Origin of the sequence: Arsenophonus nasoniae, assembly GCF_004768525.1 — a bacterium.
Classification (GTDB): domain Bacteria; phylum Pseudomonadota; class Gammaproteobacteria; order Enterobacterales; family Enterobacteriaceae; genus Arsenophonus; species Arsenophonus nasoniae.
This window is the reverse complement of record NZ_CP038613.1, coordinates 1038086-1094551: the sequence shown is the minus strand read 5'-3', so window position 1 is coordinate 1094551 and position 56466 is coordinate 1038086. Positions and strand designations below refer to the sequence as shown.

Sequence of the window (56466 nt, the reverse complement as noted above, 5' to 3'; positions counted from 1 at the left end):
GCAATGGTACTATTAGCCCCCCAACCGTTAGGATCAATCCAATAACCAATCCCCATTAAAATCGCAGCGGCAGGTAACACAGCAACAGGTACCATAAGAGCACGACCTATTCGCTGCAAATAACTTAACACATTCACTCTGTTTTCCCCTTGAATAACCTCATTGCTGAGATCTTATGAATAAATATTATAAATATTCAATTTTTTGCATATATTATCATTAAGTCACTGAGACTCACAAATTAAATCAGCTAAAGTTGTGATAAAAGTCTAAATGTCACTCTGTTATTTGATTAAAATAGTGGCTAAACAAAAAATCTTTTTTTTTTATTAAAAATATCTTATTTTTACTAGATTTCAGACCTTAACAAATAGACAATCTTTGCGTTATAAAAACTGAATTAATAGCAAAGAATAATATAAAATCATTAAAATATAGCTGATATGCAGCAAAATTAAGTGAGGTAAAAAAATAATGAGGCTTATTCCTCTAACAACGGCAAAAGATGTTGGTCTTTTCCGCTAATTACATTGCAAATAAAATTAATCAATTCAATCCAACGGCTGCACATCCATTTGTATTAGGACTACCTACAGGCGGAACACCTCTCGCTACTTACCATGAGCTGATTAATATTTTTAAGGCGGGTAAAGTTAGTTTTAAAAATGTGGTTACATTTAATATGGATGAATATGTCGGGATCCCGAAAGATCATCCCCAAAGCTATCATACTTTTATGTATGAAAATTTCTTTAACCATATCGATATCACGAAGAATAATATTAATTTACTTGATGGTAATGCAAAAGATATCGATGCTGAATGTAAACAGTACGAAGATAAAATCAAGTCGTATGGTAAAATACATCTATTTATGGGGGGTGTTGGTAGTGATGGCCATATTGCCTTCAATGAACCCGCTTCATCGCTATCTTCTCGAACCAGGATCAAAACGCTGACACCAGAGACCCGACAGGCAAATTCACGTTTTTTTGCCAACAATATTGATCTAGTACCTAAATATGCTGTCACGGTTGGTGTAGGGACCCTCCTTGATGCGGAAGAAATTCTAGTTCTGGCCACCGGTGCCAATAAGGCATTAGCCGTTGAAGCAGCGGTAGAAGGCTCGATTAACCATATGTGGACGATTAGTTGCCTACAAATGCATGCAAAATCAGCACTGGTTTGTGATGAACCAGCAACCCTTGAGTTAAAAGTAAAAACTTTGAAATATTTCCGTCAATTAGAATCTGACATCATTAATCAATATGCTAGTTAAATTAAGATAGTAAAATTTAATACTATCGACTAGCCAGAAATAGGCTAATAATTTGATAGATTATCCTATTTTTTGTCCATAACAGAAGAGTAAAATATCATGTATGCATTAACCAACTGCATTATTTATACCGGTTATGAAAAACTGGACAATCATGCAGTTATTATTGAAAAAGAACAAATAAAACAGGTTTGTCCAATTGCAGAATTACCTCAGGATATTGAAATTCGTGATCTACAAAATGCTATTCTAGCGCCAGGATTTATTGATCTACAAGTTAATGGCTGCGGTGGTGTACAGTTCAATGATAATCCAGCAGATATCTCAATTAAAACGCTGGAAATTATGCAAAAAACAAATGAACGAAATGGCTGTACCAGTTTCCTACCTACATTGATCACCAGCCCTGATCCGTTGATTAAAACAGCCATAGAAACGATGCGTGACTATCTGGCCAAATATAAAAACCAGGCATTAGGGCTACATATTGAAGGGCCTTACATTAACCCAGTGAAAAAAGGTACGCATAATACCGAATATATTCGTAAGCCTTCTGCCGAAATGATCAACTATTTATGTCAAAATGCTGATGTGATCACTAAAATTACTTTAGCACCAGAAATTGTTGCCGAGAAATATATTTACCAATTAGTTGCAGCCGGTATTGTTGTTTCAGCTGGTCATTCCAATGCAACTTATGAAGAGGCACAGAATGGTTTCAAAGCAGGTATTCAATTCTCAACCCATCTTTTCAATGCTATGCCTGCTATTTCAGGTCGAGCGCCTGGATTAGTTGGTGCTATTTACAATACACCTAATGTATATGCTGGAATTATTGCCGATGGATTACACGTTCACTGGGCTAATATTCGTGATAGTAAACAATTGAAAGATGATAAATTAATTCTAGTAACAGATGCTACCGCACCTGCTGGACTTGATCCTAATGGCAATGAAATGGATTATTTTACCTTTGCAGGTAAAAGCATATATTATCGTGATGGATTATGTGTTGATAAAAATGGTACATTAAGCGGTTCATCCTTAACGATGATAGATGCTGTGAAAAATAGTGTTGAACATGTAGGTATTGCATTAGATGAAGCGCTACGAATGGCTACACTTTATCCCGCTCGTGCTATTGGTGTCGACAAAAAACTTGGGAGCATAGAAAAAGATAAAGTTGCCAATCTTATCGTATTTAATCGCGACTTCATTATCCGTAAAACCATTGTTAATGGCCGTGAAATCGAACTGTAACGAGCATATATACTTATGAGTCACAATTACATTTTGAAGCAAATTGGTAATATTGATTTAGTTAAACAATTAAATAGTGCAGTAGTATATCGAATTATTGATCAAAAAGGCCCTATTTCTCGAATTCAGATCTCAGAACAAAGCCAATTGGCGCCTGCCAGTGTAACCAAAATAACGCGCCAATTACTTGAGCGCGGTTTAATTAAAGAAGTCGCCCAACAAGCCTCCACCGGTGGTCGCCGCCCCATCTCAATTATTTCTGAACATCACCTTTTTCATAGCATTGGCGTGAGATTAGGTCGTCGTGATTGTACATTAGCACTTTACGCCTTAAACGGCAAAATGCTCGCTGAAACGCATTCACCATTACCCGAAACCGGCCAGCAAGAAATAGAAAATCATTTAATTGCAGCTATTGAAAATTTCATTCAACAACATCAACGCCCTAATCGCGAGTTGATTGCCATTTCAGTTATTTTACCTGGTTTAGTCAATCCACAAGCAGGAATTGTCCATTATATGCCCCATATAAAAGTACATAACTGGCAGTTACTGCGTAATCTGAAAGAGCATTTCAAAATGACCTGTTTTATCGGTCACGACATTCGTAGTTTTGCACTGGCAGAACATTATTTCGGTGCGACGCAAAATTGCGCCGATTCAATTTTTGTACGCATCCATCATGGCTCTGGGGCTGGTGTGATTATGGGAGGTGAAATTTTATTAAACAACCGTTACAACCTGGGTGAAGTCGGCCATATACAAATAGATCCATTAGGAGAACGGTGTCATTGCGGTAACTTTGGTTGTCTGGAAACAATTGCAGCTAATAGCGCTATTGAAAATAGAATTAGGCAACAACTTGAACAAAATTATCCAAGCCAATTAAAACCAAATAATTGTTCTATTAAAGCAATTTGCCAGGCAGCAAATAAAAACGATCCGTTAGCAATTGAAGTAATTAAACACGTAGGTCATCATCTTGGTAAAGCAATTGCCATTATTATTAACCTATTTAATCCACAAAAAGTCGTCATTGCAGGAGAAATAACAGCAGCCGAAAAAGTTCTCCTACCCGCCATGCAAAACTGTATCAAAACCCAAGCACTAAAAGATTTTCGTAATGATCTACCGATTGTGACTTCACAACTGGTACATAATTCAGCTATTGGCGCTTTCGCCTTAACTAAACGTGCTATGTTAAATGGCGAACTTTTGCAACATTTGCTTGAATAGTAATAACGTTGTAATACATCGTTCGATGCTTTTTATTAGCGGGAATATAAAAAATTTATGTTGCAAACAACATTTTTCTTTTAATTAAAAAAATTTTTAATACACAACAGCAATTATTAATCGCTGCAAAAGTAGCAGCATAGATATACAATATTATGCGTTAATTTGTTCATTTTCGCTTGCGAATAAATTACTCAATAACCATCCCATTTTATCTCAATAAATTAATAAATGCGTTTGGTTGTTAATGAAAATTATCACCATCGTTGAAGTAAAAAGCATCGCTTATTTCATTAGCAAAAATAGCTAACTTAATTAGTTTTTATATTTGACATATCAAGCTATTATTATTTGGCGATAACGCCGTTTTTTTGTCGATTTTATCGACAAAGTGATTACAAGCCAAACAAACAGATATTTTTCTGAGGAAATCGTAAAAAAATCAGTTGACGACTCGGGGCGATATACGCATAATGCGCCCCGCAACACCGATAAAGGTTGTGCAAAAAGATGGCTACGTAGCTCAGCTGGTTAGAGCACAGCACTCATAATGCTGGGGTCACAGGTTCGATTCCCGTCGTAGCCACCATAATTTGCGGGAGTGGCGAAATTGGTAGACGCACCAGATTTAGGTTCTGGCGCCGCAAGGTGTGCGAGTTCAAGTCTCGCCTCCCGCACCATTCTTTATAAAAATTGTTTATAATCTTGTTGGGGTATCGCCAAGCGGTAAGGCACCAGGTTTTGATCCTGGCACTCCCTGGTTCGAATCCAGGTACCCCATCCAATTTATAGATATTGGTTAGTTTATCGTTTATTCAGTTGGGGTATCGCCAAGCGGTAAGGCACCAGGTTTTGATCCTGGCATTCCCAGGTTCGAATCCTGGTACCCCAGCCATATTATAAATTTCAACTATTATCTCAATTATCCCCGATTGGGGTATCGCCAAGCGGTAAGGCACCGGATTCTGATTCCGGCATTCCCAGGTTCGAATCCTGGTACCCCAGCCATATAAATCAATGAGTTACAAAGCTCATCATTTACAAAAAGAATATAAAAAGAATATCCAGTAAGAATATTTTTACTCACAATGATTAAAAAATAACCCACAAAATACCCATTGACGAAAGAAGAAATCATGCGCTATAGTTTACTTGCATCTGCAAAATCAGATGTCGGGATTCGAAACCCCGCTGTGATTATCGCGACATGTACACGCCGCGAGCGTGTTTTTTAATGTCGTAATCTAGCTACATTTCAATGGTGGGCTGGATGGGGCAGCTGAAAAGCTGGCCGTCTGATAATCGCGGTAGTTTCGAACCCTGTTCAGTTCACCACCCAACGAGATTCGAAACCTCTAGGTGGTGGTAAATTCAGATTATCAATGGAGGTCTTATGACACTTCAATTATCCACTATCACCCCTAAAGTTACTATTCATAATGGTAAAGCGATCACTACAACTGACGATGTAGCTCATTACTTTGGCAAACAACATCATCATGTTGTACAAAAAGTAGAATCGCTTGAATGCTCAGAAGAATTTATCACTCGCAACTTTTCGCGAATGATAAAAAACGTACAACTTGCTAAGGGTGCAACTCGTGAAGTCGTTTACTACGAAATGACCAAAGACGGCTTCGTATTCTTGGTGATGGGATTTACAGGCAAAAAAGCGGCTGCCTTTAAAGAAGCCTACATTGCTGAATTTAATCGCATGGAAGCAAAGCTACATTCTGTACCAAAATACCAACCCCAAACAGAAGCCCACGAAAAGTTCAGCAGCAAAGATACCCAAAATCTCGCCCGTATCATTGCGCTTATGACACAAAACTTTCGTTTCAGAGACGCATGGAATAATGCTATCTGGTATGCATTGAGAGAAGTCACCGGCATTCCCTCACCTTACCCAATGGAAGTCAGACTAGTCCCTTCTATCGCTTCTGAATGTGAGCGTATCTGGCATGTAACGGAAGCGCTTCAAGATGTAATAGCCGATGCTGAAAAAACAGCGATTAAGCGCATTATTCGCAAACGTGAGAATGCAGATAGAGTTATCGCTGAGATTGAAACTTTGTTATCTCAGACTACACAGGATAACCAGCTAATGCTAAATGGTGCACTATCAAACTGGCATAAAGCTGAACTCACCTATTTCCTCCAACGCTGCTAATAGGATGCCCCATGGATGGGGCTATATATCATATGTGAGAATGTAGACTTGTAAAAATAAAATGGAAGATATAATGTATTTTATTAATACATCATCGAGATTTTCAATAATCAGAAAATTTCATAATATTAGTAAGGTTATTAAATGTATAAGATTATATGTCTGCTATTGTCTTTAACACTTACTGGTTGTGCAACCTATAAAAAAACATATGCGCCTGATGGTAGAGAAGCATTCAGTATAGACTGCTCAGGTTTAGCCTCAAACTGGGGTGCCTGTCTAAGTAAAGCTGGAGAATTATGTAGCACAAAAGGTTACGATATGTTAACTAACGTAAGTGATGCTGGACATTCATCAACGTTAATGGCAAATAGTAACGCAGATGCTAATGCAATAAGAGCTTCTAGTCAGTCAAATGTTATGGCGATGTCTGGTTCAGTTATAAATCGAAATTTATTGATTACTTGCAAATAACAAAACTCATTCAGGTTTCTTAGGCCAATCAATATCGGGCGCGTTCGAAGTATCAGTACGATAGACATTTAATCGATAAAGTTTCCAATTCCTGAGCTGTGTTATTTCGTCCTCTGTTGCCATCTCCAAATCAACCGCATCTTGCAAGGGGATAATCACGTCAGTTGCCCCCTGCATTAGCACTCTTTTTTCATTCTCAGCATCCGCGATTAATTCTTTCTTTGGTCTAGGAGGGATATCTATCCAAGTGGGATAGCCATCATCAGTACTACCTAGCATTTTACCAAGTGGGGCCTCCGAAAGCGCAAATTCACGATAAACGCTATAGGGGACTGCTTTGGCTTTATCATCCCAGCTACCCGCTTCGATATAATCCTTTTTCATTGAAGCGGCGAACCAGGCTAATTCTCTCTGGCCAAAATAATAAGTTTCTTCGTTTACTAAATTCATAATTACCATCCTATTGCTATCCATCTCATATCAGTGAATGGAGAAGCATTAGATCCCTCAGTGACTTTACTCTGACGCATGTTAAATCCAACTCTATCCGCACTCATTATATTAGGTGCATACATTTGAGATAGATTAGAATTTGAATTGAAATTAGCTAATCCCATTCCGGCTAAGGTATTTGGGAAAGCCATCGGAAATAACTTTCTTGAACTATCATTTCTAGGCACGCTACCCCATTGAATAACCATGCCCGTATTCGGATCTTTCAGCCAACCATTTGCCGATTTATTCGCTATCCATTTTACTGAACTTATTTTTGCATCGACTTCTGTTTTAGTATAGTTATCTTCCTGTATTGCCAGCGCGCCATTTTTATTTGATGGAATGGTGACGACGGCTTTATTTTTATTTTTAGCATCTCTATACACGAAATAGGCATCGCCAGGGGCAGTTTCGAGCAACAGTTTATTCCCATCACCTTTGATACGGGTCAAGCTGGTATAATTACCGTTACTCATTATATTTATCTGCCCAGCAGTGAATTTTTCCCAGGAATCTTTCTTGGCATAATTGTCGTCACAGGCTTTTTGGCTTATCACATCGGTTGTTGAGTCACCTGTCGTTTGTTTAATCGTTCCCTTTAATTTTTCAATATACTGAATATACTTTTCCGCCTGTTCTTTAAATCTATCAGGGTTATACTTTAATATATTTGGAAAATAGAACTGTTGTGCCCCATAAGCATCATAGAGAGCCATTGAGTGGCCTTCTACTGTGACGAATTTGGATATCTGACCGTTATAAACCGGAAAACCAGCCTGATTAATAATAATAGGTTGCGCAACAGGTACATGTGAACCATCTTCATTTTCAATATAAACCTGAATCTGGTTATCGGGTATGGTTGGATCCATATCGATTTTACCGATATAAACCTTACCATTACTGACTGCGGCAAATTTTCTTCTCAATGTGAATAATTGACTTGGCATACTCACAACGACATTAGGTATAATATCTGACATTTTTTCTCCAGATGGGAATTAGGTGTTTATTTATTAAATGATGGAATTTAGATAGGTTTATTCGTGGTTGTTACTTTTTGTCATGCCGCTTATCGTTGCAACAAATCCAAGTCTTGCCATTTGCTGAAACTCTTCACTACTCAACGTGTCACGTAGTACTTTCATCACGGATTTATTTTTAAGAAAACGGTTTTCTGCTGCTTTTATTGCTGCATTGCTTGCCCCAGCATTAACGGCTTTTGTTGCCTCTTGAATTGCTTTTTCAATTGCGTATCTACCACTACGTTTGCTGGCTAAATTTGCAAGTCCAGAATACAGAACTGAACTAGCTAATGATCCTAATACCGAGCCTGCCAATCCTCCACCTGCATAACCCGCAATTGCACCAACGGCTTTATTTTTAAGTGGATCAGAAACAATCTGTAATATTTTAGGTAATTCTCCGTTTAAGGTTTTTAATGCCGGAACAGATCTACCCGTATGTTCAATGCTTTTTAAAGGTTTTGAAGCAGCTTTTGCTAATATTCCATAAGATTCTGCTAGTTTTCCAAGTTCGGGTGAATATTGTCTAATCACGTTAATATTCTGTGGTGTAAGTATGCTTGCTATATGAGAAATCCCTGCCCCTTCTGATTTTCCACCTCTAACACCCTGTGATGCTGCATCCTGCAAGATCGACGCGATCGTTGGTTCATATTCATCCTTTGGAACAGATTTCATTATTTTGTGAAAATCTTTTAAACCTTTTTTTGATGAACTTTGTAACGCAGAAACACCTTTTGTGATTAGAACATCATTTGATAAGTCTCGTCCAAAAATAGCTTCAGCATCTTTTTGTGCAGTTATTCTTGCTTTAGATAACTCATTAGCTTTCGTCCAGTCTTCAAGAAAACCACCCTGTTGTGCCATTTTCTGCATATCTTGCGTTATGGCTTGCCTAACTTCTCCAGCACGTCTAGCCGCATTTGCTTCACCTCTACGGCTATATTTTTCTGCCGCATCAGCAAATTTAGCTCTCCAGGCTTTCATTCCATCAAATGTAATACCCCCTTTTTTATAAGCAGAAACAAATTGCTTCATTTCAGGAGATAAAGGAACGCCGGCAGAATTTTCTGCTTGAATAACCGCATTAGCATTAGCCATTTTCATCTTCTGATTTGGCATCGTAGATCTAACATCATTCCATGCTTTCCACTCTGCATCTCTCATCTCATCCAGATTTGATATAACTCTTCCTTTAATCGTTGCACTTTTTTCTGATGCAGTTCCAGCTTCAGCGCCTAATTCTTCTAAGTTTTTATTCAACTTACTTTTTATTTCATCAAATGCTTTCATCTGGGCGTCTTGTGCAATACCAGGTGTGGAAGATAGAACACCTTCAGTTTGTGCAATACCTGTACTACCTGAACGCATACCTGGTGTTAAAGCGTTAATATCAACACCTGCAACATCAGCTGCTTTAGCAATATCCGGATCTATTTTTGCAGCCTGAGTTGCAATTGATTGGCGACCAGCTTTAGATCTTGCTAGCTGTACAATATCATTTGCCGTGTTAATGTCATTTGATGCCGGAGATACTGTACGTTGCACAAGTGTATTATAAGCCTTCCCTAATATAGGCGTAATAGCTCTGGCTAATCCACTTCCCGCTAGACCCACACCAAAATCAGTCGCTAAACTTTGGGCGTTATCGCGCTGACTATTCTGTGCTAATGCTCCTACTGTATTCTCAGCCACCATATCCGCTAATTTAGTTGCACCACGCTCTAGTCTTCCTGCGTTAGCAACAGAACCTAATGCTGCTGCTGTTCTTTCTGCTCCAACACCAGGAATAAGATAAGGGGCAATTTCAGCACCCAATTTTGCATACGTATCTTGTGGCTTTAAATTATCTGGTAATGCTAATCGCTGTGTAGGTGTATAAGTACCATCACCAATACCTAACTGATTACCTGCCCATGAAGCACCTGACATGAAAGCATCCGCAATTTCAGGGATGATATTGGCTACATTGACACCTGTTTGCAGAAGTCCTTTTCCAGCCTCAGTAATTGGATTAAGCTCTTGATTTTGAGTAGATCGCCTTTGTTGAATTAATCCAGCAATTCGTTGAGCACCATTTGTGTCACCCGCTGAATCAGCATTTCTTAAAGCAGTAAAAAGCTGTTCTTCTGAATAATCATTGATGGCCATGATTACCTCGGTAAATATTTATTTAACAACTCATCATCTGATATATTTGAACTATCAACATTATTAATTTCAGTTGTTTCTACTGGTTTAAAATCAGGATAATTTCTTTTAAATGCATCGCTAACTCTTTTCTTAACACCTTCAGCATAATTTATTATTTTATTAAGATTTTTACGCATTGCCTCAGTTGATTGCTTTCCTGAAATGTTACCTAGATTAGCCTGTAATTGTTGTACTTCAAAATTACTTACATTACCTAAAGCTCCTCCTGTTTTTGAAGCATCTCGCATTGCCTGCAAAACAGCAAAACCCGTTTGTGATCTTAGTGATTCAAGTTGTGCATCAATATCATCAGCTGCGCTGCCAGGAAAATTATAAAATCTACATGGAACTCCTGTCGTTCTCCATAAGCTCGGATTATCTCTTATGGCTTTAGCTTCTTGAGCTAATCTATCTAGTTGTTGAACGCCATTATCTAAAGCTAATTTAGCCTGTGTTTGTGTTTGATTTTTTTTCTCTTTTGCTTCATTTAGTTTTTGTTTATTCGCTTCTATTTTCTGCTCTAATTCCTGTCTTCTAAGATCATCCGTTTCTTTTTGTGCCTGTCTGTCTAAAGATTTACTGGCTAGCTCCGCTCTTTTTATTTCTCTATCTAAAGCAGCATTTTGTGCAGAAATGTTCTGTCCTCGCTGAGTTAAACTTTCACTTGCACGATTACTCCGTTCTGTTTCTGCAAGCTTATTTCTATCAATATCACGGCCTTCTATTTTATCTTGAATATCAAAATATTTTTCTGGCCCCAATGCATGCATACCAATTAAATCAGTAATCTGATCAAATTGTTTTGGATCTTGTTTGAAGGATAAAAACGCTTCTTCAGGCGATAATCCCATTTGATTTAATATTGGCGCATTTTTTTGTAATGATGACATTAACGATTGATCACCGCTTTTCGCAGCAAGACGTAAATCCATTGCTGCCTGACCAATCATCTGATTTCTATCCTGATCAATAAAACCCATCCCTTTTTGAAGGCGCTCGATTTGTTCAGGATGCGCCGCTGCCAATTGTTTCATTGCATCACGATCATTAACCGCATAAGCCTGACCAAATGATTTCATAAAATCCGCTTCTGACTGCTTTTTTTCTCTTGCTTGCAAATTGTCGTAAATTGACCCTATACCTTGTGCCAACATAACACCCGTATTAGGGCTTTCCGCATATTGAGGTGCTACTGGCAAGCCTAATCCACCCGCAGTTTGATTAGATACTTGCATACTAGGTAAACCAGCAAGTTGAAACGTTGCCATAGAAACTCCAATTAAAATAAACTACCCAATGCACCTAAACCACCCCCAATTACGGCGCCCCATGGGCCACCAATACTTGCCCCTGTTGCAGCTCCTGCCATGCCACCTCCTAATGCTTTCTGCCATCCAGAAGGACTGCTTGCCGAAGCTGCATTTGCTGCACCGATATTCTGTAATAATTGACCCACATTGTTCGCATAATTTTGACCAGCAGAAGTCTGGCCTGTTGCTGCATTCATCCCAATGCCAACCAGATTACCGTAATTTTGTAATTGATTAGATAAAAAATTCTGACCTAATGCTGGAGCAATTGTTGCTAATTGATTTCCTACTGCTGTTGAACCTAAACCACCGGTTGCCTCTGCGGCATTCAAACTCTGATATCTTGCTTGACTGGCTAAATCATTAAATTGTTGAGAGTTGTAAAAATTATTTAATGCTTGTGTTTGACCTTCTGGTGAGATTAAATTTTGCAATTGACTTAAAGCTGGTGCTCCAACCCCCATATACGGTGCCAAATTTTGCATTACACGATTCCATTGCTCTCTTTGAAGGTCAATTGCTTCACGTGATGCTCTGGCCTGTTCTTTAGCGCCATTATCTCCACCGCCTCCACCCATTTTCTAATTCCTCTTTTGTTACCTGATACATTGTCATATCTATTTGTTGATTACCTGCGGTTAATGCATTGTCAATCACACCCACTCTTCGCATGTTCATTAACTTGCAAATTACTTTTCCCCAAGGCGTTTTTTCAGGAACATAAGTAATAACGGTTGAAAAATTGAGATTATCCATCAACCATTTTGAAAAAAATCGGGTTGCTTTCAAAGCATATTTGCCACGGAAACCCGGATCAAACACAGGATGAATTTCAATTAACTTGTTGCGAATAAATTCAATTGAAAAAAAACCAACAAGTAGCAAACCTTCATAAACACCGACATAAAGTTGATTATTTTTTAACTGATAATCACCGTTATTTTCCATGGCATAACCGATCTTAGATTTATCAGAAAAAAATCGATAAAACTGGTCAATATTTTCGATAATTTTTATTTCCATTAGTCAATTAATCCATGTGAACGTAAAGCATCTTCTAATGCTTTAATTCGTTGACGTGATGCTATTAATGCATTAGCTAAAGTTTGAATTTCAGATTGATTATATGTAGCACCGATGGAAAATGATTGATCAGCATTGAAATCGGCTTTTAATGCTGTACCCGTAGCTGAAGTAAATCCTATAACACGTTGTCCAATAACTTTCGTACCGTTAATAGAATAAGAGTTTTTGACGTTAATGGGTGATGATAAGTTTTGTTGACTGACTCGACTCAACGAGACGTAATCAACGATAATTTCAGATACTTTGCCATCCAAGTCTTGTATCTTTATTTTAAGTCCGTTAACGTCGTTCTCAATATTAAGCACCCGAACCTCAAGACTTGCCAAACCCTCCTCAGTTTTTGTTATTCTTTCCTCGTGATTCCCAAGGATAATATCTTGCTCTTCATTTTTAAGTTGCGCAGCATAAGCCTCATATCCTGAGTCGTTGGCTCTGTTAACGACTTTGCCTATATCCTCAGCACCACTTAACACTATCCTGCGGTAAGTCTCACTGAAATTTTTAGGTAAGATATCTGGAGTGACAGATGAAATTTGAACACTAATGGGATTTTCTAAACCAGAGTTAGCATAAGATTTATTAGCCATTATTCAATCCTTAGCGATAGATCGGATAAGGTCACCGGTGATTTGGTAATAATGCGGATTTTAAAGCCAATATTTTTTCTCACTCGCCCAATACGTCGCCAGATAATTCTTTTGTCATACTGAAAAGGGGAGTCTTGCTCTATTAGTTGTTCTCTACCGTAATTAATCCCATCTGTTGTTGCAGAGAGAAATAACTTGTCAGCAATCTGAGCAACACCCGTTAAGGCTTCCAATTCAAAATCAAATAATCTTGCATTATCAGCTTTTATCATTGGTGTATAAAGAATATGTTCAGCGTGTTGTTCATATTGATTTGATGCATTGAAAACTAAATGACCAATAACGCCTTCTTTCTTATCACCCACTGTGATTTGATTCCCATAGAACATAAAATCAATAGCACGATAGGGGTCATCATAAAATCCTGATTTAAGTATTGACCATTGATTATTTGCAGCAACATCAAAGCAAAGCGTATGTTTTGGAAGGTGAATAATTAATAACTCATGGTTATCAAATTTAATGGACTCCATGACTGATGTAGATAATTCATCAGCAGAATAATGGCTCATTATTTTATCAATGGTGGCGGTGGATATTTTGTTTTTCTCACCTGACCCTATGATATAAACTGATGGCTGACCAATAGAATGATGACTGATAATGGCATAATTATCCTGATATCGGCATTGGCAATCACGACCCGCAATACCTATCTGGATCATATAAGCTGGTTGAGCAATATAAATAGGCTGTGAAGTATCAGAAGAACCGGTTAATGAAAAGTATTCTATCGTAGAAGAACCAAAACAAATAAGCATATCTCGCCATGATGCCACTGAAACTATCCCATCTGGCTGAGATTCGGCACGATAGAAGGGGCGATATCTATCCGGTTTAGATTCATCTTCCAGATCAGTCACCCCAAATCGTTCACCGCCTTTTTGTAGCCAGATGTAACGCCCCCGATTTCGACAAACATCAATCACTTCGCCTAAATCATATTGCGGGTATTTATCCTTTGGCCAGTTTGATAATGCTTTCTCTGTACCGTCATATCGATAGAACTTTAGTTTACCGTCAAAACAAACCGCCTGACTATTACTAGAATGTGACATGGAAACTCTGTCATTACCTAAAATGTCAGCAATTTCTTTCCCATTAAGATAAAGCTTATTACCACAGACTCGATAGACAGTGTTATTTTTTGTATTGAATTGAACGCCACGTGATATACCATTAACTCCCTGTTTTTTTTCAATGCCAGGGAATGATCTTAAGTAACCAGCAGCATTTAGAATCTCTTTAGGTGTAGCCAGTATATTTACAGGCAACGCATCAATATAATCTGCTGTCTTAAAATCTTTACCGAGACCTTTAGCAATTGGGATCTGTATCTTTGGCATTTTTATTTATCCGATGAAAATATCGATATCCGTTAGCGGTAGCAAACCTATTCCCTGATCCGACAGGGAAACCATTTGGATAATGTGATCTTGCTTTTCTAGCGCGTTTAATTGAGCAATGACGCATTAATAATTCTTTACCATATCTGGCAGTATTAATTATCTTTTCCAAAGGCTGTATTTGATAATCGGGCGCAATACGAGTAGCCAAGTTATAAATTACCGCATTGATGGCATTTTTATTAATGCCGTGCTCTTCGCCTTGATCTATAGGTATATCATCTGGTGAAAATTTATATCCTATGTGAATTCCCTGTCCATCTTCATACCACTCAACTATCATTGTTTCTAAATCAACAACGCCATCTTCAAGTGATTGTGGCTCGATGTCTGTTAAAGTTGCATCTGAAACAACCCCAATTTTTCTTAATGCAGCAATGACAAGATCACCCTTCGTTGTTGTCTGCATTTTTTACCCTTCTATTATATTTTTTTTGTTTCTTTTCTGGATCTGGCAATATTTTTGTATCATTAGGATTTAAATGCCATCCATCAAAGAGATATTTTTCAACTTCATCAGCATTGACAATTATTGTTTGCAACATCATCCCCCAAACATTAACCTCACCATTTGACTTATAAAGCATTTTTTTCATTATTTAACTCCAAAAGAAAAGAGAGCCTAAGCTCCCTATTTCCTTATCAATCATTTATGCTTTTTGACCTGCTAAACCAATACCAATGGCTTCAGGACGTATAGCACAAGGTTCATACCATAAAGCAATACGGCATTTACCCGCCAAGTTATTAATGTTTCCACTAAAAGCAATGACCCCATTAATACCCACATTATCAATACTAAACGATCTCGCTTTTAATCCTGCAAATATTTCGTGATTTAACGGAATGGGTTGTGATACAAGACGAATAGAATCATCAGCCCAAAATACATTTGCGGTTGCATCTTTAATATTTAAAATATTAATTGCGGTGCCATCTGCTAATGAAATATTGACATTAGCATAGGCTTTTTCTTCGGGTTTTAAACTATCATCATCTAAAGCGATAGGCTTAGGAGCAATCGCAATTTTATTTTTATCCGTAGAAACAACTGTGAAAGTGGCCTCTTTTGTTAAAATATTTTTTGCCATTTGTGCCAAAAACTTAACATCAGCAAAAGAAATCTTATCGCCACGTTTAAATTTAGTCGCATCACTGACGGTTACCCAGGCAATGCGATTATCTACATTCTCTTTACCGCCATCAATCGATCGTTTCCAGGCTTCAGGTTTAAATTTTTGAGCACCAGAAACGGTAACGCCTGTAGCCGTTGAAGCTTTGACTGTTGGAAGTTTAGGCGAGCGCAAAACATCATTAAAACCCGCAACTTGACGCTGAATGGATCCTGATTTATAGGCATCTTCGGGTATTCTTCCGTAAAAGTCCTTACTCGTTAAATCATGCCCTGCCCGTTTATAATCCAATGGATTAAAGAAATAGGATAAACCTGCATTTCTATTTAACTCACGAGAAAAAATAGTTTCTTCCGCATCGGCTATCATATCCCAACCAGTGAAGTCTTTACTACCAATCTGCTCTTTACTTGTTATTACAAGTGAAGCCATATCTGTAGCGACTCGAGCAATACTGACTTCAACATTATTTGCTAATTTTTTTGCGGATGCATTTATTCTGCGGCGATAGGAACGCTCATCACGTAAATCGTCTGCCCGTAATTCAAAGAAATCATTGTCAGGTTCACTTAACGAACACTTAACAGATAGCTCTAAAATTCCTGTTTGCTTGTCTGTTAAGTCCCAACCTTTTTGTGTCGGTGCTTCTTGTTCTAATGGTAACCAGACTTCATTACTTGAACGCTGCAATGAGGCTGCATCGGGCTGCCATTTTGTTACCTTCTGAGCCATTGGTGTCATGTTTTCAATTGTTTGAATGACTTCATCAATAGCATAAGTTATTAGTTGACCTTCATTTAAAGCCATTATCTTATTCCTTGCAATTTAGCCTTAATTTTTCGATAAGTATCCACATCACCTTGACTTGATGCTTCATCCATCTGTTTTTGCAGACTAGATATATTAGCTGCCGTGACATCACCACTTAGGGGTTCGTCCGTCATAGGTGCATTTGATATTTGCTTACCGCGTGGCTTGAGAGTTAAACGATCAGCTAGTCGAGTTAATTCGATAGTGACCTGTACTGGATTTTTGCTAAATATTTCACGGGCTTTATCTGGATTAGATCCGAGGTAATAAATGATGGCAGCTGATTTTTCAGGAAAGTTTTGTGCAATAGCAGCATCAACACCTTGTGGTAATATCTGCAATGCTGCATCTTCTTTTTCCTGAAAATCGGCTAAATTAAGCTTATCAGCCGCATCATAGTGAGCACGCATAGCTTTAGCAATTTCTTGACTTTGCTGGGTGTATTCCTGTGTTCTTCTTCCTTGATCTGCTACTGCCTTACTTCTGGCATCTAATGATTTCATTTGCCAATCTTGCAGTGCCGCTTGATACGCAGCCTGTGCTTTATAAGTATCATAATCATACTTTTCTAAAGCATTATCAGATAAATAATCATCAATTTTAGGCTGATCGGGGAAGTTCAGGATTAACACGTAATTGCTCAGGAAGTTCACCGTTTTCTATTGCTTTCATTTGTTGTTCTATTTCGTATTGCCTTTTTCTTGCAACACGACGAGCAGCATACTTTGCATTTTCATTTGGCTTACTTTCCGGTTTTTTTTCTCATCGTTATTCAGTACAATATCGAAACCATCATGTTGTTCATGATTGTCACTTGTTTTATCAATGACTGTCTCGTCTGTTAATGATGTTGTCTGATTATCAGACAGGGAAGTATCTTCAACTTGTTGCTGAATTTCGGTGGTATCACTCATGGTTTAACTCTCTTACATGGTTTGAGGAAGCTCGGCTGATTTGCCGGTAGGAATATTACTTTGTTGCTGTTGCGCAACCTTACTCAACAGCTCTATTGCTTCCATCACTGCTTTTTCATCGATATTTTTTGCTTGTGCAAGTTTATAAACGACATTAGCTTGTGATTCAGCTGCTTGCTGTTCAGCAGTAAATGCTTTTATTTGTGTTTCAGCCATTCTATTTTGAGCATTAGCTATCTCTGCTTGAGCTTTCATTTGTTCAGCAATGGCTGCTTCCATTAACGGATCTTGCTGATTTTGTGATGCTTGTTGTGCTTCTGCTAACCATTGCATTTCTTCATCAGTTTCAGGCTTCTTCAATCCACTAGTGATCAGTTCTTTGTTAGCATAATCACGAATATATTCAACACCCTTACCCTCCATCATATTTGCGTAAGTAAGCATCATGACGTTCCAGATTGGATGCTCAGGAGGAACTTTAGTTATTAGCTCACCAATTTCTGCTCTTGCAGCATCTTTTTGCGATTGGAATGATGGGCCAACATCAGTGTAAGTTTCGTATCTTCCACGGATATCGTTTAAAGTAACCACTTTACCTTGATTAAAATCAACAGATTGTGTCATTAAATCAATGCTATTTTCATTTCCGTCTTCGGATGTTGTGATCACTTTTCGTTGTGTATCATAAATTTCATTAGCTATTGACGCATATATTTCACCATCTCTACGCATCGCGATAGCCAAATTATCTTGAAATACATAGGTCTCTAAATCAATTCTGCTGTTGAGTTGATTAACAGTGTCAAATGCCACTTGACCATTGGCTGCTTCAACATCAACACCTACTCTTGCAGTTTCTTTTGCTGCTGTTGTTGCTGCTTCTAACATTCCAGCATCAGCTTGTGATATCTCGGCATTTTCCATATATGAAACAGGGCCAGGAGGAAGATCTCCCTTGTTTTCATCAGTTCTATTAAGTAAGTAATACGGATAATCATCATCTCCGCTATACATTCTTTCATAACCTGCAATTTGCTCAGCATAAAAGAAGGGCTTTTTCTTCGGTGATTTGGCAACCGTATCGGCACCTTTGGATAGTATAAAGTTACGTAAACGTTGAGCGTCTTTTGATAAACGCACAACACCTTCATATAACTCAGTGTCATCAAAAAATGACCATTCACCGAAAACAGGCACAATCGGAATATGTTCACCCGCAATTTTAATTCTATCTTTCAATATTGCTGTATTTGTTATAATTGACTTGTATACTCTACAACGTTTTACTGTTCGCTCACCTACTTTGTTAGCGCCTTCTTGCGCTAAGCGATCCATGTTTTCTTTTACTTCACTTGCATAGTAACTTTGTAAATCACCGGCCATCGGATTGTAATAAACAAAAACCTTCTCTTTTTTTTCTTCTACTTCATAGTACTCTGCAACGTAAACTGTTTTTCCGTTTGACCAGCTAAATAAAAAATCATTGTTTGGTGATTGAAAGGAAGGAGTAATATCTTTATCAATACCATATTTTTCAGCGAAATCTTCCCATCCATCCGTGTTTAAAGCATGGATAATCGTGCAGTTTTTGGCATCAGACTTATCTATTTCTTTTGAATTACAATCCCATATAACATGCGTGCATGATTCGTGAAGTGGAACTCTGCGAATAACCTGATTATTGCTTGTTGGATTTTCGTCTTCATAGTCAGTAACAATACGCCAAGCTCCATAACCGCACTCTATTTGTTCTCTCACTGCTACGTTAACAGCTATTTTTGAGCAGTTATTTCGCATATCTGTACGATACATACCCATTAAAATATCTGCTGCATCTGCTGGAGCAGTATCTTTTGGCCGATATTTTACTTCGATTGGATTCTTTCGCATCTCAGCAACAAGTTTTCGCACCATGGGGCGTACAACATCGAATTGACCTCGATATTCTAAAGTGACATAGCTTTCTAACCAGTCATCCCATTGACTAACACGACTAAAAAACAGATCGTTTCTTGCCTCTCTTCTTGCTTTTTCAGATGCACTATAATCAAGGTCGAATTTTCGCAGTATTTTTTCTAGCCGCTCATTTTTATCGACCATTATTTCTCCTTACCGGCCGGATAGGCGCAGGTATTTTTATCTGTTTTGGTTTTTTTATTTCACGTAACATCTTCGCAAAACGTCGCATCATGTATGCATAGCGGACTGCATCTAGAATATCGTCATTTGTTTTAACTATTTTCCCGTTTTCATCTCGATGATAAAGACGAAACTCTTCAAAAAATGGTTCACATGTATTGAATACCTTAAATCGTCCCTCAAGCATTAAGTCACGAAGTTCACTGATTCCTGACTCGACAGAATTTCCACCTTCAGCGAATGTCGCATGATCTTTTAGCATCAAAAAACCAGCATCAACATACTGCAATTTTAATTGCTCACCGCCGCCTTTCTCATGCTGATGACCATCATGTGGCCAAGCTACTGGAATTTTATTAGCCCAAGATTTGACAGCTCCCCAAGCTTGAACAGCTGTGTTTTCTGATTTTTTCCACACTCTTGCCAGATAAAAAACGTCTTCGTCTTTATCCCACCACAATTGAATATGAGCTTGAGGGTGATTCCAACCAAAATCTTGACCATCGATAATGTAGAAGTGCTCTGGACACTCAAATGGCTGACATTTAATTAATTCTTCTGGTATTTGAAATATTCTGCCACTTCCCATCGTTGGGATGCCTTTTGCACGAGCATCACGCTCATGCTCAGGATAAGAAGCGATAATCTTTTCTTTTTCTTCTTCGGTGTAGTGATCAGCATCGTGAATAGTCATGTTGACTACTTTTTGATGTTTTGATGGGTTCTTGAGAAACTTAGTGACCACATCAGACATCCCCATCAATGGAGTAAAGGTAAGAATAGAAAATTGTCCATACTTATTGGTACGAGTAAGACCTTCAGAATAAATTGCATAAGGTGGTTCTTCATCAAACCAAACGCCATGTACCGTATCCCCTTGCCATCTTGCGCGTCCCTGTGAGTATGGCTTGAAATAGCAAATTGACATGCCATCCTCAACACCCTCTTTATTTCTATGTCTAATTAGTAGATGATCTACCAGATTTGGATAAAAAGGTGATTTTTTCCAGCTAATGATATCTTCTTTGGGGATGAGACCATAACCAGGCTCGTTATTTTCTTCTATACGACCGCACAGGATACGCTGAGTTGTTTTTGTAACCGTTTCGTTTGTTTCTCCGCCAATCCAAAAAACAACCGGTTCACTGAATATTTTACCTTTCCACTTACCTTTCCACGCCCCGTCTTCAGGATAGCTTTTTGTACCAGGGTAACGACCAGTGAAATGAAATGACACCTCAGCGCCACCGGTTAATGACTTACCTAACTGATTTCCAGCAATAAAGCATCTTTCGGTGAATTTATCACCTGCTTCGATGAATTCTCGTTGCTTATCATATGGATTGTATTCAAATAATCGATGTGTTTTTTTGTATTCTTCTTCTTCTTCAAGTAAATCAAGTAATTCTATTTGTTCTTCATCACTTAATTTATCAAGTATCAGATCAAGATTTTCCACGATTAAATAGCTCTTTTATTCTAGAACGACGTTTATCTCTATCACCTTTATATTTAGTGACATCTTCTACTTGCGATTGTTCTTTCAAGCCAAGGTCACGGGCGATGATATTTGCATTCAGTAGGTCAGCTGCTGCGCCAGAAAACTTTTGGTCGTAAATGATTTTTTCTGCTTGTGTCGTGATTGCCGAAAAACCATCTTTAACTCTATAAGCTTGCCAAGTGCTATCAGCTACATCTAAAAACAAACAAAGTCCTGAAATTGTCATTGCTCGCATTTTTGATATGTTTGTGTGTGTTATCTCTCCCTGATAAGAAAATACTTTTTCTTCTTTTAGCGGGTTATTTTCTATCCATTCGAAATATTCACAACAGGCTTGCCATAGCTGCTCTGGATTTTCAAAAACGGGTTTTCTTCCGTGGCTACTTCTTGCTTCCCAAAAGCGATTTCCCTTTGGCGCTGCCATATTTACTCCTTAAATTACTTCGCAGTTCAAATAATGACATTTGAGTTGACCTACCTTCATTGTGATAATTACCAATCATCTACTCGCTAGATTTACGGGAAAAGAAGTAAAGCCTCTTTCCCTTTTTGAATTGACTTTTGCGCACGGGCAACAGGCGTACTTTCTGCGCCGGACTCGTGCCATAAATCCTTAAATATCTCAAATTTCAGCTTCTCGTCTTTCACAAAATCGATGGTGATTTGTGCTGCTGCCGTATCGAGTAATACCAACCTTAAAATATCAAGGCGCATTTGTTGTTCTTCGGTTATTTCTTTCATCATTTCACCTGTTTCAAATTAATGTTTAATTTTAGCCGCACTCTTCGCCCATCGTTTAGCCTGATTGAGACAATCTTCTAGCATCTTGCCTCGTTTACTCGCTGGCTGTTTGCGGTAATAGCGGATAGCTTCACTTGTGGCTAAGCTGGCGACAGAGTTAGAAAAACCGAGCTTCATTAACTCGGCCTTGACATTGGTTTCGATAAATTGTTCAGGGGTCATGCTTGACTTTCTCCATTTGGAGTATCATCAAATCCTGGTAGTCTTAATTGAGAAAGTGCCATAATTGTTTTTTCTGCTTTACGTATCTTATTTAGATGACGCTTACGTAAGTTCATTAAGTCGCTTCCTTTTCTACCAAAATTGTCAAACGACCATTTATTCGCCGCAACCAATCTATTTTGCATTTCGCCAATCGTTAATGATTTCAATCCTTCCATATCTAACAGAGCAAGATTGGCTGGTTGGCTTTCTTTTTCCGCTAAATCCAGTAACCACTTACGGAGTGCTTTAGCGATTTTTGTATCTGCCAACATCCCAAGTAGATGAGCGCCTCTAAGTGAAAAAAGTCTTACTCTATTGTACTGTATGTCATTGTTTTTATTACAAGAGGTCAAATTGACCACCTGGGTCATTTCAGGACTAAACTCATTTTTATTTCTGTTGTATAGCCTATTGACTGACTTAACATCTGCATATTCAAGTAGCTCTGCCATATGATGACCGGTGAACCATATTTTTCCGTCTCCATTATTAAAGGGAACGATATTGTGGGTCTTAAATGTTAATACATGATTCATGATGTCTTCCTTACTTAGGTAATGAACCTTTGCCACATAGGAAATCAGCCCATCGAAGTGACATCAGCAAAACTGATTACCTCAAAAGCTCATTCCTAAATAACGGGTTCGATGTTTGGATTAGTTGCGCATGTGGTACGCTGGAGTTGTAAGTTTTGAAAAATGTTAATTAATAGAAGTTAACATTGCTCATAGTTGTTACTGCTTTCATCGTACTTTTCCTTATAGAAAATCGAACCTGCTCACACAGAAAAGCCGCCCACAGAAAAAGTACCATTTTAAACGGCGATTCTCAGGCTCGATTTTCTGTAAGGTTCTGTGATTAAAAATATTTGATAAGTACGAAGGATGTTTATTTAAATATTACATTTGAACGTAGGTAACCACTAATATTTAACTCTTGTTCGATTTTTTGTTGGTTAGAAATATTTGCTTCTTTCATAACCTCTTCTATATCATAACCAGAATAAAAATTTTGGCCATCTTTATAGGAAATGGCATATATTAGACCAGACAAACGAATAGAATAAACAATTCTAGCATTTACTTCATATTCATCATTTTTCAATGCAACAATAGCTTTTTCATTTGGTTTAAGGGTAAAAACTGCAGCAGAATTATGAACTGTCGAGTCAGCGGTTATGTTATCTTCCATCTTTGATTCGGATTTAGCTAAACCTGTGTTAAAACTTGGACTAAACTTAAACCCAGATATTTCTAGACCTAATCCAATCTCAAAACCCGAATTATTTGTATCAGTAGTAGTCAATGATGTTCTAATTGAAACAGTATTATTTCCACTTACAGAGGCTGTAAATTTAACATCCTTATTCCCATTTTCATTAAGAAACTCTTGTATATTTACTAAATTCGTTATCGGTTTACTAAATATTTCCTGTACCACTTTATCTATTGATATTCTTCTTACTACAGGTTTAGTATGATTTTTGATAAATAAATTATTTTTATCATCTTTTAGACTAGAGAAAATTAAACCCTTAAGAGTTCCATAATTTCTAATATCTAAGTTTTTTTGAATAACTGCTCGAATATTTTGTTTTTGTGACTCTGATATCCAATCTTTAAATATTTCACTCTCTGTTATTTTAGAGTCATATTCTCCTCCTTTAGAAAGAATTACTACATTTCCTGACTGATTTTCCATAATTGAACATTTCATTTTATTCACCTCTTGCACTATGATTATTAAAATTCGTAAGTATCAATTCCCGATTCATTTACACTGTGTTTTGATATAACTCTGTAAGTATTCCGTCTGCTTTTCGTTCTCAGCTATCATCTCTCTGAGATGGAAATAATCCTGTCTAGCTGCCTCACCAAGTTGTGGGCTGGCTTCATCATATCGGCTCTTGGCGGTAGCGGTTTTGGATGCACGACACACGGCGTTGACACGCAACCGCTTAGTGCCAGCGCGCACAGCATCATGCAGCTTAGCAATTTCCTTTTTGGCATTATTTAATTTCTCAGTCTGTTGAATATCGAGCTGCTGTAAAGCATCAATTTTTTGCTGTTGAAATTTTACCGTTTCAATTTGCGCTTGATATTGCTGTTTTAGCGTCTGATAGTTTTGCTTGACGTTTTGATAACGGGCGTTGATGAAAACGAGTGACAAAACCAATGCAGCAATAATCGCTACGACAAATGCGTAAGGTCGCCATAACATATTACACTCTCTATTTCTCGACGGGTCATTAGTCCTTTCCAGACTTCGCCTTTCACATAAACCCATCGCTTCATCTCATCACAAGCGCCCTTTCGGTCATCGGCGTTGAGCTTTTTGAGTAGTGTGGATTTCCCAAAATTCCCCCCACCCACGTTGTAGGCAAATGAGTAAAGAGCTGCCTGTGTTAGTGTATTGATATTGACCTTGACCAGCGGGTCAACGTAACGTTTTACCGCTTTTAAATCGTCATCAAGCCATTTATCGCAGTCTTTTTGCGTGTACGTCCGGTTACGCTCAATATCATTGCCTGTGTGACCGTAGCAAACCGAAAGAATACCGCCACCGTCAAAATAGGGATTAAGTCTTAATCCTTCGAAATGGGTTATCATACTTGAGGCTAAAAACACCGCACTACCACCGGTCGCCATCACTATTTTTTTCGGTATCTTCATACTGACGCTCTTTGAGTTTGTACTCCCTTCGGCGGTAGTACACGTTGATAAAAAATGTCCCTATCGTGCAGCCAATACCCATCACCGCTACCCACTGGTCAAGGGTTAAAAAATCAAAAATCGTTGTTGTAACACCACCGATGGTCGTCATGATGCCCCACAGATAGGCAGCCGGTGTTGAGTATTTTTCAGACATACGCATATACCCTCCCACTGAGGGTTCCATTGCTTTAAATTAAAAAAGGGAGACAGCTGCTTTACTTGTTTATGTTGCTGCCTTTTTGAGTATTGCAGTAGCTTATTTTTAACGTTTATTCAAGCTTTTTGGACGGGTAACATAGCCCAAATAGCGTAATGCCCCTCACCGTGCAGCCTGATATGATTAATGGGATAAATTCAGGTTAATTACTTATTTTTTGACACAAATAGATTCAGCACCGTAACGATAGTATCGCCTGTAATATTTTTTAATCAATTAAATAGTTCTGGATCTCATTTTCATCGAAAATCGTTCGGCGACTAAGAGGATTCAATTCCGCCCAAGCTTTGTATTTATTTCGAGAAATTATCCCTCTTGAACTCTCAAACCAAAGAAATCTATCATTCTGATCAAAAATAGCTCTAGCCAACTCATAATATCCGGATGTCAATATTAATATATATTGTTGCTCAATGTTTTTCTTTTTTGGAGGAATCTCCGGTGAATTAAAAGAATTATGTATACTAAATGACATAGTAATTACCTCATTTTACAGTTTGAGTCAGAACCAAAACGAAAAAACCCCGCAAAAAGCGAGGTTCTGATAATATGTTTAAGCGCTAACTCAATAGCTTTGCGCTACTATAGCATATAATACTGTACGGATGTACGGACAGTCAAGTATTTTACTGATGATTTGATCAGTATTTAACGACGCTGTAAAAATTGCTGTATCTCTGCTTGTTGCCAGCGTGCTAATGTATCGGTCAAAACAAAGGTATGCTCCTGATTACTCTCTTCAAGTAGTTGTGTCATCTCAGCTAACACCTTGTCTGCGTCCTCACGTTTGCGGAGTACTCGCCTTACGGCCTGTTTCTCCGCTTCATAGATCGCTTCTTTAACGCCATTGGTGAAGTTATAAATCTTTTCGCATTCTTTTGCGATTATCGGTATCTGATTAACTTCAAAATTTTGAGGTGACTCTACCCCTGTTGCATGACGTAAAGCATACCAGATGCCTTGTGTCCATGAACGCTCAAATCGGAAGCCGTTAGCCATCGTCCAAATTAAACGAGAAAGATGTGAGGTATCATCAGCAGTTAATAGTTCTCTCGCTTCTGGATGGTGTTTAGGTGTATTAAATGTTCTTTCTGCATGAAAATAGTAATCTTCTAATTGCTCGAAGACTTCCCATGCTTGATCGGTTTCAAGCATTTTAGCGTGTCTTGCTGCGCCGCGTTCTGTCCAGAGCATGAGGCTACGAACATTAGGTGCAATTTTCACAGAGTTACTTTGAGTAACCTTGTGCTTAAATTCTCGTAATTCTGAGCCTTCCAATTTGAAATAATGTTTTCCTTCAACAAATCTATCTGAATTACGCGAATGATTAACTTTGATATTGTTTGTTTCTGTACCATAGAGCCAAGCCAAAAGTTCAGTTGTCATAACTGGAATCTCATTATGAGTCATGGCGGGGATAGTTTCTACGGTGATTTGAGTAGCCATATTCGGCCTCCACATTAGTTTAGTCAAAATACGCCAGTTAGTAGTGGCGATCGGGTGTTAACTGAGCCTAATGTGAAGCTCTGGGCATATTCCCCTTTTGGGTTTTGTATTACGCCTCTCCACCCGATCATTATCTGAATGCAATTACGCCGTATAACAGGCATAAAAAAGCCGCATGGCTATCGGGTGCGGTTTGCCGCACATTAGTTCAGTACGGTCAGCATACGATAGTCTATACGGTGTTGTCAATTTGTTGCTTTAAGGAGTGTGTGAACAGTGCCAGCGATGTAGGATTCAGCCCTACCCATGTAAGCCGTGATATAATCGGGTCTTTTCTTCCAGTTTTTAGCTATCATTCGGCATGAAATATGATGCTGATAATGTAAGCAAATAATGTTATATCCATCGATGTCGTATTTTTTTAATCCTGCTACGGCCTTATCAACTATTTCGCCTTCCTCATCGCTTAACCAAGGTCTATCATCATCGAATTTAACAGGAGCAATGGAAGACATACCTTTGTACTCGGTTCCAATCCGGCTCATGCTCCAGTTTCCCCATGCTTCTAACAAATCTTTTACGTGCCTGCTCATCTCCCCTCCGGCAAAAATAGGAATAGGGGCATGCTTTCAATGCCCTGCGTTGAATAGTTATGGTGGTTTAAAATGTGTGGGCTTTTTCTTCGCCCATTCGAAAGGTGATACCTGCCTGATACCAATCCGGTAAGAAAAACTCAATTCGCCCTAAAAAACCTTGAAGTCGCATCATTTTCATTCTTTTTAGCTCACTTTTCATTTGACGGTAGATTTCATCCATTTCACCCACCTTGAGCCTTACAGGGGTATTTGCTAGCATCGCTATTTTGGCAATGGTCATCTCACCGTAGGTAATTTCTGCATGCGCGGTAAACTCGTAAGGGTCTTCGCCTAACTTACGATGACAGCCTTGACAGTGCGAAAAACTATTTAAGGGGTGATAACGGGTGGCTTTGTGTCGCCTTGATTTGAAGTGTGAGCAGTGCAGCTTAGCGCGTTCATGCTGAAAATGTCGTCCGCAATAATCACATATCCAGTTTGTTCTTTCGCGAACTAATTCAGAGAACACAGCATCGTATTTATCCCTTTTCAGTGCCATTTAATTTTCTTGTTCCTGTTTTAATTTCATATACTCCGAACTCTCCGGTATCGTCACGAAACAACATATGCCAATCGCCCAGCATTCCACTTTTTGCATAAAAACATGCATCTCACCCGTATCAAGTTTTGATGTCCTCCTGAGCGTTCTGACGCGCTCTGGCTGCTGTGTGGTCACATCGATACGCTCTACAACTTCATAACCTAAGAATGTATGTTTCAACATTTCCTTCACCTGCTCAGCGGTATAATTAGCGTTGTTAGCACACAGATATTTGCTTATCTCAGATGTCCACAAATGAAAAAGTGAATTTTGCGATAGGCTTCGAGTCTGCTTGAAGGGCTTGATGATGAGGTGATGCGGTTGGTTTGTTGCGAGAACAGCTTTTAAGGTTTGCCAGACGGATTGTTTCGTTGATTCGTGGAAGAGTAATTTGTCTTCCAAATGCGCCTCCTGCCTATTATTTTATTTTTATACAACTGAAATTCTTTATTAACACTTTTGGCAATTTGTCACATTTTCCAGCCTTGCCACTGCCAACAGTCCAGTAGTAATCCAGCTCTCTAAATTGCATTTTGAACATGGACGGCTGGGATAACATTTTCAGGCAATCTTTTTCTGATAGTGCTTTGTCGCTAAAGCGCTGCCAATGCACAGGTTCGCCGCCATCCTTAACAAGGGTTGCTTCAATTTGGTATTTCATTGGAGGGTGTCCTGATTAGAATTTCTTATCTGAATAACGCTTAGGTTCTTTTTGTGGTTGGCTTTTTGCTGCGGCTACATGCTGGTCAATAGGGAAAATACTTAGTCCTTTCTGGTCAACGTAAACCGTGCCTGTTTTACCATGTCGATTTAACCGTAGTATGAGTTCTGTTAGCGTTTTATCTGCTTCCGTGTCATAAACCGATTCTCGATGAATCCCTAACCAATAATCGCAATCCTGCTCAATTTGCCCCGTATCGCGGCTGTCACTGGGCATGGGTCTTTTGTTGGTGCGCTGTTCTAAACTTCGGTTTAATTGTGTTAATAACACGACAACAGTATTAAGTTCTTTTGCTAAAACTTTTAACCCTTTAGTGATATTTCCGTAGGCTAAATCGTTTCTGTCAGCTTTTTCAGTCTGCATCAGTGTTAAATAATCAACGCCAATAAACCCAATATCGCCTATTTTACGTTTTATTTTACGACATTCTGATTGTATGTGATGCAAAGTCATAGCTGGCGTATCATCAATCCAGATATTTGGGCACTGTTTGAGTCTACCCATTGCATTACTCAGCTCATCCCATTCGTGCTCTGCCAGTTTCTCATAAAACCGATTTGAATTAAGATTGGATTGTTGACTTAACATGCGCTCGGCTAATTGGCTATCCGTCATTTCCATGCTAAACAACAGCACCACTTTCCCTTGATTTGACACATTTCTCGCCATTTCAGTAAGTACAGTCGTTTTACCCACCTTGGGGCGTGCCCCAATAACAAACAGCGAACCATTAACGATTTGTTTGGGTTTAAGCAAGTCGTCAAAGTCCCTAAATCCTGTTTTGAGTCCACAATGCTTTTCAGGATTATCCTGACGGTTACAAATCTCTGTAAACGTATTGTCCAATACATCATCAATCCGGCTAAGCCCTGTTTTGTAACCCACTTTGCCAAACTTTGCTGCTTCATCAATCAGACGTTGCGCCATATCAATTTTATCACTAAATTCTAGCGTATTAGGCTGAATAAACAGTTGTTGAATCTCAATGGTTTTTTCAACCGTATAGCGTTCTACTGCACACTCTTTGATACTTTTTGCGTAACTGACGATATTTGCGGCACTCGGGATATTTTTGGCTATCTCAGCAAGATAGGCAAATCCACCGGCCTTTTTAGCCATCCCTGATTTAGACAACGCTTCATCCACCGTGATGATATCGATTGCCTGACGTCTCCGGCTCATCGCGCGCATTTCTGCATAAATCAATCGGTGGTGCGTGGCATAAAAATCATCAGGGCTTAGCAGTGAAAACACCTTTGAAGCATTATCGCTCATTGGGTCTATCAACAAACCACCAATAACACTTTGCTCAGCAGCGATGTTATTAGGTACTTGATTAATACTATATCTCATCGGGTCATTCCTTAAATCTAAAACGCGCTGTATCGCATTCTGAGCAGCGATAAAATTTTAGTGGTGAGAATAATACGTTTTTATCGAGAAAACGGTTTAGAATGAAAAGGGGTGTATTTTAAACGGGTATCTGAATAGCAAATTGAGATTGAATTTTAAACCTGAGGTAAAAATGCTAACTTTTAACTTCGGTCATTCGCTCTGTCCTCCTTGACTGAATGACCACTTGATAACTCATAACGCCCCTTCCCTAGTTTTTGTTACCGTGTCAGGCCTTAGCAGATAATCAAAACTTGCTCGCCAGCCTCGGTCATTTTCTCCGAAATACCACGGGTTTGCTGTTTCAACAAATACTTCAAAATAGTTTCTGGCAGCATCAACCGAAGGGTTTTTGAGTTCTTTCCAGAATTTACCAATAGCCCGTTTTCGTTTGTCGTTCAGTGATTCAGCATTGGGTAATCTGTCACCTACCGTCTCGTTGTAAACTTGTAGGATTTCCTGATAGGGGATTTTGGTTTTTCGATTGTTAGAAATTAATTTCTCATCATTCCCCTCGTGAGGGGTTAGGGGAGTATTTTCTTTTTTCTTTAAAATATTTCTTTTGTGTTTAGCTGGCGCAGCTAACCTAAGATTAGCTAACTTGGCTAAACTTTTATTAGCTGACTTAGCTAATTTATTATCATTAGCTGAATTGGCTAATGTTTTGCTATTTTGGCTAATATTAAAATTCCACTCAAATATTTTTTTGTTAATTCCTATTCTTCCCTTTTCCAAGATTAAGATATTCATTGAAATCATTTCATTCTTTGCTTTACAAACATGGGTATGATGTATACCTGTTATTTCTGCAATTTGTGTATTCGTAATTCGATCAAGCTTTTTGCCGAAGCCATAAGTTTTTCTGACTATAGTGAGTAAGATTTTTATCTGTCTGACAGTTAAATCAGCACCGGCTATCGCTTCAAGTAGCTCATTCGCTACTCTGGTATACCCATTTTCAATCTCAGCCACGGTATTCTCCCTGACTTCGTTTTTAACTCTGTAATCATCAAGACTGGTGACTGTTGCAGCCATTTTTAACTCCTTGTAACTTTCTGAATTCTGATACAAATCGATGTGCGAAACGCTTATTTTTTGATGCAGCAACCAATAGCCCATCAGGACTATCTGGATGAGCTTTTTCTTCATGGTTTTTATTGATAAATCGGCGATTTTTTGGCATAATGACCTCGCTGAAATTGAAAGAAAAAAGGGAAATTCGGCGTTTCCCTTCTCCTTGAAATCGTAGTTAAATACATATTTCCATCTGACATTTAGAGGCTTCATCGTTTTTTAACTTTGAAGCTTCTTTTTTTGGCAGTCTTAAATGCTCCAGCATATCAATCAGCTTTCGTATTTCCTCACCTGAAATATTTGTAATGACAACCTCCTGTGTCGATGAATCAGGTATACTCACCACATGCCTCGGCAAGCCGTATTCTGAGACGACCTGACAGGCTAATTTAAATATTCTGGTTTTATCCCGACTCGCTGTTGATGGGTGGATCCCTAGTGATTTAGCAAACCCGTTATTACCGCCTTCGGATGCCATCTTCTGGTAGAAGTAAGATTCTAAATGCTCAGGTTTGCAGGTGATTTTGATAGTATTTGAATATTCCATGGTTATAATCCTTAAGTAATAAAATTCCCTACCTCGATATTCCTATGAGGTTGTGGTGGCTCTAACGCTTATTCAGAGCGAGTCAAAATGTTAAAGAACGGTGTTACTCAGAGAGTATTTTGCTTATTAGCAGGGATACCATCTGTTGGGTTTGGGTAAATATCAGGGCGTAGCTCGTGGGGAGTGATCTGCCACTCTAAAACTTTAGCCATTGAAAAAACGCATTCAGCAGGAACACGATTTCTAAACCAAACACTAATTGTCTGAGGACGTTTACCCAATTTACGACCTAACTCAGACTGAGTCGTGATAGCAAATATTTTATTTTTTAGATCTATATCCATACGAACTCCTCCAATTAGGTTTAATGATATTACAGATTTAATTTTAAATTTCAAATTATATTTGCAATGTTAATAACAAAAAAATTTTGTATGCTTTAATAGTGATAATTATTCAATGGGTAAAAGTATGAGTTTTCCTAAAAGACTTCAGCAGGTGTTAGATGAGCTAGGCTGGAATCAATCAGAACTGGCTCGCAGAATGGGAGTTAAGCCCCAGTCTGTTCAAGGCTGGTTGAAAAATGTAATACCTAGAATGGATAAGCTTAAGAAATTATCTGAAGTAACAGGAAAAACTGTAGATTGGTTCTTCTCCGATAAGTTAACAAATCAAGAAAATAAAAGTCATGAAATTTTTTCTATGAAAAAAAACACGCTTACGGAAAAACAAAAGTTGATATTACAATTATTTGAATCCCTTCCTGAAAGTGATGTTGATTTGATTCTAAAAGAACTAGAAATCAAAAAAAATTTTTATGAGAAGAAAATAGCAGAACTTTTAAAACAAAAAAGAATATAGTCTAAACTCTTTAAAACCCTCTTTTTTAAATTTTATTTATAAACAATTCAAATTTACACGCCTATAATTACAAATTAAATTATAAAATACATTGACAATTTAAATTTTAATTTGTAGATTATATTCCATCAACTCACTGCAACAGGCAAACGCCAAGACAAGACTCCGAGTTATCTGAAACCTTGCCAGACGTTGCTAAGTAGCCAGCCTGAGGCATATGAACATGAAGGCAAGTGTAGTCATCAGTACCTAAGTCATCTCGCTCTTTAACATATTGGGATCACCGCTCTGAATAAGCTTTAGAGCACCACCAAGTGAGTTTTGGGGTGTGTGAATATAACAAAACAGTTGAACTTCATTTTTACACCAGGGAATAAACAGACTGTGAGTACAAACCGGAAGTATCCGGCACACACCACTAAAACTTATTTAGGAGGAACAAAATGGCAACCATTATCTTTAAACCTAAAAAAGACAATGCTAAATCTCGTCGCCTGGCAAAGCAAATGGCATTCTGGGATAGGAAACGCGCTGAATACGAAGCGAAACCTAAGCCACGTTCTACAGAGCAAATCCTTGATTCCATATTCAACAAGCAAGATGATACCGTTAATACCCTTGCATCACTCACTCTCAATCTAAAAGACAAAAAGCCTCAGCCTTCATTTGATAACTGTTGCTTACCGAATACTTATCTCTATTCTGCAAGAAAATACTCAAAAACCCGCAAATCAAATAGCATACAGACAAAATGATTTGATAGTCTTTGCAGCAATCTTATCCTACACTTAATCCATAAGTTTCAGATAATAGTTATCCCTCCCGATGGGTTGGGAATTTAAAATCTCCCAATTTCAGGGAGGCCAGGTTGTTAAAGAGCGGTTTTTAAACTAAAAATTATATTTTGGTAAGATCATTATTTTTCTTTGCATAAAATGATGGATCAAACTTTAGTGCACCATTAGTTCTATATTCGGCTTCCAAAGCTCTAGATTTGGGTATTATTTGACCACTTCGCTTACGCCACATATATATAGCCTCTAAAGTGATGCCATAAAAATCGGCTATCTGTCTATTTTTACCAAAATATGACTTCAACTGATTAACTGTCATGTCCCCTCCATTTATATAATTTTATTTAGATTCTATAAAATAACTTTTATTAGGTCAATAAAAACTAAAATAAATTAGATTACAAATTTATGGAGTCTATTGTGAAAACATTAGGTCAACGCCTCAAATATTTAAGAAAACTAAAAAAATACACCCAAGTTACACTTGGAAAAGCTATAGGCGTTACAGGAGTTACAGTAGGATATTGGGAAAAAGACCTAAATGAACCTGGAGGTAAAGCTCTTAGCAAACTAGCAAGAGCACTTAATACAACAGAAAATTACTTATTATACGGAAAAAATCCAGGATCAGTGATTCCTATAAATAATAGTAATATTAGATTTATCCCTCTATTGACTTGGGAAGAAGCAATTTCTTTCACCAAAAATGGAGGGTATGAAATGCCTAACCAAGAAAAAGTAATCCCTGATTTTGTTAGTGCCTCACCAAAGGCTTTTTGTGTAAGAATAGATGACGATACAATGGTTAACCCTTATGGAGAGCCAAGCATTCCTAAAGGGGCAATAATCACTATAGATCCTTTAGATGAACCAACGAATGGAAAAATAGTTGCTGCTATCATATCTGATAATTTAAGTAATCCCCCACGAAGTATAATGATGGTAAAAAAATTAGTTATCGATGGACTTAATAGTTATTTAATGCCATTAAATCCCCGATACGACAAAATACTCATAACCGATTCTTGCGAAATTATTGGCACCGTTCGTGGGGTCCACTTCGAATTATAACCCTCTTGCTTTCATTCTGGCGGTCTCAGATCGCCATAAAACAAAATATATTTAGTTTTTAGTTGCAATATAAACTAAGTTATTTTATATTGATATCCATCAACTCACTGCAACAGGCAAACGCCAAGACAAGACTCCGAGTTATCTGAAACCTTGCCAGACGTTGCTAAGTAGCCAGCCTGAGGCGTATGAACATGAAGGCAAGTGACGACAGTTAAGCAGTACCGCTCTTTAACACTCTTTCGCTGAAAAAGCGTAACCACAAAACACCCAAACAGTCGGTTTTGGGGTGTGTGAAATAACAAAAATACAGTCATTAAGTCAAAAACCAACACCAGGGTACTACCAATATGACTGTAAATATAATCCGGATACCTCCGGCACACACCACCAAAACCCATTGTCAGGAGGTAATATGTGTAACTTTCATGGTTATGATAATGCTCGTAGTCGTAGACATGAGCGTAGAAGAGCCAAGCAAGCAGCTTATGAATATAACAAAGCACTTAATATGGCACTGAAAGCAGCCTTAAATCGAAGCAAACCCTCTCAGCAACAAACACCAACAAACACTAAACGCCCTATCCTTTCACTAAAAAGAAAAGTGATTAATCGTGTAGAAAAGGCAATTTCAATTCGTCCTACTAAAGTTTATGATTCTTTTGATAATTGTTGTCTGCCAAAAGTAGCTTTGTATTCAGTCAAACCAAAACTACGCCGCCCTTTTCTGATGTCTAGGGAAGCTACAGCAAAATTTTGAAGCAATTAATTAATAGGTTACTCATTAATTTAATAGTAAATTATGTCCATACTTAAAAAAGGCTAAAAGTATGGAAAGAAAAGGGAACTATTTAATAGAACCAGTTGAAGAAATTGGGAATGGTACTTTTGGGAAAGTTGAATTAATAAAATTATTTAATTTGAATGGAAAATTAGCTGGGCAATATGCTAGAAAAACGTTATCCGTTCAAAAAGAATATGTTGGCTCAATATTTACTCATGATGAATTGAGAAGAAGATTTAAACGAGAAGTTTTTTATCAAGCTAATTGTAAACATTCTAATGTTGTCTATATATGCATGCATCACATGGAAATCAAAAATCCTTGGTTTATCATGGAACTTTCGCAAACAGACCTCAGAAAAGAACTCTCTGAAAATATATTAGATATAAATAAAAAAATGGAAATAACAAAAATGATCTTAAAGGGAGTCAATTATGTTCATCAGAAAGGTTATCTTCACAGAGATCTAAAACCCGCTAATATTCTAAAATTTAACAATGATGTTTATAAAGTATCAGATTTCGGCCTAATAAAAAACTCAAATAACGAATCTGAATCAGAGATATTAACAAAGATTCAGATTGCGTTAGGAACTGTAGAGTATATGTCACCTGAAGCGAAGAAGGGAGAATATAGTATACAGTCAGATATCTACGCACTTGGCGTTATAATGGAAGAAATGGATATTTTAGCGATTGACGGTGTTGATGACATTATACGTAAGAGTACTAATCTAAGATGTAAAGATAGGTACCAATCTGTTTCAGAAATGTTAGCTGCTTTAAACAACGTAATTGAAAGGAGGAATCAATGATCGAGCTGTTAAATTGTGGTCTCTTTTCTTATGGTAAAGACGATTTCAAGGAAAATCAGGATTCTATTTTACCTCCTTTAAAAATAGGGAATGGTTATATCTTTGCGATAGCTGATGGTGTCGGTTCATATAAAGGTGCTAAATTAGCTTCTCAAATAGCTATTAATAACCTATCAAAAATGGTTTTAGATCATGATATAGATATAGATTCTATATTCAGCACTATCAAAGATGAGATATTAAAAATATCAGATGAAAATCCTGATTTATATCATTCTGCAACAACCCTAACTTTTTGTTATGTTAACAACGATAATGTCCATATAGGTCATATTGGTGATACAAGAATTTATGTAAAAAATAAAAATAAACTAATCCAATTATCTAAAGACCATACCGTACATCAAAGTCTATTAGATGAAAAAATATATACAAAAAAAGAGTTAAAAAATATTAAAGGAAAAAATAAACTCACAACGGCTATATCAAGAATTGTTGAGCTTCAATACCAGAAGCTATGCTATCCAGTTTCTGAACTTATTGAAAATAATGGGCTTTTGAATTTGTACATCATGTCAGATGGTGCCCATCATTTTTGGGAAAAGCGCCCCAGATTCTCTATCGAAACACTAAAAAACCCTATACGCTTTGCTTCCAGCTTACAAAGAAGAATAAATAAAAATACTAGTATTGATGATTATTCTCTAATTGCAGTAACTTTCCTGCCCAAATCACAGCTCGCTTAATCACTTATCGTATATTACACAAAATAACCTCCCTATTTATAGTAAGGTTAAAATTAAATCAGGGTAATTAATAAACTTGCATTATTTTTAACCCATAATCAATTTAAGGATGTGTGAATGCGGCTCTGCGCTCGTGGGACAGTCAACACACTATAAATTATCTATTTATATAGCTAAATATAGTTTGATTGCGTTTACCCGTCCGTGATGACTGTAAGCGGACACCAAGAGGCACTTGGCATGCATCCTTAAACTTATTAATATTTAGGAGGAAGTATGAAATTTGAAGAATTAAGTGCGAAATCACAAGACAAAGCACGTGAAGTTTTAGCTAATCTGTTAGAAATTAATTACAAACGCGATTTATCATTAAACGAAGTTGATATTAATACTCTAAGCCACAAGATTAGAGACGCATTTGTAGCCTTAGAAAATAATAAGTTAATTCTTGGTCAATGTGCAAATATGAGTATTCGTGAAAAACAAAATCGCGATTTAACCAGTAACCCACCAGATTGTAGGGGTGCCATTGGAATTGGGTACTAACACAGCAATAAATAATTAGAATAAACAAAGGAGTACAAATGATGAGACTGGACAATCCACGCATTTTAACAGCAAAACACCCTAATATGGGTAATCTGGTTGGCGTAACTAATGGCAGTCGTGATTTGAGCGATTCAATATACTTAAGCAGTATTGATATTCGTGATGATGATGACAGAGAAATACGCACTTTCAAAGAAATTATCAGGTGCTTAACAAATGAAAATGATCGTCTTGAGAAAGAGAATCGTAGGCTGATGAAGATATATCGTGAAATTGGCGGGCTGTGCAGGATTTGAACCTGCAATCGAAGAATTAGAAGAATTTGAGTATTGCCGTTGCAGCACTAATAGTCACAACGATTACACCACCAAGTTTTAAAAGTAGTCCAGTAGCAATAGTTTCAACGTCTTTACGAATCAACGCTATCTGACCATCAGTTTTCTCGAAACGCACCGCCATATCTTTACGAACATCAGATATTTGAGCGTCTACTCTTTCGAAACGTAAATTCATCTCAGCAGATAAGTCTTTACGAACATCAGCAATATTGCGATTTACTTCAGCAATATCAGCTTTAGTCGCTACATCAACTGCTTCATGTGATTCACGTACAGCTAAAGAAATCGCTTTAGCCTGATTTTTTGGTAAACCAGCACTTTCAAGCGTTTCAACAAATTTTAATGTATCAAATGCAACCTGACCCATAGGAAATCCTCCTTTTTGGTAAGTATAACGGGTTTAGGGGTCAATCTGCAAAATCTTTCACGTTAACACCTTAATTCGTTTAATTACGGAGAAATATTTTTATGTCTAAATTACATCAACTGATTGCAATAGAAACTAAAAACATTAACGGCGAATTAATCCAAACAGTCAATGCTCGTGACTTACATCAATTTCTAGAAGTTGGCAAGGATTTTTCAAATTGGATTAAAGACCGTATTAAGCAGTACGGATTTGTAGAAAATATCGACTATATAGTTTTCGCCAATTCTGGCGAAAACCCCTTCGGAGGTCGTCCAGCGAAGGAATACCACATTTCCTTCGATATGGCGAAAGAGTTATCAATGGTTGAGCGTAATGAAAAAGGAAAACAGGCCAGACAGTATTTCATTGAATGCGAAAGACAGGCAAAAACGGCTACACATGTTATTCCACAAACACTTCCTGATGCACTACGGCTTGCTGCTGAAATGGCAGAGAAAGTTCAACACTTATCGTTAGTTAACAAGGAACAAAAAACCGAAATTGATTGTTTAAAAAACCTGTTTCAGGCTGGGATGACACCCGTTCAATTCTGCAAACAACTTAATGGCGTAAACATTAACCAGGTTAATTTATTTCTCGAATCGCGTCATTTTCTCTACGATGCAGAAAAGGATATCAGCAAGGCTCATGTCTGGCGTGTTCATTCCTATGCGAGAGACACGTATCTAACCGAATCCCCCTTCATCATGACAAACGATTACGGGCAACGTCAGTGTTACAAAATCGTTCTGCTAAAAAAGGGGGCTACATGGCTATATAACCAATACTTTAAAGGTAAGCTACCGATGAAGAAAGACTGGAATGGTGAATTCACCCACGACAAATATAGTCAGGTGGCCTAAGATGACGATGAATCAGGACGTTATTATTGCTCATATCATTGCGGCATCCAAAGATATTTTTGCTTGCGAAAAAGCCATCGTGACGCTGAAAGATATTTATCATTCTGCCATACGCCAATATTTACTCAAAAATGGTGACCCTAGAGCGCATTGTGGTTCACTTAGCCCAGAAAAACCAGAATACGAAGGCGTCATCGAGCATACAAAGCCCCACTATAGGGCGTTAATGAAGAAAAAGCGTGAACTCTATAACGCACATCGTCGACACCGCAGAGCAACACAGGCACTACTTAAATATCAATCAAAGAAATCGGACGAATAAAGACCGTATTCTACAAATTAATCACATCTGAATATCAATTAAGAGCCAAAAACATGAACCAGCTTAAGCAGCAGGAGCTTCGCTACGTCTTAAATAGTGACAGCTTCGCCAGAAAAGACACCATAAAAATTATCCCCACCGTGCTAATCATCGCGTTGGCAAGCCTCGTTTTACTGTTAGCAAGATAGGAATAACTCATGACTTTATTTGAATTAACTCAGTTGCTCAAGGTGCAAAGAAAAAGCAATGAGCTTAAGGAGCATAACAAATATGAACATCAACGTGAAGTGCTTGGACACCGAAACGTCCCTATCAGCTGGCAGGATTTTCGAGGAGATTTCACATGAAATTGCCGAGGCTGACCGATGAAAGAAGATGTCAATCAAAAGAAGACGCTATTGCCTATGCAATACAACAGATGGACGCAATCAGGCAAGGAAAAGAACCTTTATCGCCATCGATGAAAGAAAAACGTCAAGCAATGGAAATGTACGATAAAGAAGCAAAAGAGCTAGAAAAATTAATAAGTCAGTCATCGATAAATACTTACCAACCGATAGATACTAAAAATAAAGAATACAATCCTTTTATTGGTCAGGAACTAAGAGATGGACCATTAGGCGGAAAAATAAGGGGTGATTAACAATGAGTCAAGTTTATAAAGCCATTAGCGAGGTCGCTAAACATTTGTCTGAAATAGGAATAAAAAAGACAGGACAAAACACAACCCAGAATTTTCAATTTAGAAGTATTGATGCTGTTTATAACGCATTATCTCCGGCACTTGTTAAGCACGGATTGCTTATTTTACCCCGCATTATTGAACGCAATGTGACTGAGAGACAAACAAGAAATGGAGGAAGCTTATTTTATGTCACCGTTAAAGCCGAGTTTGATTTTATTGCCACTGAAGATGGCAGCAAGCATACCGTAACTACATTTGGAGAGGCAATGGATGCTGGAGACAAAGCGACCAACAAAGCCATGTCTATTGCTTATAAATATGCAGCATTTCAGGCGTTTTGTATTCCAACAGAAGAAACGGCTATTGACCCTGACGCTGAAACCCATCAGGTGGTTTATAAACAGGAAACATCGGCTGACGTCCTCACTGAATTTACAGGGAAAGCAACTTCATCAAAAACAGTTACTGAACTAAAAAAACACTTCAGTTTGGCATGGAAAACATTAGAGGGAACGATTGAACAGACTAAAGCTAAAGAAGTTTATGACATGCGTAAATCAGAATTGGAGGAATTAAATGGCAAACCAGAACCAGTGTAACTTTACCGGACGCATCGGCAAATTAGACATCCGCTATATTCCCAGTAACGATATTTTTATTCCATTTACCACATTTTCTCTAGCTATTAGTAAATCAAGGAAAGATAGTAACGGTCAATGGATTGATGACACAACATGGATAAATTGCAAGGCATTTAAGCAAATAGCCGAATATATTGAGAAGCATGCACAAAAAGGCACTTTTGTTCGTGTTACCACTGCCTATCAGGAAAATAAATGGACAGACAAGTCCGGTCAGCAAAGGATATCCCCCGAATTTCTGGTCAATGACGTTGAAATATTGGGCAACCGGAAGGAAAGAAAACCGCAGGAAAGTCAAGGTAGACCGAATCTATCAACCGCTAACCAGCCAAACAGTAACGCTATTCATCAAGCTGATTTTGAAGATGAAGATATCCCCTTTTAGACGCAGGAGAACTCACCATGTGGATTTTAATTTTAGCCATGTACGCCAGCCCTTATGCCTCGAGTAACTTTGCAAGTGTTCATACTCAGGAATTTGACACTGAGAACATGTGCCAATTCGCCGCTAAAGCATTCAAGAAGGAATTTGAAACTTTCAAAGATATAGATGCCAAAGCGATTTGCGTTAAGAAGTAATTACCCCACCTTACCTATTCCACTGAGTCAACATCTATATTCATTCATCAATTTTAACTATTGAGGAATTGCTATATGCAAAATTTAATTACTATCGATTCAAATCAATTACCCGTTATTGAGTGGCAAAATGTTCGAGTGGTAACTACTGAAACCCTTGCTAAGGGGTATGCTATATCAGAAGCAGGAATTAGAAAAAATCTGTCACGTAATCGAAATAGGTTTATAGAAGGAGTTCATGTATTTAAGCTGGAAGGTAAGGAATTACATGAATTTAGAAACCGCGTGACTATTAACGACTCGGTTAATAAACATACAACATCGTTGACATTATGGACAGAGAAAGGCGCAGCTCGTATGTCAAAAATTGTTGATACTGACGAAGCGTGGGCTTTCTTTGAAAAAATGGAAAACGCCTATTTCCGTCCTATCCAATACCAAAAAACATTACCTGGAAATTATATTCAAGCATTGGAAGCGCTAGTTGAGTCAGAAAAAGAAAAACTGGTTATTTCAGATGAACGTGATAAAGCAATTAGGACAAAATCACAAATCAGCCGCACTCGTGAAGCTTCTGCAATGGGTAAACTCAGCGTTGCTACCCGTAAAAATCGGGAACTGACAGAACGATTGGGAGAAAGTGTTAAACATGCCACCATCACAGCTGTAAAGAATGCCACAGGGAAAGAATACAAATTTGCCCCACTTCGCAGATGGTGCCGTGAGAACCAGATGGAAGCAACCGAAGTGCCTGATATTCGTTATGGTCAGGTTAAGTCATGGCCTGCTGAATCATGGCTACAGGTATACGGTATCAATCTGAAATCGTTATTTGCTAATAGCCAACGTATTCACTAGAGATTGACCACTATTTGGTATTTCTGCATCACTCAAAAAAAGACCAGCGCAAGGCTGGCAATACTAGGGAAATGTTGTGGTTACGAACACACAACGGTATGAATATATCATAATTAACTGAAGTTGATCAAATTTTGATCAGAATGGTAATCATTTGATTGGTAATGGGAGTAACTGTATGAATAACATCCATGAATACCGAACAACGTTACACCATGTCAAAGCAGGGATGCAGGTTATTTATCATGGTGAAAGGATGAAAATAATTAGATTGAAGGAGAAAAAATTAACAAACAAAGGATTGATATATCAATTTGATACCGATGGAGAAAACGGAACATTAACCGGAAATGGCGGTAATAAAATCACTATCTTAGAAAAAATAGACGACTTGCATAAAAGTAAAAGCTGGTATGTTTAGGAGATGACGTGAAGTATGACCTAATACTCGCAGATCCACCCTGGCAATACCAAAACAAAGCATCAAACGGCGCAGCACACAATCACTACAACACCACTGACTTTTACTCCCTCACTCGATTACCTATAGAAACCATCGTTAATGATAACTCCGTACTCTGCATGTGGTACACGGGGAACTTTGCGCTGGAAGCTATCCGGTTAGCGGAAGCATGGGGATTTAAAGTCAAAACCATGAAGGGATTTACCTGGGTCAAGCTCAATAAGTTAGCCAAAGAGCGGATATCCAAAGCTATCAAAAAAGCTGCGCTATCTGATGCTAATGACTTTCTGGCATTACTCAATGCTGAAACACGCATGAATGGCGGTAATTACACCCGCAGTAATTCAGAAGATTGTTTAATTGCCATCAAGGGAAAAGGACTAGAACGCAAGGACGCTTCCATCAAACAAGTTATCTACGCCTGTCTCGGTGAACATAGCCAAAAACCAAAAGAAGTCCATTACCGATTAGAGAAACTTTACGGTGAGGTGAAACGTATCGAACTTTTTGCTCGTGACAAAGTGCAGGGCTGGGATCTATGGGGCAATGAAGCGCCTGAGAATAGTGTGAGTTTTTGAATTAGTTCATTAAAAGGAAGAATCAAAATGCAGTCAATATATTTATCTGATGATGAGCTTTCTGCACTTACAGGTTACAAACAGAAGAAATCTCAAATTAAATGGTTAGAACAAAATAAATTACCTCATCTAGTAAACAAATTAGGCAAACCTATTGTTTTCAAAGAAATATTATTTACTAAACAAAGAGTTATTTTTGAATCAGAAGTTGAACCAGATTTTGGAGCTTTGATCAATGGCCAGAAAACGTAAAAATAAAGAAGATAACAAATTGCCAAGCAGAGTGTCTAAAAGCAAAAGTTCTTATTATCTAAAAACAAAAGATAATAAAACTATTATTCTTGGTTCTTTATCAATGTCAATGGCTGAATTATGGTCTGTTTATGAAAATAAGATTCATAATATAAAAAAATTGTTATCATTTAAAGAATTATGGAGTATGTATTTAAATAGTCCTCATTTTTCTGAACTTTCAATTAGATCTCAAAAAGACAAACATCAAGGAGGAAAAAATATTTTAAAAGTTTTTGGAAATATTCATGTCAATAATATTAAACCTGAACATATTAGAAAATATATGGATATTAGAGGAACACAGAGTAAAACACAGGCAAATCATGAATTATCCTACATGTCTGTCACCTTTAGTTGGGGTTATGAAAGAGGTTACTGTAAAAATAACCCCTGTTTAGGAATAAAAAAGTTTTCATTAAAAAATAGGGATAAATATATTACTGATGAAGAATATAATGTTACATATGACTCTGCATCACAAATTGTCAAAATTGCCATGGAAATTTCATATCTTTGTGCATCTAGAATTGGAGACATTCTTGAATTAAAACATAATCAAATATTGGAAGAAGGAATATATATAAGACAAGGAAAAACAGGGGTGAAACAAATAAAGCAATGGACACCAAGACTAAAAGAAACTATTGATTATGCCATTAATTTATTTCCACCCCAAAATATAGAGTCTTATGTTATTAGAAACTCAAATGGAACTAAATTTACGAAATCTGGATTTGATAATCATTGGCGTGAAGCGAAATCAAAAGCAACTAAAACTTTAGGAAGAAATCTTGACTTTACATTTCACGATATAAAAGCGAAAGGGATATCAGATTTTGATGGTAGTTCAAAAGATAAGCAACTATTTAGCGGTCATAAAACTGAATCTCAAGTACAAATTTATGATAGAAAAGTAAAAATAACACCCACACTTGACCTTCCTAAATTGAAAAAATGAAAGAATATACAAAAATAAAAAGAATTAACCCATTAAAAAATCAGTAATTTTTAACACAAAAATATACTGTATATTCTTTCAATACGTTTTAACTAATTGATTTGAATTATTTTTTGTTCGGATTCTGATTCCGGCATTCCCAGGTTCGAATCCTGGTACCCCAGCCATTGTTTTCAGTAAATTATACAAATCAAAAATACCTAGTAAAATTCAAAAACAATAAGCGAGATGCAAAAAATAATTTTTTATTAATAAAAATTTTACTAGCATAACTTCTAAAGGCTTAGTTAAACATCACTAGGGTAAAAAATCTCCAGAATAGGAGTTCTAAGAAGTTTGGCTTAAAAATTACTTGTTAATTTATTTAAACAATTACTTATCATCGCAAAATCACTATCAATTACTTTTTATTATTTATTGTGATAGTGTCACCGATCATGCAAAACTGATCCACTAACGATCATCTAAAACTGATCCACTTGGTATTATTCGCACATTTTTGTACGGATAATTTATGTTAACCAAGGAGATATTTGTGGATATTCATGTTCGCTTTGCACAAGGACAAAGCCTTCGAAAAATTGCCAGTGAGTTGGGTATATCCCGTAACACCGTAAAACATCATTTACAACAACAGACAATGCCAACTTATGCTAAAAGAAGTCAACAACCGACTAAATTATCCCCCTTTAAACCTTATTTGCTTCAGCGAATTGAACTGGCTAAACCTGATTGGATCCCTGCAACAGTCTTATTTGATGAGGTAGTTGAAAACGGCTATCAAGGTGGTATTGCTCAATTACGCCGATTTGTTTGTCAATTTAAACCAAGCATTGTTCCCGAAGTAGTCGTCCGTTTTGAAACACAGCCAGGTCAACAAATGCAAATCGACTTCACCAGCATCCGGCGAGGTAAAAAATCGCTGAAAGCGTTTGTTGCAACGCTAGGCTATTCGCGTGCGAGTTATGTAAAGTTCTTTGATAATGAACGAGCAGAATCGTGGCAGCAAGGTTTAAGAGAAGCTTTCGACTACTTTGGTGGTGTACCACAGGAAGTATTGTGTGATAACGCAAAATCCCTCATCATCGAACGGGATGCTTATGCAGAAGGTGAGCATAAATTACATGTCGAAATGCTTCAAATGTCGAAAGATTACGGGTTTAAATTGAAGGCTTGCAAGCCCTACAGGGCAAAAACGAAAGGGAAAGTAGAGCGCTTTAACCACTATTTAAAAAACAGCTTTATCGTGCCATTAAACACCGACCTTCGTGCTCATAATCTTGAACTGGATATTGAAATAGCTAATGCAAAAGTGGGTCCATGGTTACAACGCGTTGCCCATCAGCGAATTCATGGAACAACGTTAGAGAAGCCAGCAGATAGATTAGCTAAGGAAGTGAAGTCTCTTCTAGCCTTACCAGCAAGGGTTTGCCAATCTATCCCACAGACTAATACGCTTAATATCCCTATCGTACCGCCCCTTGAATCTGTCAGTTTGCAACACTCAATCAGCGTATACGAAGCATTACTGGGAGGTGAACATGTTATTGCATGAACAAATTGAACACCTGTGTGAGTCATTGAAATTAAATTCTATTCCGACTCATTGGTCATCACTTGCCGAAAAATGCATTGCCCAAGACAAAAGCTACGGAGAGTTTTTACTGTCCCTGTTAAAATGTGAGCAACAACAACGAGATGAACGAACTCGTAATCTTTTGAGTCGGATGGCAGGATTCCCAGCACATAAAGAACTTAATACGTTCGATTTTAAGTTTGCAACGGGGATCCCCAAACAACACATACAGGAATTAAGCGCATTAACGTTTATTGAACGTAATGAAAATGTCGTGTTGCTTGGCCCAAGCGGTGTAGGCAAAACGCATTTAGCTATTGGGTTAGGATTAAAAGCAGTACAGGCCAAGAAGAAAACCCGCTTTACCACGGCAGCTGAACTGATGTTGCAACTCTCAACTGCCAAACGACAAAATAAGCTCAAACAATATCTATCACGTTCGGTGATGGCCCCGAAGTTGTTGATTATCGATGAGATTGGATACCTGCCGTTTGGGCGAGAAGAAGCAAACCTGTTTTTCAATGTGATTGCCAAGCGTTATGAGCATGGCAGTGTCATATTGACGAGTAACCTATCATTTGGGCAATGGCCAAGTGCTTTTGCTGATGACGCAACATTAACTGCCGCTATGCTTGATCGTTTACTTCATCATTCGCATGTACTGCAATTAAGCGGTGAAAGCTACCGATTGAAAGATAAGCGGCGCTCAGGAGCAATAACTGAGTAAAACAGTGGATCAATTTTGATTGATCGGATTTAGATAAAAAGTGGATCAGTTTTCGGTGATCGTTGACAATAGCCCCTTAGGCCGGCAAAAGCTTAGTATGTAGCGTTATAAATAGTTAGAGAAAAGAAGATAGATAATATTGAGACAATATGAGAATAACAATAGATGGTCGATGCAAAATTAACTACGCCGCTGAAAAACAGCGGCGATTTACTTCAAACGCATAAATAAATATCAAAATATAGCTATTAAGATCACTTTAATATGATAGAAATAGACAAAAACATATGCCAAGTTGGACTGCCAACACCAGTAAGAACATAAGCACGCCTTTGGCGTGAGCATCGCGGCAAAGGCGCTCTATTTCTAGGCAATTCCCTTCTCGTCTTTTATACTCTGCTCTATGTACATCCCCAGACCTGCAAAACTGCTATTTCAATACGATGACGGATGGAACCTTTTCATCGAAAATAATCACGTGGATGAATGGCAACTACTCTCTGTCGAAAAGATGCTCGCCTGCAGCACCTGCGCTATGGGCGTTCGCCGTTATTGCTGTTCTTCACCTGAATGCTCTCATTCACGCTTCTTTTGTCAAACCTGTAAATCCAAAGCCTGCAGTGCGTGTGGCCTCAAAGGCACCGAACAGTGGATTGCCCAGCAGCGCCATATTTTGCCGGATTGCGAATGGCAACATATTACCCTCACTATGCCTCACCTACTTTGGCCTTTTTTTAACAATAACTGGTACTTGCTCAACCAACTCTTTCGCTGTGCAACCCGCGCCATGCTCAAACACGCCAAGCGCCAAGGCCTCGAAATTGGCATTTTTTGTGCGCTGCATACTTACGGTCGCCAACTCAATCAACATCCGCATATTCATTTATCCGTCACGCGTGGGGGACTCACTCAATATGACACCTGGAAACCGATTTTCTTTAAAAAGAAAGACGTTGAAAAGGTCTGGCGCAGTGCGGTCATTCGACTCCTTAGGGATAACTATTTTCAGTTACAACCCAATAAATTGCCTGGCTTCGGGCACATTCGCAATTATCAGACCTGGTGCCGTTACCTCAATGCCCAGTTTCAACGTTATTGGAAAGTACATTTTGCCAAAAAGACACGCGGGGCCTAGCATAATGTGAAATATCTGGGCCGTTATCTTAAACGTCCCCCTATCTCCGCTTCTCAATTGAAACACTACAGCGGCGGCACCGTGGTTCATCATTACTATGACCACCACAGCCAACAATACAGACGACAGACCTTATCCCAAGAAGAAATGATACGGCGTTATGTCAGTCATATCCCTGCGCGACATTTTAAGATGATCCGTTATTACGGTTTTTTAGCCAATCGCAAACGCGGGTGCTTATTACCGAAGGTGTATGAGGCGTTAGACATGATATCTCCTAATGTGCCTGAAAAACCTGGGTTTGGGGCCCTTATCAAAGGTTTTTTAAATACTGACCCGTACCAATGTATTTTATGTGGAAACCGATTGCGGTTTATGAGTGCGGAAAAAGGAATACACGCCGTCACTTTACTGTCAGAAAGGCGGGATAAAATGGTCAAAAAACGATGGTTACAAACCGCAGCCTAGGAGCAGTGTGCCTATTATTAGGCTTTTAGATGATAATTTAACCGAATTACTGTTCTCATGGTTAATCAACGAGAAAACTGTCAGAATTTAATAGAAATATTGAGTTCAAAACACCTCCATTAATGCCTTACTGTATTGATTGAGATTCCTAACCATGGACGATAAACTTTATGAATAAAAACAAACAACTATCTAACAGTATAACACGTGAATTATAAATGAATAACAAAAATGATGGTTTTTGGATCCATCTCACAATTTAATTAATTTTGACACTCTTCTCTATCTAAAGAACAAGGTGTCACGACACAGCAGTCAGAAAATAGCATAACCATCTTTATTTCATAAACCTAAAGCATATTTAAGTACCTTTTTCTTAACGCTACTTAGCTGTTGTACCACCATTAAGGCTAAATTTCGGCCAGATTTTACAGTCGCTAACTGGGAACTAAATAGTGTATAGATAACATCCATACCTGCCTGCATCAATTTATTATCTCGCATTCTATCTTTTTGATAAATAAGTAAAGTTTTTCTAGCATAGCAAGGTAATAAATGCCTCTTGGCATCAATCAATACCTTTAATAGACTATCAACATCACGGTAACCGAGATTGACTCCCTGTCCCGCAAGTGGGTTGATGGTATGAGCAGCATCGCCAATCAACGCTAGCCCCTCGTCAACATAACGATTAGCGTGATGGCGGTTCAGTGGAAAACTACCTTTAGCAACAACTTGCAGTGAGCCAAGGCGAGCTGGAAAAGCTGAAATAATTTCTTGCCTCAGTTGCTCCAGAGTCATAGCTTGTAATTGTCTAATTCGAGCAGGTTTATCATACCAAACCAAACAGGCCCAATGATCAAATAAAGGCAAAAAAGCGCGCGGGCCAGAAGAAAAAAATTGTTGCCAAGTAATATCCTGTTGTGGTTGTTCCATCTTAACCGTAATAAGCAGACATGATTGACCGTACTGCCAACCGTTACTGCCAATTCCAACCAAAGAACGCACCTGTGAATGGGCACCATCAGCAGCAATAATTAAATTTGCCAAAACTTGCTGATTGTTATTTAAGGTAATTTTCCACTGTTGATGGTGACGCTGCATTGCGGCCAATTTAGCCGGACATAGCAAGGTAAGATTGGAATATTGAGAAAATTGTTGCCATAATGCCAATTGTAAAATACGGTTTTCAACCATATAACCCAGTTCAGGTAAACCCAGACTGCTTGCTTCGAACATTACATGTGTATTTTCCCCTTCCCATGTTTCTAATCTTCGATACGGGGCAACGCGCATATTTAAAACATTATTCCATACACCAAGTTGCTTGAGTAAATCCACGGAAGTACAACTCAACGCTGAAACGCGTAAATCAGGCTGCTCTAACGGATCGAAAGGTGCCGGTTTAGTATGTTCAAGTAACAGGATCCGCCAACCTTCTTTGGCTAATCCAATTGCCATGGCTGCGCCTATCATACCTGCACCAACGACTACAATGTCATAATTTTCATCTACTCTATTCATATCAACTTAGCTATCTATAGTCATTAATCTAATAGTAGGGCTAGTTTTTCTTAAGTCATTTACTAATAATCTATTCTACATACTGGTCAGCGATGCCCCAAACGAATACAATACATACCAAAATTTTCTAATTTAATACATAATGTTTTCAGTATGACAGATTTTGCTGCTAAAAACTTCGGATAGACAAAATGTTGACGAATAAAAAACTATACATTAAAACCTGGGGTTGCCAGATGAATGAATATGATTCATCGAAAATGGCTGACCTGCTCAACAGCACCCATGGATATCAATTAACCGAGATTGCTGAAGAAGCCGATATTCTACTACTAAATACCTGCTCAATTCGTGAAAAAGCGCAAGAAAAAGTATTTCATCAATTAGGACGCTGGAAAAATCTAAAAGAGCTTAATCCTGATATTATTATTGGTGTTGGTGGTTGTGTCGCTTCACAGGAAGGGGATTTCATTCGTCAACGTGCTCCTAGTGTTGACATTATTTTCGGCCCACAAACTTTGCATCGTCTACCAGAGATGATCAATCAAGTTAAGGGGACGCGTAGTCCAATTGTCGACATCAGTTTTCCAGAAATTGAAAAATTTGATCGATTACCGGAACCACGAGCAGAAGGCCCTTCCGCTTATGTTTCCATTATGGAAGGGTGTAATAAATACTGCTCATTTTGTGTCGTACCTTATACACGAGGTGAGGAGGTAAGCCGACCATGTGATGACGTGTTATTTGAAATCGCACAATTAGCCGCGCAAGGAGTACGTGAAATTCACTTATTGGGTCAAAATGTCAATGCCTATCGTGGAGCAACGTTTGACGGTGGCATTTGTTCATTTGCAGAATTATTGCGTCTGGTTGCCGCCATTGATGGTGTTGATCGCATCCGTTTTACCACCAGTCATCCAATTGAGTTTTCCGACGATATTATTGCTGTCTATGAAGATACCCCTGAACTTGTTAGCTTCTTGCATCTTCCGGTTCAAAGTGGTTCAGATCGTATTTTGACGATGATGAAAAGATCACATACAGCCCTTGAGTATAAAAGTATTATCCGTAAATTACGTAAAGCACGACCTAATATCCTCATCAGTTCAGATTTCATTGTTGGTTTTCCTGGTGAAACCGAAGATGATTTTCAAAAAACCATGCAACTGATTGCTGATGTTAATTTTGATATGAGTTTTAGTTTTATCTACTCACCACGCCCTGGTACGCCTGCCGCTGATTTGCCTGACGATGTGAGTGAAGATGAAAAAAAACAACGCCTCTATCTACTTCAGCAACGTATTAATCAACAAGCTATGAATTATAGCCGAACAATGTTGGGTAGCATTCAACGTATTCTGGTTGAAGGCCCTTCACGTAAAAATATTATGGAACTTTCTGGCCGTGCCGAAAATAATCGGGTGGTAAACTTCGAAGGGACACAAAATATGATCGGAAAGTTTGTCGATGTCGAAATTGTCGATGTTTATGCCAATTCTTTGCGCGGTAAAGTAGTGAAAACTGAAGATAGCATGGCGTTAAGGAGCCAACAATCACCCGAATCAATTATTGCTCGGACACGTAAAGAAGACGATCTTGGTGTAGCAAATTACCAACCTTAATATTAAATAGAGAGACTCAGTGACCCCAAAAGATAATCCACAAATTGCCACTAGCGAAATATTTTTAGAGCCGGCTGATAATCAACGGTTAATCAGCCTTTGTGGGCCGTTTGATGATAATATAAAGCAGCTGGAGCGTAGACTCGGTATTGAAATCAATCGTCGCAATAACCGTTTCAAATTGATTGGCAAACCACTTAATATCAACGCAGCTAGCAGTGTTTTACGCCGCCTATATGTTGATACAGCGCCTATACGTGGCATTATCCCTGACATTGTCCCTGAACAAATCCACTTATCTATTATGGAAAGTCAATTTGTTGAACCATCAGTTGAAAATGTTGGTAGCTACAACAAATTCATCAACATTAAAACCAAACGAGGCGTTATCAAACCACGTACGGCAAATCAGGCGCAATATATTGCTAATATGCTTAGCCATGACATCACTTTCGGCATTGGTCCTGCCGGAACAGGTAAAACCTATCTCGCCGTTGCAGCTGCCGTTGATGCTTTAGAACGTCAAGAAATACGTCGTATTCTACTCACTCGCCCCGCTGTTGAGGCCGGCGAAAAACTTGGTTTTCTTCCAGGTGATCTCAGTCAGAAAGTTGATCCTTATTTACGGCCTCTTTATGATGCCTTATTTGAAATGCTGGGTTTTGAAAAAGTAGAAAAATTGATTGAACGCAATGTGATTGAAGTAGCACCATTAGCCTATATGCGAGGTCGTACTCTGAATGATGCTTTTATCATTTTGGATGAAAGCCAGAATACCACGATTGAACAGATGAAAATGTTTCTGACCCGCATTGGGTTTAACTCTAAAACCGTAATCACTGGAGATGTAACCCAAATTGATCTGCCACGCGGTCATAAATCAGGTTTACGCCATGCAATTGAAGTACTTTCTGAAGTTAAAGAACTTAGCTTTAATTTCTTTCACAGTGATGATGTAGTACGTCATCCTATAGTAGCAAAAGTGGTTATTGCCTACGAAAATTGGGAAACAAAAGAACTAGAACGCAAACAGTTACTTCGTCAACAAAATGAGCCTTCAGGTGTTCTATAGAAAAGGAGATATTTGCTTGCAATCAATTATTCTTGATCTCCAACTGGCCTGTAGCGATCATAATGGCTTACCCGATGAAACGACATTCCAACATTGGCTCGAGGCTTTTCTACCACAATTTCAAGCTGAAAGTGAAATCACAATTCGTATTGTCGATATCGCAGAAAGCCAATATTTAAATCTGACTTATCGAGGAAAAGATAATCCAACAAATGTGCTATCCTTTCCATTTGAGGCATTAGATAATATTCCATTACCCTTACTCGGTGATCTGGTTATTTGTCGTCAAGTCGTCGAAAAAGAAGCTATTGAACAACACAAAACCTTAGATGCTCACTGGGCGCATATGGTAATACATGGTTGTCTTCATCTACTAGGTTATGATCATCAGAATGACTTTGAAGCAGAAGAAATGGAGACAATAGAAACTGAAATTATGCAAAAATTAGGTTATCCTGATCCCTATCAGCATGAAAAAGCGTAATCATAATGCTACTTTTATGCTAAACAATGTATGATACGATTAACTACCGAGAGAAATATTAATAAAACGCCATGAGCGACGACCATCCTACAAACAATGACAATCATCACTCGAAAAAAAGTTTTTTCGGGCGTCTAAACCAATTATTTCACGGTGAACCCAAAAATCGTGATGACTTAGTTGAACTAATTCGTGATTCAGAGCAAAAAGATGTTATTGATCCTGATACCAGAGAAATGCTTGAAGGTGTGATGAATATTTCTGACGAACGTGTTCGGGATATCATGATTCCACGCTCACAGATAGTAACCTTAAAACGGAATCAATCCTTAGATGAATGCCTTGATGTGATTATCGACTCAGCGCATTCTCGTTTTCCAGTAATTAGTGAAGATAAAGATCATATTGAAGGTCTATTGATGGCTAAAGATTTACTGCCATTTATGCGTACTGATACTGAACCTTTCAATATCGATAAAGTATTACGCCCCGCTGTTGTTGTACCTGAAAGTAAACGTGTTGATTTATTATTAAAAGAGTTCCGTTCGCAACGTTATCATATGGCAATTGTCATCGATGAATTTGGTGGCGTTTCCGGCTTAGTTACGATCGAAGATATTCTTGAATTAATTGTTGGTGAGATTGAAGACGAATATGATGATGAAGATGACATTGATATTCGCCAACTAAGTAAACATGCTTACTCTGTTCGGGCGTTAACCCAAATTGATGATTTCAACAAAGCATTTGGCACGCGTTTTAACGATGAAGAAGTTGATACCATTGGTGGTTTAGTAATGCAAGCATTCGGACATTTGCCTGCCCGAGGTGAAATTATCACAATTGATAGTTATATCTTTAAAATTACCATGGCTGATAGCCGCAAAATCATTCAAGTTCAGGTAAAAATTCCTGATGAAGCACCTACTCCAAATCTTGTAGAAGAATAGCATTCATGAAAAAAATGCCACTCTATCAACGTCAGTGGTTACGAGCCTTGATCGCGTTAATTTTCGGGCTCTGCGGAACACTGGCATTTTCACCTTTTGATTTTTGGTTAGCCGCTCTTTTTTCTCTTTTTGGCTTACAACTGTTAATTGTTAATCGCTCAAGCAACCAAGCTGGTTTGATAGCATTTTGTTGGGGCATTGGTTTCTTTGGCAGTGGTATTAACTGGGTTTATGTGACTATTGCCGACTTTGGCGGTATACCATTGCTGGTTAATGTCTTTTTAGTCATCTTACTGGCAGCTTATTTATCACTTTATCCCGCGCTATTTGCTTATCTACTCAATCGATTCTTTCCAAACCTTAATATTGCGCGCTTTATTTTTGCCACGCCAGCGATATGGCAAGTAACTGAATATTTACGTGGCTGGATATTAACGGGTTTTCCTTGGTTGCAATTTGGTTATAGTCAAATCGATGGGCCACTCAAAGGCATTGCACCGATATTTGGCGTTGAGATGATAACTTTGCTACTGGTGATTATTAGTAGCTGTTTGGTTTTTGCTTGCGTAAAACGCCGAGTGATTCCGCTAATTACGGCAATGATCTTATTATTTTTACCGTTAGTAGTTAAAAATTATCACTGGTTTACACCGGATGCAGAAAAAAAATCACAAATTGTTTTAGTTCAAGGTAACATTCCGCAAAGCTTAAAATGGCAACCAGGATTTCTTGAACAAACCATTAGCACCTACCTAGATCTCTCCAGACCTTATTTTGGCAACGCCAATATCATTATTTGGCCTGAATCGGCTATACCCTCGATTGAATTAGATAATAATATTTGGCTAACCTCACTAGATAAACTACTGCGCTTACAAAATACTCGTTTAATTACTGGCATTGTTGATGCCAAACCAAGCAAACAAGGCGTGAGCGATTTTTTTAATAGCATAATTGTGCTGGGAGAAAATAAACCTTATCAATATCCAACCAGCAACCGTTATCAGAAACACCACTTGGTGCCTTTTGGTGAATTTGTGCCATTAGAAAATATTCTTCGGCCAATTGCCCCTTTATTCAATTTACCCATGTCAGGTTTTAGTCGTGGTAATTATGAGCAACAGCAATTAACTGCTGGCGATGTTCATTTAACTGCCGCTATCTGCTATGAAATTATTTTAGGTAGCCAAGTTAGAGATAACTTTAAATCAAATACCGATTTTCTATTAACCGTTTCAAATGATGCCTGGTTTGGCCATTCTATCGGCCCATGGCAACACTTTCAAATGGCACGGATGCGCGCCCTTGAGCTTGGTCGACCACTATTACGTGCCACTAATAATGGCGTTACGGCCGTGATCACCCCCAATGGAGATATTCAGGCAGAACTTCCTCAATTCACTCGCTCAGTATTAAATACTGAGGTAACACCAACTTCGGGTCTTACCCCTTATGCACGTTGGAGTAACTGGCCTATGTGGGCCTTGGTTACTTTATTTATTATATTGGCATACTTTATTAAGCGAAAAGAAGACTAATCAATTAAGCATATATTAATTATCATCATGTACTAAACTACCGATGATGGTTTTTATCTTGCTTATTGATATTTATCATTAACTTTAATTAATGTTCACTTTTATTATAATAATTTATTATTTGTTAAAAAGATTTGATGTGTTATTGATTTATTAAGATTTATGCTGGTTAGCTATCTGAAAAAGGACTATTAATGATTTCTTTAAAAAATGTTTCTAAATGGTATGGACAGTTTCAGGTGCTTTCTGATTGTTCGATGGATGTCAAAAAGGGAGAAGTTGTCGTTATCTGTGGCCCTTCTGGTTCAGGTAAATCAACATTAATAAAAACCATTAATGGTTTAGAGACAATTCAAAGCGGTGAAATATATATTGATAATATTCATGTTAATGACAAAAGACCAATTTAGCTAAATTGCGGTCAAAAGTAGGTATGGTATTTCAACATTTTGAACTCTTCCCTCATCTATCAATTATTGAGAATTTAACACTAGCACAAATAAAAGTCTTAAACAGAGATAAAAAAACCGCTGAAAGCACTGCCTTAAAATTATTAGAGCGAGTTGGATTAGCTAACCACACCAATAAATTTCCGGCTCAATTATCAGGCGGGCAACAGCAGCGGGTTGCTATTACAAGAGCACTCTGTATGGATCCCATTGCGATGCTATTTGACGAGCCAACCTCCGCATTAGATCCCGAAATGATCAACGAAGTACTTGATGTCATGATAGAGCTTGCTAGAGAAGGAATGACCATGATAGTCGTTACTCACGAAATGGGGTTCGCTAAAAAAGTTGCTCATCGAATGATTTTTATGAACGAAGGAAAAATAATTGAGGATAGCAATAAAGAGGATTTCTTTGCTGCGCCGAAATCAGAACGCGCTAAAGAATTTCTTGCTAAGATCATACATTAATCCAACTATCCGTTATTGGGTGACAAAAACCGTCGCCCAATCAGCTAAATAATAATATTAAGATAGGCTCAAATTCGGGCTAGACGGATAATCTACAATTCTACTCTTTGAAACTACACAACTTTTGCATATATAAATTTAATGTAGCCTGTCCATTAAATATTCATCAATAGTTGTTGTTAGGGCCAATTATCCGCTATTCTATGCAGATCTAAAATTCACAGTTTTATTCGCGGCCAATGCCGCATTTTCGCCATAGGAACATCGGTGTCATGCAAGAACAATATCGATCAGAAGAGATAGAACAATACGTACAACGTCATTGGGAAGAAAAACAAACATTTAAAGTAATAGAAGATAATAACAAAGAAAAATACTATTGCCTGTCAATGTTACCTTATCCATCTGGTCAACTACATATGGGGCATGTTCGCAACTATACCATTGGTGATGTTATCTCACGTTATCAACGCA

General features: G+C 38.0%; 67 protein-coding genes, 5 tRNA genes and 5 pseudogenes (2 of these 77 only partly in view). 40 read left to right on the top strand and 37 right to left on the bottom strand.

The genetic code is table 11. The features are described 5' to 3' along the window. Positions 1-137 carry the beginning of an N-acetylglucosamine-specific PTS transporter subunit IIBC gene (gene nagE / locus ArsFIN_RS05255; protein ID WP_026823737.1) on the bottom strand. It extends 1885 nt beyond the left edge of the window, so only the first 137 of its 2022 coding nucleotides appear in the window; the start codon lies at positions 135-137; its stop codon lies beyond the left edge, outside the window. 337 nt (positions 138-474) lie between these two features. On the opposite strand from nagE, the pseudogene nagB reads away from it, so the two are divergent. The 10 genes and pseudogenes from nagB to ArsFIN_RS05205 all read left to right on the top strand — a co-directional run bounded on the left by nagB (position 475) and on the right by ArsFIN_RS05205 (position 6419). Further along, a pseudogene (gene nagB / locus ArsFIN_RS05250) lies at positions 475-1279 on the top strand (glucosamine-6-phosphate deaminase). A 99-nt stretch (positions 1280-1378) separates the two neighbouring features. Then, positions 1379-2539 (top strand): N-acetylglucosamine-6-phosphate deacetylase, encoded by a 1161-nt coding sequence (nagA, locus tag ArsFIN_RS05245; protein WP_135677528.1) that lies wholly within the window; start codon positions 1379-1381, stop codon positions 2537-2539. Positions 2540-2554: 15 nt separating this feature from the next. Next, entirely contained in the window at positions 2555-3775 is a 1221-nt protein-coding gene (nagC, locus tag ArsFIN_RS05240; RefSeq protein WP_026823734.1) for a DNA-binding transcriptional regulator NagC, read from the top strand. Positions 3776-4287: 512 nt separating this feature from the next. After that, positions 4288-4364 (top strand) — tRNA-Met (locus ArsFIN_RS05235). A gap of 6 nt (positions 4365-4370) precedes the next feature. After that, a tRNA-Leu gene (locus tag ArsFIN_RS05230) sits at positions 4371-4455 on the top strand. 29 nt (positions 4456-4484) lie between these two features. Then, positions 4485-4559 (top strand) — tRNA-Gln (locus ArsFIN_RS05225). A gap of 36 nt (positions 4560-4595) precedes the next feature. After that, positions 4596-4670, top strand: a tRNA-Gln gene (locus tag ArsFIN_RS05220). A gap of 38 nt (positions 4671-4708) precedes the next feature. Next, a tRNA-Gln gene (locus ArsFIN_RS05215) sits at positions 4709-4783 on the top strand. Between the two features lie 385 nt (positions 4784-5168). Then, the gene (locus ArsFIN_RS05210; RefSeq protein WP_135677527.1) at positions 5169-5945 is read left to right on the top strand and encodes a Rha family transcriptional regulator; all 777 of its coding nucleotides are present in this window, start codon (positions 5169-5171) and stop codon (positions 5943-5945) included. 144 nt (positions 5946-6089) lie between these two features. Then, positions 6090-6419, top strand: a complete 330-nt coding sequence (locus ArsFIN_RS05205; RefSeq protein WP_135677526.1) for a hypothetical protein — start codon at positions 6090-6092, stop codon at positions 6417-6419. Between the two features lie 6 nt (positions 6420-6425). Here the strand turns inward: ArsFIN_RS05205 and ArsFIN_RS05200 are convergent, their stop codons facing one another. From ArsFIN_RS05200 to ArsFIN_RS05045, 33 genes and pseudogenes are all read right to left on the bottom strand, one after another. After that, entirely contained in the window at positions 6426-6869 is a 444-nt protein-coding gene (locus ArsFIN_RS05200) for a tail fiber assembly protein (protein ID WP_246067344.1), read from the bottom strand. A gap of 2 nt (positions 6870-6871) precedes the next feature. Then, a complete protein-coding gene (locus tag ArsFIN_RS28735) occupies positions 6872-7120 on the bottom strand; it encodes a gp53-like domain-containing protein (protein WP_407062033.1) in 249 nt (82 codons plus the stop codon). A 434-nt stretch (positions 7121-7554) separates the two neighbouring features. Next, positions 7555-7897, bottom strand: a pseudogene (locus tag ArsFIN_RS27205) (phage head-binding domain-containing protein); the annotation flags it as partial. Between the two features lie 57 nt (positions 7898-7954). Further along, positions 7955-10090 carry a hypothetical protein gene (locus ArsFIN_RS05190; RefSeq protein ID WP_135677523.1) on the bottom strand — a complete coding sequence of 712 codons (2136 nt, stop codon included), beginning with the start codon at positions 10088-10090 and terminating at the stop codon, positions 7955-7957. A gap of 2 nt (positions 10091-10092) precedes the next feature. Continuing rightward, on the bottom strand, positions 10093-11367 hold the full coding sequence (locus ArsFIN_RS05185; protein WP_246067343.1) for a phage DNA ejection protein: 1275 nt from the start codon (positions 11365-11367) through the stop codon (positions 10093-10095). A 44-nt stretch (positions 11368-11411) separates the two neighbouring features. After that, positions 11412-12020: a DNA transfer protein gene (locus ArsFIN_RS05180; RefSeq protein ID WP_135677521.1), complete on the bottom strand. Its 609-nt coding sequence runs from the start codon at positions 12018-12020 to the stop codon at positions 11412-11414. Continuing rightward, positions 11998-12465: a DUF2824 family protein gene (locus tag ArsFIN_RS05175; protein ID WP_135677520.1), complete on the bottom strand. Its 468-nt coding sequence runs from the start codon at positions 12463-12465 to the stop codon at positions 11998-12000. Before ArsFIN_RS05175 ends, ArsFIN_RS05180 begins: the two co-directional genes overlap by 23 nt. Further along, positions 12465-13115, bottom strand: coding sequence for a phage tail protein (locus ArsFIN_RS05170; protein WP_135677519.1), 651 nt, complete (start codon positions 13113-13115; stop codon positions 12465-12467). The genes ArsFIN_RS05175 and ArsFIN_RS05170 overlap by 1 nt, the downstream gene beginning before the upstream one ends. Continuing rightward, on the bottom strand, positions 13115-14521 hold the full coding sequence (locus ArsFIN_RS05165) for a packaged DNA stabilization protein (RefSeq protein WP_135677518.1): 1407 nt from the start codon (positions 14519-14521) through the stop codon (positions 13115-13117). Before ArsFIN_RS05165 ends, ArsFIN_RS05170 begins: the two co-directional genes overlap by 1 nt. Further along, positions 14493-14990 carry a packaged DNA stabilization gp4 family protein gene (locus tag ArsFIN_RS05160; protein WP_135677517.1) on the bottom strand — a complete coding sequence of 166 codons (498 nt, stop codon included), beginning with the start codon at positions 14988-14990 and terminating at the stop codon, positions 14493-14495. Before ArsFIN_RS05160 ends, ArsFIN_RS05165 begins: the two co-directional genes overlap by 29 nt. Further along, positions 14968-15177 carry a hypothetical protein gene (locus tag ArsFIN_RS05155; protein ID WP_135677516.1) on the bottom strand — a complete coding sequence of 70 codons (210 nt, stop codon included), beginning with the start codon at positions 15175-15177 and terminating at the stop codon, positions 14968-14970. Before ArsFIN_RS05155 ends, ArsFIN_RS05160 begins: the two co-directional genes overlap by 23 nt. A 54-nt stretch (positions 15178-15231) precedes the next feature. Beyond that, complete coding sequence (locus tag ArsFIN_RS05150; protein ID WP_135677515.1) at positions 15232-16521, bottom strand: P22 phage major capsid protein family protein; 1290 nt, start codon at positions 16519-16521, stop codon at positions 15232-15234. Next, positions 16521-17438: pseudogene (locus ArsFIN_RS05145) on the bottom strand (scaffolding protein). Before ArsFIN_RS05145 ends, ArsFIN_RS05150 begins: the two are co-directional and overlap by 1 nt. Before the next feature lie 12 nt (positions 17439-17450). Further along, a complete protein-coding gene (locus ArsFIN_RS05140) occupies positions 17451-19538 on the bottom strand; it encodes a portal protein (protein WP_135677514.1) in 2088 nt (695 codons plus the stop codon). Further along, entirely contained in the window at positions 19528-21036 is a 1509-nt protein-coding gene (locus ArsFIN_RS05135; RefSeq protein WP_135677513.1) for a terminase large subunit, read from the bottom strand. The genes ArsFIN_RS05140 and ArsFIN_RS05135 overlap by 11 nt, the downstream gene beginning before the upstream one ends. Next, entirely contained in the window at positions 21023-21502 is a 480-nt protein-coding gene (locus ArsFIN_RS05130) for a DNA-packaging protein (RefSeq protein ID WP_026823816.1), read from the bottom strand. The genes ArsFIN_RS05135 and ArsFIN_RS05130 overlap by 14 nt, the downstream gene beginning before the upstream one ends. Positions 21503-21594: 92 nt before the next feature. Next, a complete protein-coding gene (locus ArsFIN_RS05125) occupies positions 21595-21819 on the bottom strand; it encodes a DUF2560 family protein (RefSeq protein WP_026823815.1) in 225 nt (74 codons plus the stop codon). A gap of 18 nt (positions 21820-21837) precedes the next feature. After that, entirely contained in the window at positions 21838-22041 is a 204-nt protein-coding gene (locus ArsFIN_RS05120; RefSeq protein ID WP_026823814.1) for a hypothetical protein, read from the bottom strand. Then, on the bottom strand, positions 22038-22619 hold the full coding sequence (locus ArsFIN_RS05115) for a BRO family protein (protein WP_034250153.1): 582 nt from the start codon (positions 22617-22619) through the stop codon (positions 22038-22040). Before ArsFIN_RS05115 ends, ArsFIN_RS05120 begins: the two co-directional genes overlap by 4 nt. 352 nt (positions 22620-22971) lie before the next feature. Further along, positions 22972-23799 carry a hypothetical protein gene (locus tag ArsFIN_RS05110; RefSeq protein ID WP_135677512.1) on the bottom strand — a complete coding sequence of 276 codons (828 nt, stop codon included), beginning with the start codon at positions 23797-23799 and terminating at the stop codon, positions 22972-22974. Between the two features lie 54 nt (positions 23800-23853). Further along, positions 23854-24303 carry a lysis protein gene (locus tag ArsFIN_RS05105; RefSeq protein ID WP_167876660.1) on the bottom strand — a complete coding sequence of 150 codons (450 nt, stop codon included), beginning with the start codon at positions 24301-24303 and terminating at the stop codon, positions 23854-23856. Beyond that, positions 24273-24755 (bottom strand): lysozyme, encoded by a 483-nt coding sequence (locus ArsFIN_RS05100; RefSeq protein WP_135677510.1) that lies wholly within the window; start codon positions 24753-24755, stop codon positions 24273-24275. Before ArsFIN_RS05100 ends, ArsFIN_RS05105 begins: the two co-directional genes overlap by 31 nt. Further along, positions 24715-24969 carry a phage holin family protein gene (locus ArsFIN_RS05095; RefSeq protein ID WP_338023326.1) on the bottom strand — a complete coding sequence of 85 codons (255 nt, stop codon included), beginning with the start codon at positions 24967-24969 and terminating at the stop codon, positions 24715-24717. The genes ArsFIN_RS05100 and ArsFIN_RS05095 overlap by 41 nt, the downstream gene beginning before the upstream one ends. A 253-nt stretch (positions 24970-25222) precedes the next feature. Then, on the bottom strand, positions 25223-25489 hold the full coding sequence (locus tag ArsFIN_RS05090; protein ID WP_135677509.1) for a hypothetical protein: 267 nt from the start codon (positions 25487-25489) through the stop codon (positions 25223-25225). 173 nt (positions 25490-25662) lie between these two features. Continuing rightward, complete coding sequence (locus ArsFIN_RS27200) at positions 25663-26460, bottom strand: ORF6N domain-containing protein (RefSeq protein ID WP_081700706.1); 798 nt, start codon at positions 26458-26460, stop codon at positions 25663-25665. A gap of 245 nt (positions 26461-26705) precedes the next feature. Next, positions 26706-27005 carry an antiterminator Q family protein gene (locus ArsFIN_RS05080; RefSeq protein ID WP_246067342.1) on the bottom strand — a complete coding sequence of 100 codons (300 nt, stop codon included), beginning with the start codon at positions 27003-27005 and terminating at the stop codon, positions 26706-26708. Between the two features lie 115 nt (positions 27006-27120). Beyond that, positions 27121-27594, bottom strand: a complete 474-nt coding sequence (locus ArsFIN_RS05075; RefSeq protein WP_135677507.1) for a hypothetical protein — start codon at positions 27592-27594, stop codon at positions 27121-27123. Further along, positions 27595-28038 (bottom strand): recombination protein NinB, encoded by a 444-nt coding sequence (locus ArsFIN_RS05070; RefSeq protein ID WP_135677506.1) that lies wholly within the window; start codon positions 28036-28038, stop codon positions 27595-27597. A 16-nt stretch (positions 28039-28054) separates the two neighbouring features. Continuing rightward, positions 28055-28297 carry a DUF1187 family protein gene (locus tag ArsFIN_RS05065; RefSeq protein WP_135677505.1) on the bottom strand — a complete coding sequence of 81 codons (243 nt, stop codon included), beginning with the start codon at positions 28295-28297 and terminating at the stop codon, positions 28055-28057. 15 nt (positions 28298-28312) lie between these two features. Continuing rightward, positions 28313-29710: a replicative DNA helicase gene (locus ArsFIN_RS05060; RefSeq protein ID WP_246067341.1), complete on the bottom strand. Its 1398-nt coding sequence runs from the start codon at positions 29708-29710 to the stop codon at positions 28313-28315. Between the two features lie 234 nt (positions 29711-29944). Further along, a complete protein-coding gene (locus ArsFIN_RS05055) occupies positions 29945-30898 on the bottom strand; it encodes a replication protein (RefSeq protein ID WP_246067340.1) in 954 nt (317 codons plus the stop codon). A 100-nt stretch (positions 30899-30998) separates the two neighbouring features. Further along, positions 30999-31370 (bottom strand): hypothetical protein, encoded by a 372-nt coding sequence (locus tag ArsFIN_RS05050; RefSeq protein ID WP_135677503.1) that lies wholly within the window; start codon positions 31368-31370, stop codon positions 30999-31001. Between the two features lie 107 nt (positions 31371-31477). Continuing rightward, complete coding sequence (locus tag ArsFIN_RS05045; protein ID WP_026824010.1) at positions 31478-31714, bottom strand: transcriptional regulator; 237 nt, start codon at positions 31712-31714, stop codon at positions 31478-31480. A gap of 127 nt (positions 31715-31841) precedes the next feature. On the opposite strand from ArsFIN_RS05045, the gene ArsFIN_RS05040 reads away from it, so the two are divergent. After that, the gene (locus ArsFIN_RS05040) at positions 31842-32231 is read left to right on the top strand and encodes a helix-turn-helix domain-containing protein (protein ID WP_026824009.1); all 390 of its coding nucleotides are present in this window, start codon (positions 31842-31844) and stop codon (positions 32229-32231) included. Positions 32232-32674: 443 nt separating this feature from the next. Then, on the top strand, positions 32675-32986 hold the full coding sequence (locus ArsFIN_RS05035) for a hypothetical protein (protein ID WP_051297179.1): 312 nt from the start codon (positions 32675-32677) through the stop codon (positions 32984-32986). A gap of 142 nt (positions 32987-33128) precedes the next feature. Here ArsFIN_RS05035 and ArsFIN_RS05030 read toward each other — a convergent pair whose 3' ends face one another. Further along, positions 33129-33344, bottom strand: coding sequence for a Cro/CI family transcriptional regulator (locus ArsFIN_RS05030; RefSeq protein ID WP_026824008.1), 216 nt, complete (start codon positions 33342-33344; stop codon positions 33129-33131). A gap of 101 nt (positions 33345-33445) precedes the next feature. Here ArsFIN_RS05030 and ArsFIN_RS05025 point away from each other — a divergent pair, with 101 nt between their 5' ends. The 6 genes from ArsFIN_RS05025 (at position 33446) to ArsFIN_RS05000 (ending at position 37285) form a co-directional block, all read left to right on the top strand. Beyond that, on the top strand, positions 33446-34096 hold the full coding sequence (locus tag ArsFIN_RS05025; RefSeq protein ID WP_026824007.1) for a LexA family protein: 651 nt from the start codon (positions 33446-33448) through the stop codon (positions 34094-34096). A gap of 415 nt (positions 34097-34511) precedes the next feature. Beyond that, positions 34512-34856, top strand: coding sequence for a transcriptional antitermination N peptide (locus tag ArsFIN_RS05020; protein ID WP_135677502.1), 345 nt, complete (start codon positions 34512-34514; stop codon positions 34854-34856). A 70-nt stretch (positions 34857-34926) separates the two neighbouring features. Continuing rightward, positions 34927-35694 (top strand): serine/threonine-protein kinase, encoded by a 768-nt coding sequence (locus ArsFIN_RS05015; RefSeq protein WP_135677501.1) that lies wholly within the window; start codon positions 34927-34929, stop codon positions 35692-35694. Continuing rightward, entirely contained in the window at positions 35691-36440 is a 750-nt protein-coding gene (locus ArsFIN_RS05010) for a PP2C family protein-serine/threonine phosphatase (RefSeq protein WP_135677500.1), read from the top strand. The genes ArsFIN_RS05015 and ArsFIN_RS05010 overlap by 4 nt, the downstream gene beginning before the upstream one ends. Before the next feature lie 276 nt (positions 36441-36716). After that, the gene (locus ArsFIN_RS05005; protein ID WP_135677499.1) at positions 36717-36986 is read left to right on the top strand and encodes a hypothetical protein; all 270 of its coding nucleotides are present in this window, start codon (positions 36717-36719) and stop codon (positions 36984-36986) included. Between the two features lie 38 nt (positions 36987-37024). After that, complete coding sequence (locus tag ArsFIN_RS05000) at positions 37025-37285, top strand: hypothetical protein (RefSeq protein ID WP_135677498.1); 261 nt, start codon at positions 37025-37027, stop codon at positions 37283-37285. Between the two features lie 16 nt (positions 37286-37301). Here ArsFIN_RS05000 and ArsFIN_RS04995 read toward each other — a convergent pair whose 3' ends face one another. Continuing rightward, entirely contained in the window at positions 37302-37694 is a 393-nt protein-coding gene (locus tag ArsFIN_RS04995; RefSeq protein ID WP_135677497.1) for a CCDC90 family protein, read from the bottom strand. A gap of 101 nt (positions 37695-37795) precedes the next feature. On the opposite strand from ArsFIN_RS04995, the gene ArsFIN_RS27195 reads away from it, so the two are divergent. The 15 genes and pseudogenes from ArsFIN_RS27195 (at position 37796) to ArsFIN_RS04925 (ending at position 47883) form a co-directional block, all read left to right on the top strand. Then, on the top strand, positions 37796-38599 hold the full coding sequence (locus ArsFIN_RS27195; RefSeq protein WP_246067245.1) for an antA/AntB antirepressor family protein: 804 nt from the start codon (positions 37796-37798) through the stop codon (positions 38597-38599). A 1-nt stretch (position 38600) separates the two neighbouring features. Continuing rightward, on the top strand, positions 38601-38921 hold the full coding sequence (locus ArsFIN_RS04980; RefSeq protein ID WP_135677496.1) for a hypothetical protein: 321 nt from the start codon (positions 38601-38603) through the stop codon (positions 38919-38921). 197 nt (positions 38922-39118) lie between these two features. Next, positions 39119-39268 (top strand): hypothetical protein, encoded by a 150-nt coding sequence (locus ArsFIN_RS26205; RefSeq protein ID WP_167876658.1) that lies wholly within the window; start codon positions 39119-39121, stop codon positions 39266-39268. Next, positions 39265-39564 (top strand): hypothetical protein, encoded by a 300-nt coding sequence (locus ArsFIN_RS04975; protein WP_135677495.1) that lies wholly within the window; start codon positions 39265-39267, stop codon positions 39562-39564. Before ArsFIN_RS26205 ends, ArsFIN_RS04975 begins: the two co-directional genes overlap by 4 nt. A 2-nt stretch (positions 39565-39566) precedes the next feature. After that, the gene (locus tag ArsFIN_RS04970; protein WP_026824142.1) at positions 39567-40205 is read left to right on the top strand and encodes an ERF family protein; all 639 of its coding nucleotides are present in this window, start codon (positions 39567-39569) and stop codon (positions 40203-40205) included. Then, positions 40183-40632, top strand: coding sequence for a single-stranded DNA-binding protein (locus ArsFIN_RS04965; protein ID WP_026824143.1), 450 nt, complete (start codon positions 40183-40185; stop codon positions 40630-40632). Before ArsFIN_RS04970 ends, ArsFIN_RS04965 begins: the two co-directional genes overlap by 23 nt. Positions 40633-40649: 17 nt before the next feature. Further along, the gene (locus ArsFIN_RS26200) at positions 40650-40826 is read left to right on the top strand and encodes a hypothetical protein (RefSeq protein ID WP_167876657.1); all 177 of its coding nucleotides are present in this window, start codon (positions 40650-40652) and stop codon (positions 40824-40826) included. 75 nt (positions 40827-40901) lie between these two features. After that, a complete protein-coding gene (locus tag ArsFIN_RS04960; protein ID WP_135677494.1) occupies positions 40902-41684 on the top strand; it encodes an ORF6N domain-containing protein in 783 nt (260 codons plus the stop codon). A 178-nt stretch (positions 41685-41862) separates the two neighbouring features. Beyond that, complete coding sequence (locus ArsFIN_RS04955) at positions 41863-42105, top strand: hypothetical protein (RefSeq protein ID WP_135677493.1); 243 nt, start codon at positions 41863-41865, stop codon at positions 42103-42105. An 8-nt stretch (positions 42106-42113) separates the two neighbouring features. Continuing rightward, positions 42114-42725: an MT-A70 family methyltransferase gene (locus tag ArsFIN_RS04950; RefSeq protein WP_135677492.1), complete on the top strand. Its 612-nt coding sequence runs from the start codon at positions 42114-42116 to the stop codon at positions 42723-42725. 27 nt (positions 42726-42752) lie between these two features. Further along, positions 42753-42977 (top strand): DUF4224 domain-containing protein, encoded by a 225-nt coding sequence (locus ArsFIN_RS04945; protein WP_026824120.1) that lies wholly within the window; start codon positions 42753-42755, stop codon positions 42975-42977. Next, on the top strand, positions 42961-43977 hold the full coding sequence (locus ArsFIN_RS04940; protein WP_026824121.1) for a tyrosine-type recombinase/integrase: 1017 nt from the start codon (positions 42961-42963) through the stop codon (positions 43975-43977). The genes ArsFIN_RS04945 and ArsFIN_RS04940 overlap by 17 nt, the downstream gene beginning before the upstream one ends. Before the next feature lie 514 nt (positions 43978-44491). Next, positions 44492-45532: an IS21 family transposase gene (istA, locus tag ArsFIN_RS04935; protein WP_135677491.1), complete on the top strand. Its 1041-nt coding sequence runs from the start codon at positions 44492-44494 to the stop codon at positions 45530-45532. Then, a complete protein-coding gene (istB, locus tag ArsFIN_RS04930; RefSeq protein WP_135677409.1) occupies positions 45519-46280 on the top strand; it encodes an IS21-like element helper ATPase IstB in 762 nt (253 codons plus the stop codon). Before istA ends, istB begins: the two co-directional genes overlap by 14 nt. A 403-nt stretch (positions 46281-46683) precedes the next feature. After that, positions 46684-47883 (top strand): annotated as a pseudogene (locus ArsFIN_RS04925) (IS91 family transposase). Between the two features lie 342 nt (positions 47884-48225). Here the strand turns inward: ArsFIN_RS04925 and ubiF are convergent. Next, the gene (ubiF, locus tag ArsFIN_RS04920; protein WP_026822433.1) at positions 48226-49407 is read right to left on the bottom strand and encodes a 3-demethoxyubiquinol 3-hydroxylase; all 1182 of its coding nucleotides are present in this window, start codon (positions 49405-49407) and stop codon (positions 48226-48228) included. A 191-nt stretch (positions 49408-49598) separates the two neighbouring features. Between ubiF and miaB the strand changes: the two genes are divergently transcribed. From miaB to leuS, 7 genes and pseudogenes are all read left to right on the top strand, one after another. After that, positions 49599-51029, top strand: a complete 1431-nt coding sequence (gene miaB, locus ArsFIN_RS04915) for a tRNA (N6-isopentenyl adenosine(37)-C2)-methylthiotransferase MiaB (RefSeq protein ID WP_026822434.1) — start codon at positions 49599-49601, stop codon at positions 51027-51029. 19 nt (positions 51030-51048) lie between these two features. After that, positions 51049-52101 (top strand): PhoH family protein, encoded by a 1053-nt coding sequence (locus tag ArsFIN_RS04910; RefSeq protein ID WP_026822435.1) that lies wholly within the window; start codon positions 51049-51051, stop codon positions 52099-52101. 16 nt (positions 52102-52117) lie between these two features. Then, a complete protein-coding gene (ybeY, locus tag ArsFIN_RS04905; RefSeq protein ID WP_026822436.1) occupies positions 52118-52585 on the top strand; it encodes an rRNA maturation RNase YbeY in 468 nt (155 codons plus the stop codon). A 71-nt stretch (positions 52586-52656) separates the two neighbouring features. Next, positions 52657-53535, top strand: a complete 879-nt coding sequence (gene corC, locus ArsFIN_RS04900) for a CNNM family magnesium/cobalt transport protein CorC (protein ID WP_026822437.1) — start codon at positions 52657-52659, stop codon at positions 53533-53535. A gap of 5 nt (positions 53536-53540) precedes the next feature. Beyond that, complete coding sequence (gene lnt / locus ArsFIN_RS04895; RefSeq protein WP_026822438.1) at positions 53541-55073, top strand: apolipoprotein N-acyltransferase; 1533 nt, start codon at positions 53541-53543, stop codon at positions 55071-55073. Between the two features lie 194 nt (positions 55074-55267). Next, positions 55268-55992: pseudogene (locus ArsFIN_RS04890) on the top strand (amino acid ABC transporter ATP-binding protein). Between the two features lie 272 nt (positions 55993-56264). Then, on the top strand, positions 56265-56466 hold the start of the coding sequence (leuS, locus tag ArsFIN_RS04885) for a leucine--tRNA ligase (protein ID WP_026822439.1). It continues 2381 nt past the right edge of the window; only the first 202 of its 2583 coding nucleotides appear in the window; the start codon lies at positions 56265-56267; its stop codon lies beyond the right edge, outside the window.

Coding starts and splice junctions, on each gene's coding strand:
- nagA (WP_135677528.1), top strand. CDS start 1,379: ATGTATGCATTAACCAACTGCATTATTTATACCGGTTATGAAAAACTG.
- nagC (WP_026823734.1), top strand. CDS start 2,555: ATGAGTCACAATTACATTTTGAAGCAAATTGGTAATATTGATTTAGTT.
- ArsFIN_RS05210 (WP_135677527.1), top strand. CDS start 5,169: ATGACACTTCAATTATCCACTATCACCCCTAAAGTTACTATTCATAAT.
- ArsFIN_RS05205 (WP_135677526.1), top strand. CDS start 6,090: ATGTATAAGATTATATGTCTGCTATTGTCTTTAACACTTACTGGTTGT.
- ArsFIN_RS05200 (WP_246067344.1), bottom strand. CDS start 6,869: ATGAATTTAGTAAACGAAGAAACTTATTATTTTGGCCAGAGAGAATTA.
- ArsFIN_RS28735 (WP_407062033.1), bottom strand. CDS start 7,120: ATGGTTATTCAATGGGGTAGCGTGCCTAGAAATGATAGTTCAAGAAAG.
- ArsFIN_RS05190 (WP_135677523.1), bottom strand. CDS start 10,090: ATGGCCATCAATGATTATTCAGAAGAACAGCTTTTTACTGCTTTAAGA.
- ArsFIN_RS05185 (WP_246067343.1), bottom strand. CDS start 11,367: ATGCAAGTATCTAATCAAACTGCGGGTGGATTAGGCTTGCCAGTAGCA.
- ArsFIN_RS05180 (WP_135677521.1), bottom strand. CDS start 12,020: ATGGGTGGAGGCGGTGGAGATAATGGCGCTAAAGAACAGGCCAGAGCA.
- ArsFIN_RS05175 (WP_135677520.1), bottom strand. CDS start 12,465: ATGGAAATAAAAATTATCGAAAATATTGACCAGTTTTATCGATTTTTT.
- ArsFIN_RS05170 (WP_135677519.1), bottom strand. CDS start 13,115: ATGGCTAATAAATCTTATGCTAACTCTGGTTTAGAAAATCCCATTAGT.
- ArsFIN_RS05165 (WP_135677518.1), bottom strand. CDS start 14,521: ATGCCAAAGATACAGATCCCAATTGCTAAAGGTCTCGGTAAAGATTTT.
- ArsFIN_RS05160 (WP_135677517.1), bottom strand. CDS start 14,990: ATGCAGACAACAACGAAGGGTGATCTTGTCATTGCTGCATTAAGAAAA.
- ArsFIN_RS05155 (WP_135677516.1), bottom strand. CDS start 15,177: ATGAAAAAAATGCTTTATAAGTCAAATGGTGAGGTTAATGTTTGGGGG.
- ArsFIN_RS05150 (WP_135677515.1), bottom strand. CDS start 16,521: ATGGCTTTAAATGAAGGTCAACTAATAACTTATGCTATTGATGAAGTC.
- ArsFIN_RS05140 (WP_135677514.1), bottom strand. CDS start 19,538: ATGGTCGATAAAAATGAGCGGCTAGAAAAAATACTGCGAAAATTCGAC.
- ArsFIN_RS05130 (WP_026823816.1), bottom strand. CDS start 21,502: ATGGCAGCGCCAAAGGGAAATCGCTTTTGGGAAGCAAGAAGTAGCCAC.
- ArsFIN_RS05125 (WP_026823815.1), bottom strand. CDS start 21,819: ATGAAAGAAATAACCGAAGAACAACAAATGCGCCTTGATATTTTAAGG.
- ArsFIN_RS05120 (WP_026823814.1), bottom strand. CDS start 22,041: ATGACCCCTGAACAATTTATCGAAACCAATGTCAAGGCCGAGTTAATG.
- ArsFIN_RS05115 (WP_034250153.1), bottom strand. CDS start 22,619: ATGAATCATGTATTAACATTTAAGACCCACAATATCGTTCCCTTTAAT.
- ArsFIN_RS05110 (WP_135677512.1), bottom strand. CDS start 23,799: ATGAAATGTTCAATTATGGAAAATCAGTCAGGAAATGTAGTAATTCTT.
- ArsFIN_RS05105 (WP_167876660.1), bottom strand. CDS start 24,303: ATGTTATGGCGACCTTACGCATTTGTCGTAGCGATTATTGCTGCATTG.
- ArsFIN_RS05100 (WP_135677510.1), bottom strand. CDS start 24,755: ATGAAGATACCGAAAAAAATAGTGATGGCGACCGGTGGTAGTGCGGTG.
- ArsFIN_RS05090 (WP_135677509.1), bottom strand. CDS start 25,489: ATGTCATTTAGTATACATAATTCTTTTAATTCACCGGAGATTCCTCCA.
- ArsFIN_RS27200 (WP_081700706.1), bottom strand. CDS start 26,460: ATGGCTACTCAAATCACCGTAGAAACTATCCCCGCCATGACTCATAAT.
- ArsFIN_RS05080 (WP_246067342.1), bottom strand. CDS start 27,005: ATGAGCCGGATTGGAACCGAGTACAAAGGTATGTCTTCCATTGCTCCT.
- ArsFIN_RS05075 (WP_135677507.1), bottom strand. CDS start 27,594: ATGGCACTGAAAAGGGATAAATACGATGCTGTGTTCTCTGAATTAGTT.
- ArsFIN_RS05065 (WP_135677505.1), bottom strand. CDS start 28,297: ATGAAATACCAAATTGAAGCAACCCTTGTTAAGGATGGCGGCGAACCT.
- ArsFIN_RS05060 (WP_246067341.1), bottom strand. CDS start 29,710: ATGAGATATAGTATTAATCAAGTACCTAATAACATCGCTGCTGAGCAA.
- ArsFIN_RS05055 (WP_246067340.1), bottom strand. CDS start 30,898: ATGAAGAAAAAGCTCATCCAGATAGTCCTGATGGGCTATTGGTTGCTG.
- ArsFIN_RS05050 (WP_135677503.1), bottom strand. CDS start 31,370: ATGGAATATTCAAATACTATCAAAATCACCTGCAAACCTGAGCATTTA.
- ArsFIN_RS05045 (WP_026824010.1), bottom strand. CDS start 31,714: ATGGATATAGATCTAAAAAATAAAATATTTGCTATCACGACTCAGTCT.
- ArsFIN_RS05040 (WP_026824009.1), top strand. CDS start 31,842: ATGAGTTTTCCTAAAAGACTTCAGCAGGTGTTAGATGAGCTAGGCTGG.
- ArsFIN_RS05035 (WP_051297179.1), top strand. CDS start 32,675: ATGGCAACCATTATCTTTAAACCTAAAAAAGACAATGCTAAATCTCGT.
- ArsFIN_RS05030 (WP_026824008.1), bottom strand. CDS start 33,344: ATGACAGTTAATCAGTTGAAGTCATATTTTGGTAAAAATAGACAGATA.
- ArsFIN_RS05020 (WP_135677502.1), top strand. CDS start 34,512: ATGTGTAACTTTCATGGTTATGATAATGCTCGTAGTCGTAGACATGAG.
- ArsFIN_RS05015 (WP_135677501.1), top strand. CDS start 34,927: ATGGAAAGAAAAGGGAACTATTTAATAGAACCAGTTGAAGAAATTGGG.
- ArsFIN_RS05010 (WP_135677500.1), top strand. CDS start 35,691: ATGATCGAGCTGTTAAATTGTGGTCTCTTTTCTTATGGTAAAGACGAT.
- ArsFIN_RS05005 (WP_135677499.1), top strand. CDS start 36,717: ATGAAATTTGAAGAATTAAGTGCGAAATCACAAGACAAAGCACGTGAA.
- ArsFIN_RS05000 (WP_135677498.1), top strand. CDS start 37,025: ATGATGAGACTGGACAATCCACGCATTTTAACAGCAAAACACCCTAAT.
- ArsFIN_RS04995 (WP_135677497.1), bottom strand. CDS start 37,694: ATGGGTCAGGTTGCATTTGATACATTAAAATTTGTTGAAACGCTTGAA.
- ArsFIN_RS27195 (WP_246067245.1), top strand. CDS start 37,796: ATGTCTAAATTACATCAACTGATTGCAATAGAAACTAAAAACATTAAC.
- ArsFIN_RS04980 (WP_135677496.1), top strand. CDS start 38,601: ATGACGATGAATCAGGACGTTATTATTGCTCATATCATTGCGGCATCC.
- ArsFIN_RS26205 (WP_167876658.1), top strand. CDS start 39,119: ATGACTTTATTTGAATTAACTCAGTTGCTCAAGGTGCAAAGAAAAAGC.
- ArsFIN_RS04975 (WP_135677495.1), top strand. CDS start 39,265: ATGAAATTGCCGAGGCTGACCGATGAAAGAAGATGTCAATCAAAAGAA.
- ArsFIN_RS04970 (WP_026824142.1), top strand. CDS start 39,567: ATGAGTCAAGTTTATAAAGCCATTAGCGAGGTCGCTAAACATTTGTCT.
- ArsFIN_RS04965 (WP_026824143.1), top strand. CDS start 40,183: ATGGCAAACCAGAACCAGTGTAACTTTACCGGACGCATCGGCAAATTA.
- ArsFIN_RS26200 (WP_167876657.1), top strand. CDS start 40,650: ATGTGGATTTTAATTTTAGCCATGTACGCCAGCCCTTATGCCTCGAGT.
- ArsFIN_RS04960 (WP_135677494.1), top strand. CDS start 40,902: ATGCAAAATTTAATTACTATCGATTCAAATCAATTACCCGTTATTGAG.
- ArsFIN_RS04955 (WP_135677493.1), top strand. CDS start 41,863: ATGAATAACATCCATGAATACCGAACAACGTTACACCATGTCAAAGCA.
- ArsFIN_RS04945 (WP_026824120.1), top strand. CDS start 42,753: ATGCAGTCAATATATTTATCTGATGATGAGCTTTCTGCACTTACAGGT.
- ArsFIN_RS04940 (WP_026824121.1), top strand. CDS start 42,961: ATGGCCAGAAAACGTAAAAATAAAGAAGATAACAAATTGCCAAGCAGA.
- istA (WP_135677491.1), top strand. CDS start 44,492: ATGTTAACCAAGGAGATATTTGTGGATATTCATGTTCGCTTTGCACAA.
- istB (WP_135677409.1), top strand. CDS start 45,519: ATGTTATTGCATGAACAAATTGAACACCTGTGTGAGTCATTGAAATTA.
- ubiF (WP_026822433.1), bottom strand. CDS start 49,407: ATGAATAGAGTAGATGAAAATTATGACATTGTAGTCGTTGGTGCAGGT.
- miaB (WP_026822434.1), top strand. CDS start 49,599: ATGTTGACGAATAAAAAACTATACATTAAAACCTGGGGTTGCCAGATG.
- corC (WP_026822437.1), top strand. CDS start 52,657: ATGAGCGACGACCATCCTACAAACAATGACAATCATCACTCGAAAAAA.
- lnt (WP_026822438.1), top strand. CDS start 53,541: ATGAAAAAAATGCCACTCTATCAACGTCAGTGGTTACGAGCCTTGATC.